Consider the following 42,991-nt stretch of genomic DNA (forward strand, 5'->3'; position numbering starts at 1 on the left):
ATTGTAAAAAAAGCTGAAAAACCACCAGAAAAAAACATTTTTTCAACAGATAATTTTATCAATCAAACAAAATTAAGCATATAAACAAAGGGATACAGAAGTTTTTTTTCTATTTTTGAAAAACTTTCGGATAGTAGTGTAGTGGAAAGCAAATAAAAATAATTACAAAAAATAATTTTTTCATATTTACACATTAAAACGGAAATGCATTACATCGCCATCTTTTACAATGTATTCTTTTCCTTCTACTCTTAATTTTCCTGCTTCTTTTACTTTTGCTTCTGAACCGTAGTTGGAGAAATCTTCAAATGCGATTACTTCTGCACGGATGAATCCTTTTTCGAAATCGGTGTGGATTACTCCAGCAGCTTTTGGAGCTGTATCTCCGATGTTGATTGTCCAAGCACGAACTTCTTTAACTCCAGCCGTGAAATACGTTTGTAATTTCAATAATTTGTAAGCTGCACGAATTAACACTGCCGAACCTGGCTCAGTTAATCCCATATCTTGTAAGAACATTTGACGCTCTTCGTAGCTTTCTAATTCGGTAATATCGGCTTCTGCTCCTACTGAAAGAATGATAACTTCTGCTTGTTCGTCTTTTACTAATTCACGAACTTGGTCTACATATTTGTTTCCGTTTACTGCTGATGCTTCGTCTACATTACAAACATATAAAACTGGTTTTGTAGTGATTAATTGGAATTCTTCCATCATATCCACCTCATCTTGGTTTTGAGGAATTACTGTACGAGCTGATTTTCCAGCTAATAAAGTTTCGCGAATTCTATCTAACAATGCTTTTTCAGCTTGTGCTTCTTTATTTCCCGTTTTAGCAGCACGATTGGTTTTTTCCAAACGTTTTTCTACCGTTTCTAAGTCTTTTAATTGCAATTCGATATCGATTGTTTCTTTATCGCGAATTGGATTTACATTTCCATCCACGTGAACAATGTTATCGTTATCAAAACAACGTAAAACGTGAATAATAGCATTACATTCTCTAATGTTTCCTAAGAATTGATTTCCTAAACCTTCACCTTTACTTGCTCCTTTTACCAAACCTGCAATATCAACAATATCAACCGTTGCCATTTGAACACGCTCTGGTTTTACCAATTCCTCTAAACGAGCAATACGTGGATCTGGAACGTTTACTACGCCAATATTAGGTTCTATAGTACAAAACGGAAAGTTCGCACTTTGCGCTTTTGCGTTTGATAAACAATTAAATAAAGTTGATTTTCCAACATTTGGTAATCCTACAATTCCTGCTTTCATAAGCCCCTAAATCCCCAAAGGGGACTTTAAATTACTAGTTAATATTATTTTAAAAGTGCGCAAATATACTCTAATCCTGATTAGTATCAAAGTATTAAATAAAAGGAGTTGACGAAGTTGTTATTCTTTCGGATTTTCGACTTCGTTTTGGATTTCTTCGTTGCCTTTTCCTAATCGTTCAATAATTGCTTTTTCTTCTGCAGTAGACACAAAACCGGATTCTACATCCCAATAATCAGTAAAAAATGAAGTCTTTTTATTGATAAGCGATTTGCCTTTGAAAATATTTTTTTCACCATATTCAAAAGTTTTTTTGTTGAAATCGGTGATTACCATGTGATTCTTGACTTCTATTCTTCGTTCTTTATTTTTATATTTTTTTTCAAAACCAATAACTTCTTTAGAATTGGCTAAATAGTAGTAATTTCCTTCTTGTCGGAACGTGTTTTTAAATTCTAATTTATATACTTTTCTGGAGGCAAACATACTTTCTCTGTACGTTTGAAGTCGGTCTGGTGTTACATACGAACTAACTTCTATTATCAACTTTTTGTTGCTATCATAAACCACCACAAAATCAGATAAAATTCCTTTGGATTCGGGTAATGGAACAATTTTAATTACCAAATAATCTTCGTTTGAAGGATAAGTTTTTACCGAAAAATCATAAATTTTCTTAGCCTTTGAATCCAATACTTCATATAAATATTTGAATTGGTAATAATTTTCGATAATATTATTTAAATCATAACCTAAAATATCAGGATCAATATCGCCATCCAAAACACCTATTGCTCTGTTTTGTTCAACTAAAATATCAGTTTTAATACTTTTCGAATTACCTAAAATTTGAAAATTTATTAACCCATCATTAAAAAAAATAATTTGATTGTCTCGTTTATAAAACTCATGCAAATACACTTTCAAATTAACCGGAATTGTCATTTTGTTACGCGAATTTTCAATAATCCGTTTTAAAATTTCTTGAGGATGATCTTTGGTAATGATATACTCTTCTAATTGTTGTGTATTAGGCTCCATATACACCACATTTTCTTTTTTATTTAAGGTCGAAAATTTTACAACTAAAGTTTTATAAGACGAATGCACTAATTCTAAATCAGAAGATCGAGTTAGACTGATAATCGCTTTTCCTTCTTTGTTGGTTAAAAAGCCTTGACGAGTTTTAATAGCAGTTATCGTAACTTCCTCAACAGGCATATCGGTATCGAAATCTTTCACAATTATGGTAAACTCCAAATTTTGTGAAAAGACGAAATTTGTGAAAAAACATAATAAAAAAGCGAGTTTTTTTATCATAAAATCCCGATTATCAATCAAATATAGCGAAAATTTAATTATAAAACACGTATCTCGTGAAGTTTCTCAACCTACTAAAAAAGAAAGAGAACTTTCTAAGTGAAAATTCTCTTCCTTAATATTGTAAATAAGTATTTATTCGTTATGTAAAAACGATTGTCTGTTTAACAACGTTTCTTCACTTTCCACGTGATTGTCATCAGGTACACAACAATCTACCGGACATACAGCCGCACATTGTGGTTCTTCGTGAAAACCTTTACATTCAGTACATTTTCCAGGAACAATGTAATAAATATCATCTGAAATTGGTCTTTGAACTGCATCAGCATCAACTTCTGTTCCGTCTGGTAAAATTACTTTACCACTTAATTTTGTACCATCTTTCCATCTCCAATCATCAGCACCTTCATAAATTGCTGTATTTGGACATTCTGGCTCACAAGCCCCACAGTTGATACATTCGTCTGTTATTATAATTGCCATTTCTTTACGTTTAATTGTTTAAAAGTTTAATTGTTTAAAAGTTGAGACTCATATTAATTTAAACTTTTGGCTAATGCCTTTTCACTTCATATCTTTGTGCAAAAATACAACGTATACCAAACATAAACAAGTTACAAATGTTACAAATTGAAATAAAATCGAGTTTTGTTGAATTAGGGAATTTCTTACGTCAATTTTCTGAAGAAGGAAACGTTAAATCGGCATCGGTTTTACATAACGATTTGTTCTTTGATGACTTTACCTCTTTAATTGAACTTTCGCAATCGCACAATGGTTGGTTTACTCCAGAACAAGTTTTACATAGCATTCAATCTTGGGCCAAAGCCTTAACGGAAGAAAACCTAAATCAGTGGCTTTCAAACTACGATTTTTCAAAAATTGAACCTAAAAAAGTAGGCTTAATTTTAGCTGGAAACATTCCGTTAGTGGGTTTTCATGATTTTCTTTCGGTATTGATTTCTGGTCATGATGTATTGGTAAAAACCTCATCAAACGACCAACATTTATTAAAATTTTTAGCAAATTATTTGATTGCCGTTGAACCCAACCTTAACTCAAAAATAACGTTTGTTGAAGGCAAATTAGAAGGTTTTGATGCCGTAATTGCCACAGGAAGCAATAACACAGCTCGCTATTTTGAATATTATTTCAAAGACAAACCGAGTATCATTCGTAAAAACAGAAATTCAGTTGCGGTTTTAAATGGAACGGAATCACATGAAGATTTAGTAGGTTTAGGCGAAGATATTTTTAGATATTTTGGTTTAGGATGTCGCAATGTTTCCAAACTTTTTGTACCAAAAGACTACAACTTTGATAATTTCTTTAAAGCGATGTACGAATATCGCGATGTTATTCAATATGAAAAATATGCGAACAATTACGATTACAACAAAGCGGTTTTCTTGATGAGTAATTTCCAATTATTGGATAACGAATTTTTAACGATTAAAGAAGATTCGAGTTATTCCTCTCCTATTTCTTCTGTGTTTTATGAATTTTATGAAAATTTAGATGATGTCAAAAAACGATTAGAAAATGATGCAGAGCAGATTCAATGTATTGTTTCTAATGATTTGATTCCAAACTCAGTAGCTTTTGGTCAAACCCAACAACCAAAACTTTGGGATTACGCGGATAATGTGGATACTTTGGCATTTTTAAATAGTTTGTAACATGAAAATTTCAAAAATTATCAAAATTCAAAAAGAGAAAGAAATACACAAACACGAACCCAATTTTAATTTGGAAGCAAAAGTAAATTCCAATCGAAAAGCTTTAAAAAAGAAGAAATAAATATCGAAATCGTTTTTGTTAATAACATCTCATAATTATTGTAGCATTTAAGTCTATTTTTTATTTAAGAATTCCGAAATTTGACCTTTAAATAAATAACTACAACTACAATGAAAAAACATAACTACAGTGCAGGTCCATGTATCCTTCCTCAAGAAGTATTCGAAAAATCGGCACAAGCTATTTTAGATTTTAACAACTCAGGATTATCTATTTTAGAAATTTCACACCGCAGTAAAGATTTCGTAGCCGTAATGGATGAAGCTAGAGCCTTAGTTTTAGAGCTTTTAAACTTAGAAGGTAAAGGATACGAAGTATTGTTTTTGGGCGGAGGTGCTAGCATGCAATTTTTAATGGTACCTTACAACTTAATGAAAGTTGATGGAAAAGCCGCTTATTTAGATACGGGAACTTGGGCAAGTGGCGCTATTAAAGAAGCAAAACTTTTTGGAGAAACGGTTGTAGTAGCTTCTTCAAAATCTGAAAATTACAATCACATTCCAAAAGATTATAGTGTTCCTGCAGATGCCGATTATTTCCACTGTACTAGTAATAATACGATTTTTGGAACACAAATAAAATCATTCCCAGAAGTAAATATTCCTTTAGTTTGTGATATGAGTTCGGATATTTTTTCACGCGTATTAGATTTTTCAAAATTTGATTTAATCTATGCCGGAGCACAAAAAAATATGGGTCCAGCTGGTGCAACTTTAGTAGTGGTAAAAACTGAAATCTTAGGAAAAACAGGAAGAACAATTCCAAGCATGTTAGATTACCAACAACATGTTTCAAAAGAAAGTATGTACAATACGCCACCCGTATTTCCAGTTTATGCATCACTTTTAACTTTACAATGGTTGAAAAAATTAGGTGGAATTGCAGCAATTGAAAAAATCAATGATGCAAAAGCAAACTTACTTTACACTGAAATCGACAGAAATCCATTATTTAAAGGAACGGCAGCTAAAGAAGATAGAAGTAATATGAATGTTACGTTCTTATTAAGTGATGAAACACACCAAGAAAAATTTGATGCTATGTGGAAAGCAGCTGGAATTTCTGGTTTAGCTGGACATCGTTCGGTTGGCGGATACAGAGCTTCAATGTACAATGCTTTACCATTAGAGAGTGTTCAAGTTCTAGTGGATGTAATGCAAGAATTAGAAAAAGTGGTTTAAATATGAATTTTAATTTCAAAGAAGATTATATTTTAGAAAATGATGTAGTGCGTTTACAACCATTACAAGTAACTGATTATGAAAAATTAGTTGAGTTTTCTATAAATGAACCTAACCTTTGGAGTTTTAATGCAAATGGACCTGATAATCCTGAAAATTTAAAAAAATACATTGATAAATCATTATCACAAAAAAATAAACAATTAGAATATCCTTTTGTAGTTTTTGATAAGACAAAAAATAAAATAGCAGGAAGTACTCGATTTTACAATATAAATTTAGATGCAAAGCATTTAGAAATTGGTTTTACTTGGTATGGAAAAGAATTTCAGGGAACTTCTTTAAACAAAAACTGTAAATTTTTACTTTTAGAATTTGCTTTCGAAAAAATGCAATTAGAAAGAGTAGGATTTAGAGCCAATAATTTAAATATACGAAGCATCAATGCAATGAAAAGCATTGGTTGTATCCAAGAAGGTATTATGAGAAATTTTAGTACCGATGCAAAAGGAGAACGAATTGATGCTATTGTTTTAAGCATTATTAAAAATGAATGGTTTTTAACAATAAAAGAAAATTTAAAAAACAAATTATAAATTGGGTTAACTATTAAACTCATAAACATTAAACTTATAAACTAAACATGAAAGTTTTAGCAAACGACGGAATTTCAAAAAGTGGTATCAAAGCTTTAGAAAAAGGAGGTTTTGAAGTAATCACAACAAAAGTGGCTCAAGAACAAGTGGCCAACTTTATCAACACACACGATGTAAAAGTGATATTAGTTCGTAGTGCTACAAAAGTGCGTCAAGACATAATCGATGCTTGTCCTGGATTAAAAATCATTGGTCGTGGTGGTGTTGGAATGGATAACATTGATGTAGCTTATGCTCGTGAAAAAGGTTTACATGTAATCAATACGCCAGCTTCATCTTCTGAAAGTGTTGCCGAATTGGTTTTTGCACATTTATTTTCAGGTGTTCGTTTTTTACACGATGCCAACAGAAATATGCCATTAGAAGGTGATACCAATTTTGACGGATTGAAAAAGGCCTACGCAAACGGAATTGAACTTCGTGGTAAAACATTAGGAATTATTGGTTTTGGACGTATTGGTCAAGCGGTTGCAAAAATGGCTTTAGGATTAGGAATGAAAGTTATTGCTGCGGATAAATATGTTAATGAGGCGGTTATCAGAGTAGATTTTTACAACGGACAATTCATTAATGTTGAAATCGTTACCGAATCATTAGAAGATATCTTCAAACATTCTGATTTCATTACTCTACATGTACCAGCGCAAGATGGATACGTAATTGATAAAGAAGAATTTCAATTAATGAAAGAAAATGTAGGAATCGTAAATTGTGCTCGTGGTGGTGTAATTAATGAAGTAGCATTGATTGAAGCTTTAGATGAAGGAAAAGTATTATTTGCAGGCTTAGATGTTTTTGAAAAAGAACCTACACCAGAAATTCAAATTTTAATGCACCCAAAAATTTCATTAACTCCTCATATTGGAGCTGCTACAGAAGAAGCTCAAGATAGGATTGGCACAGAACTTGCTGAGCAGATCATCAGTTTATTGAAAAATAACTAAAATTTTTATTATCTTTAATCGAACAAAAACTATAAAATTATGTTTGATCAACTCTCAGAATTAGTAAAACAATTTGGCGGCGATGCAGTGATAAATAATCCAGCGGTTCCTAATGAACAAAATGATGCCGTAATGCAAGAAGCTGGAGGTTCTATCCTTTCGGGTTTAAAAGATATGGTTGCTAATGGTAACATTAACGATTTAACTGAAATGTTATCTGGAAAAACTCCAATTGATGGAAACAACCCAGTTGTACAACAGTTGACCGAAAAAGTAACTGGAAACTTAGGAGAAAAATTCGGTTTATCATCTGATGCTGCAGGAAGTGTTGCTTCTGGATTAATTCCACAAATTTTGGGAGGATTAGTTAATAAAGCTAAAGATCCGAACCAACCTGAATTTAACATGAGTGATTTAGTAAGTGCTATTTCTGGTGGAAATGGTGGCGGATTAATGGATGCCGTTTCTAAATACGGTGGACAATTTGGCTTAGATCAAAATAATGATGGAAAAGTAGATATGGGAGATGCTATGGCAGCCGTTACAAAAAAAGGTGGTTTAGGAGGTTTACTTGGAAAACTTTTTGGCAAATAAAATTTCATTATAAATATTTTAAAGCATCGACTTATGTCGGTGCTTTTTTTTATCTTTATACTTTCTAAATAACATAAGTTATGAAATCAATCGTTGTACTATTTTTTACGATTTTTTCAGTGCTCATGGCTTGTAATTCATCAAAAGCTCAAAAAACTTTTGAAGACAAACCAAAGCTAGAAAGTGATACAATTCGTATATCCAACGAAGAAATTGAATATGATGTTATTATAATTGATGGTGGATTCACTTCTTGGTTCAATAGTTATGCTAGACCTAGAAATTATTATACACAATCTTATTTAGAAGCTAGAAATAGAATTTGGGTGTTAGAATGGAATAGAAGAGCAACGCTACCTTCTCAATACAATCCAAATTTATATGAAATGACAATTAATTACCAAACAGGAATTGATTATGGATTTGAAGTAAATTACATGATTTATAATTACTTGGTCTATTTTCAACTTACCAACAAACAACAATTAGGCGGTTTTGTACCAAGAATATAGTTTATGAAGAAACTTAAAGAACGCTGGAATGTAACTTCAAACTGGCAATTATCGATTATTTTTATAGTATTTGCTATTACTGGATTTAGTTCATTACAATTAGCAAAACCTTTTTTATCCTTAATTGGTATTCCAGAAACTTTTCAACCACATTGGTTGTACCGAATTCTAAGATTGGTTTTAATATTTCCTATTTATCAAGTGCTTTTAGTTCTTTTTGGTTTTATTTTTGGACAATTTACTTTCTTTTGGGAGTTTGAAAAGAAAATGCTAGACCGAATGAAATTAGGTTTTATCGGAAGATATTTTGACACAAAACTAAAAAAGAAGCCTTGAAGCTTCTTTTTTTATTCTTGTCCTTTTCCTCCTCTTATTACATAAGTGTAAAACCAAGTTATAGTGAAAGTCGGAATCACATCTACAAACGGAAGTAATTCTTCAATAAAACCAAAAACTCCTGCTAACTTTCCTGCAGTACCTTTGAACATTACCACTAATAAAATTCCTGAAATGGGTGCCCAAAACAAATCGGTAACCTCAGCAAAAACAGGAACAAAATAAGATACCATTCCTATAAAATCAAAAAGTAAACTCAGAACTAACATCGTTCCTTTGTTATTTTTAGCTGGGACAGGTGTTTTTATAATAGGTTCTTGTGTCATTTTAATGTTTTAAATTTCCTAACGAATATACAAAACTAATGCCACTTTTGAAACCTATTCTTTGTGAATCATTTTATAAAAATCGTCACGGAATTCTTTCTGATTGAAAACACCACCATATTGTAAAGTTGAAGTGTAGCTGCTTTCATCTTTTATACCACGACTCGAAACACACAAATGCGTTGCTTCCATCACAACAATTACATTATCTGTTTCTAATACCGATTTCAATTCGTTGAAAATTTGCATAATCATACGCTCTTGCACTTGTGGTCGTTTTGCGTAATAATCTACAATACGATTTAGCTTTGACAAACCGATAACTTTTCCAGAAGAAACGTAACCAATGTGCGCTTTTCCAACAATCGGTAAAAAGTGATGCTCGCAAGTAGAATTGAAACTGATGTTTGCCTCTACCAACATTTTATCATACTGATACGAATTATCAAAAACTGAAATCTTTGGTTTGTTCGCTGGATTTAATCCTGAAAAAATCTCTTGCACAAACATTTTGGCTACACGATGCGGCGTTCCTTGCAAACTATCATCGGTTAAATCCAAACCTAATTCTTTCATGATGATTTCAAAATGGTGTTCAATAACTTCCATTTTTTCAGCATCTGATTTAAAAAAAGCATCAGGTCGTAACGGTGTTTCAACCGATGTCATTTGGTGATTATCACCGATAATGTCGAATATTTCTTTTTCAATAGTAGTTTTCATAGCAATTTTTCCCTTCTATTTTAATTTCGATTTATAATATTTGCGCAATTTTTCTAATTTCGGTGCAATCACCATTTGGCAATAGCCTTGACTTGAATTCTGATTGTAATAATTTTGATGATAATCTTCTGCAGGATAAAATACCGTAGCCGAAGAAACTTTAGTCACAATCTTTTTATCGTACAACTTTTCTTTTTCTAATAATTGAATGTAGTTTTCCGCTTTTGTTTTTTGAGCTTCCGAATGATAGAAAATCTCACTTCTGTATTGTGTTCCCACATCGGCTCCTTGGCGATTTAATGTTGTTGGATCGTGAGTTCCAAAGAAAACTTCTAATAAATCTTCATACGCCACTTCATTTGGATTAAACGTAATTTGAATGGCTTCAGCGTGACCTGTTTCTCCTGTACAAATATCTTTGTAAGTAGGATTTTTAGTCTTTCCTCCAATATATCCCGAAACTACTTTTTCAACTCCTTTTATTTCTAGAAAAACCGCTTCGGTACACCAAAAACAGCCTCCGGCAAATGTCGCAACTTCCATACCTTCTTTTACTTTTGTTTTAACAGGTTCTTTAAATTCCTCTTTTACTACTGGTTTTTCTTTAGCTGTGCACGAACTAAAAATCAAACTTAAAACCAATGATAACCCTTTAATTATATTTCTCATAAACTCTTTGGTTATTTTGTTTAACAAATCTACAAAAAAATTAAACACAAAATCTAATTTAACTAAACTTTATTATTTGAGATACGCGAATAGATGTGCAATAGTTTTTTTATTAGTCAAAAATCTTTGTTTCTTTGTAGAAATGTTCGGTTATGATTACAGCTAAAAATCTACATAAATATTACGATTCGCTTCACGTTTTAAAAGGAGTGGATTTGCACATTAAAAAAGGAGAAATCGTTTCAATTGTTGGTGCTTCGGGGGCTGGGAAAACGACTTTACTTCAAATTTTAGGTACTTTAGACGAACCTGCCAAACAAAATGATACCGTTTTAGAAATCAATGGAGCTTCTGTTTTGAATTTAAAAGACAAAGAACTTTCTAAATTTAGAAACCAACATTTAGGCTTCATTTTTCAGTTTCACCAATTATTACCAGAATTTACTGCTTTAGAAAATGTTTGTATTCCAGGCTTTATAGCCAATCGCGATAAAAAAGAAGTAGAAACCGAAGCCAAACGTTTATTATCCTATTTAGGTTTAGCCGAAAGAACGCATCACAAACCCAGCGAACTTTCTGGTGGAGAACAACAACGTGTTGCCGTTGCCAGAGCTTTAATCAACAAACCAGCCGTTATTTTTGCTGACGAACCATCGGGGAATTTAGATACGCATACCGCCGAAAACTTACACGAATTATTCTTCAAACTACGTGATGAATTCGGACAAACCTTCGTAATTGTAACGCATAACGAAGAATTAGCCAACATGGCCGATAGAAAACTAACGATGGTAGATGGGAATATTGTAACTATTTAAATTGATAAACATATAAGTCACCTAAGCTTAAATGAACTTATTAAACACTTTTACCAAAATAAGCTTTACCAATATAAAAACTTATATGACTAATATGTTAAAAACAAAAAATGACAAAATCCGAGTTAAAAGAATTTCTAGACGAAAAAGTCGAGTTGTACAACAATCCAAATTTTATTGAAAGCGACCCGATTCAAATTCCGCATTTGTATTCTTTGAAAGAGGACATTGAAATTGCTGGATTTTTAGCTGCCACTATCGCTTGGGGAAATCGTAAAATGATTATCAACAACGCGAAGAAGATGATGGATTTGATGGGGAATTCACCATACGATTTTGTCATGAATCATTCAGAATTGCAATTAGAATCGTTAGAAAATTTCGTGCATCGTACTTTTAATGGAAAAGATTTTGTGGGATTTGTAAAAGGTTTACAACACATTTACCAAAATCATAACGGACTAGAAGCGGTTTTTTCTAAAGAAAATCTAACGATGCAACATACGATTTCCGAATTCAAGCAATTGTTTTTTGAGATTCCACATTTAGCTCGAACGGAGAAACATATTTCCGATCCATTGAATGGTTCCGCTGCAAAGAGAATAAATATGTACTTGAGGTGGATGATTAGAAAAGACAATAAAGGTGTTGATTTAGGGATTTGGAACAGCATCGCTCCTGCTCTATTATCTTGTCCGTTGGATGTACATTCTGGAAATGTAGCTCGGAAATTAAAATTGCTTACACGAAAACAAAACGATGCTAAAGCTTTAGAGGAATTGGACGAAAATTTAAGAAAACTCGACCCGAACGATCCTGTAAAATACGATTTTGCCTTATTTGGATTAGGCGTTTTTGAAGGATTTTAAAAAATATATTTATGCACGCAGATTACATTATTGACCAAAATTTTTCTGACATTACCTTTTCAGAAAATGATTTCAAATACAAAGAATACGAGAATTGCACGTTTACAAATTGTGATTTTACTTCTTGTTTTTTTGTTGCCGTTACTTTTATTGATTGCAATTTCTTGGATTGCAATTTTAAAGGAACAAAAATCAATCATATTTCGTTGCGTGATGTTTGGTTTACGAAATGTGATTTTACTGCTGTAAACTTTGCGATGACGGACCAAATTCTATATGAATTTCACTTCAAAGATAGTTTACTAGATTATGCGCAATTCTATAGTTTGAAATTAAAGAAAATGCAATTCATCAATTGTAGTATGATTGCCGTTGATTTTATGGAAAGTGATTTATCAGAAGCAATGTTCGACAACTGCAATTTACGTCACGCTGTTTTCATTGGAACAACCGCCAACAAAACCGATTTTTCAACCAGTTATGATTTCATCATCGACCCAGAAAAAAACAAACTAAAACGTGCTATTTTTTCTACTGAAAATTTAGCTGGATTGTTGAAGAAATATGATTTGGTCATTAAATAAGCGTTGCACTTATTAGGAACGCGGATAACACGGATTTTCAAGCGCAGATTTTACGGAATTAAACACATAGCTACATAGATTTATTTTTCGATATTTTAAGTTTAAGCGTTACACTTTTCATAGCTCACATTGATAGTGATTTTGCCTAAAGTATATTGTATCAATAAAAATTTATCAAAAAAAATTAAATATTTATTGTTTTTCAATAAATTTTTATTGACATTTGCATCGTTAACTTTTAATATTTACTTCTATGGAAATTAAAATTAGTGCACAACAGATGCTAAATGTATTGTATGTATTGGCTTGGATTATCTTTATTGGACTTGGTATTGATGCCGGTGGATTTCTCGTAAACACCTTTTTTACCTTGTTCATTAATCCGATAGGTTCATCGTATTTTTGGAACCATATCGATTTGTCTTCCTTGTATCAATTTAACCAAAGTCATTTTGTGACGTTAACCTCGTTAATGAGTATTGTGGCGGTTTTAAAAGCCATACTGTTTTATTTGATTATCAAAATCATTCACGATAAAAAATTAAATTTAGCCCAACCCTTTAACAAAGATGTCAATCGTTTTATTTTTAGCGTGGCTTATTTGACTTTAGGTATCGCCATTTTTGCTATTTGGGGAACCAACTTTTCAGAAAACATGGTAAAACAAGGCGTTACTATTCCGTCTATTCAGCATTTAAAAATTGCGGGTGGCGATGTTTGGTTGTTCATGGGAATTACGCTTTTGGTGATTGCTCAAATTTTCAAACGCGGTATCGAACTTCAGGAAGAAAACGAATTAACAGTGTAAATTATGGCAATAGTAGTAAACTTAGATGTGATGATGGCGAAACGCAAAATGTCGCTCAACGAACTTTCGGAAAAGGTGGATATTACGTTGGCTAATTTATCTATTTTAAAAACCGGAAAGGCAAAAGCCATACGTTTCAGTACGCTGGAAGCCATTTGCAAAGTGTTGGATTGTCAGCCGGGCGATATTTTAGAATATACGCAAGATTAATTTATAGCTTTTTTAACTTTTAGGAAGTTGGAAAATGGAGCGAATATTCGTAACTTTAGGTATTATTAATTATAATCCTTATAACTATGTTAGTTCAAATTCACACCGACAAAAACATTGAAGGCGGAAGCCGTTTTTCAGAATTCTTTAGTAACGAAATTAAAAATGAATTAGCAAGATTTGACGAAATCGTAACCCGAATAGAAGTACACGTCTCTGACGAAAATGGAAATAAATCCACTCCAAACGATAAAAAATGTGTAATTGAAGCCCGAGTAGAAAAAAAACAACCCATAGCTGTTACCGCAACAGCCGATAGCCCAGAAAAAGCGTTTTATGAAGCTTTAGAAAAAATGCAACGTGTTTTAGATACGACTTTAGATAAAATTAAAGAACATTAAAAATGAAATCCCGAGTTTAGGCGAGGGCACTGAAAAACATCGACTATTTTGATTAGTGCCCTCTTAATTTGAGGCTTTTTTGTTTTCAGATGGTAATTTATCAAGTGAAGCATCAATATTGTGCAGCATTGTATTCCTTAGAAAAAATAAAAAATCCCAATCTTTTGATTGGGATTTTCTTTTTTTTATTAATTACTTCGTTAAGTACATTTTTCTTCTTGAATACAAATCGTAGAATTGATCATCTTTTAAATCATCAATAAACAAGATGCTTTCTCCAGTTGATTTCATTTCTGGTCCTAATGCTTTATTTACATTTGGAAACTTACTGAAAGAGAATACCGGTTGCTTAATCGCATACCCTTTTAATTGTGGGTTGAAAGTAAAATCGGTTACTTTGTTGTGACCTAACATTACTTTTGTCGCATAATTCACATAAGGTTCGCCATACGCTTTTGCAATAAATGGAACTGTACGAGAAGCTCTTGGATTCGCCTCAATGATATAAACCGTATCGTCCTTTATCGCAAACTGGATGTTGATTAAACCAACCGTTTTTAATGCTACCGCAATTTTCTTAGTATGATCTTTGATTTGTTGCATTACAAACTCACCTAAGTTAAACGGTGGTAAAGTTGCATTACTATCCCCTGAGTGCACTCCACAAGGCTCGATATGTTCCATAATTCCTATGATGTAAACATTTCCATCCGCATCGCAAATTGCATCTGCTTCTGCTTCGATAGCACCATCTAAATAATGGTCTAACAGTAATTTGTTATTTGGAATATGTTTTAAAATTTCGATAACGTGTTCCTCTAACTCTTGTTTGTTGATGACAATTTTCATGCCTTGACCTCCTAATACATAAGATGGTCTTACCAAAAGTGGAAAATCTAACGTATCAGCTAATTTTACAGCTTCTTCTGCATTTTCAGCTACTCCAAATCTTGGGAAAGGAATATTTAATTCGGTTAACAATTCTGAGAATCTTCCTCTATCTTCTGCTAAATCTAAAGCATCAAAAGAAGTTCCGATGATTTTGATTCCGTATTTGGCTAATTTTTCTGCTAATTTTAAAGCCGTTTGTCCACCTAACTGAACAATTACACCTTCTGGTTTTTCGTGTTGGATGATATCATATATGTGTTCCCAAAAAACAGGCTCGAAATATAATTTATCTGCCGTATCAAAATCGGTAGAAACCGTTTCTGGATTACAGTTAATCATGATGGTTTCGTAACCACATTCTTTCGCAGCTAAAACTCCGTGAACACAAGAATAATCGAACTCAATTCCTTGTCCAATTCTATTTGGTCCAGAACCTAGAACCACTACTTTTTTCTTATCGGTAACGGTACTTTCGTTGTGAACGTATTTTGTTCCGTCAGCCTTTTCAATTTCGGCCTCAAAAGTTGAGTAGAAATAAGGTGTTACCGCTTTAAATTCGGCAGCACAAGTATCTACTAATTTGTAAACACGTTTGATGTTTTGCTCTTCACGCAATTTGTGTACTTGACTTTCCAAACAACCCATCATGTGGGCAATTTGACGGTCTCCGTATCCTTTCTGTTTTGCTTCTAAAAGCAACTCTCTTGGTAATGTATCTACTTTATAATTCGAAATTTCTTTCTCTAAATGGAATAATTCTTCATATTGTTTCAAGAACCACATGTCGATTTTCGTAATCTCATGAATTCTACTTAACGGAATTCCCATCGCAATAGCATCATAGATTACGAAAACTCTGTCCCAACTCGCGAAAGTTAATTTCTCGATAATTTGTTCGTAGTTTTTGTAACCTTTTCCGTCTGCTCCTAACCCATTGCGTTTGATTTCAAGCGACTGAGTAGCCTTGTGAAGCGCTTCTTGGAACGAACGTCCAATTCCCATAACTTCTCCTACCGATTTCATTTGAAGCCCTAATGTTCTATCAGAACCTTCAAACTTATCGAAGTTCCATCTTGGTATTTTTACGATTACATAATCTAACGTAGGTTCAAATAAAGCCGAAGTTGATTTTGTAATTTGGTTTTGTAATTCGTCTAAGTTATATCCTAAAGCTAATTTCGTTGCGATTTTTGCAATTGGATATCCCGTTGCTTTTGAAGCTAATGCCGAAGAACGCGATACACGAGGATTGATTTCAATTGCTACAATATCTTCTTTATCGTCAGGCGAAACCGCAAATTGTACGTTACAACCTCCAGCAAAATTTCCGATAGAGCGCATCATTAAAATCGCCATATCACGCATTTTTTGGAACGTTGTATCTGATAATGTCATCGCTGGTGCTACTGTAATCGAATCTCCAGTATGAATTCCCATTGGGTCCATATTTTCAATCGTACAGATAATCACAACGTTGTCGTTACTGTCGCGTAAAAGTTCTAATTCGTATTCTTTCCAACCCATTAAAGCCTTATCAATCAAGACTTCGTGAATTGGTGATGCTTCTAAACCGTAAGTTAAAGCACCATCAAAATCTTCTTTTTTGTAAACAATTGCTGCTCCTGTTCCTCCTAATGTAAACGAAGGACGGATTACCAATGGAAACCCAAATTCCTGAGCAATTTCTTTTCCTTGTAAGAAAGAATTAGCAGTTTTAGCAGGCGCTTGCGGAATTCCAATTTTATTTAATAAGTTTTTGAATTGTTCTCTATCTTCGGTGATGTTGATGGCATTGATATCTACACCTATTAATCGCACTCCGAAATCTTTCCAAATTCCTTTTTCATCTGCTTCAATTGCTAAATTAAGTGCCGTTTGTCCGCCCATTGTTGGTAAAACAGCATCAATTTGTGGATGCGCTTTTAAGATTTCGATGATGGATTTTGTGGTAAGCGGTTTTAAGTAAACATGATCGGCCATGGTTGGGTCGGTCATAATGGTTGCTGGATTAGAGTTAATTAAGATAACTTCAATTCCTTCTTCTCTTAATGAACGCGCTGATTGAGAACCTGCGTAGTCAAATTCGCAAGCTTGACCAATAACAATAGGTCCAGATCCAATAATTAAAACCGATTTGATTGTGGTGTCTTTAGGCATTGTGTTGTTGTTTTGTTGTTGTGGGTTGTAGTTATATTGCGATTATAAAATTACTAATTTTCAAAGGGTTGCACTAAAAAGCACTTTAAAACTTATTCAAATTTTATAAACAGTTTAAAAAAAAGCCGCTACTAATAAAAGTAACGGCTGATATATTGTTTTAAGCTAAAACATTATTTTTTGTGTCTTGGTTCGCAAGAAACAGTTAACTTATGTCTTCCTTTAGCTCTTCTACGAGCAAGCACTTTTCTTCCATTAGCAGAAGCCATTCTATCCATGAAACCGTGCTTATTTCTTCTTTTTCTTTTTGATGGTTGAAACGTTCTCTTACTCATTGTAGTATTTTTTAAAATCTATAAATAAAAATCTTTTTTTAAACTCATAGGTTTCCTATCCTGAAAACCGAGTGCAAATATACAAAGACTTTTTTCATTCGCAAATACTTTTTTAAAAATATTTTTAATTGATTTTATTACCTTTGCACTCAACAAAAAATTACAACATGTTTCACAAAAATATCAAATTAGTTTTAGCAGCTTTAGTTATTGCTTTCGGAATTTATCAATTCACAGAAAATAACATTGGTAATGGAATCTTTTTAATCTTATTTTCTTCCATTTTTATTTTCTTATACTTTAAAAACGAATTCATTTTACTAGCCTTTTTAAAATTAAGAAAGCAAGATTTTCCTGGAGCTCAAAAATGGTTGTCTTATATTAAGAACCCTGAAGCCGCTTTAGTAAAAAAACAACAAGGTTATTTCAATTACTTACACGGCTTAATGGTTTCGCAAACGAACTTAATCGAAGCTGAAAAATATTTCAAAAAAGCAATCGCTCTTGGTTTATCGATGGATCAAGATTTAGCTTTAGCTAAGTTACAGTTAGCAGGAATTGCCATGACCAGAAGAAGAAAAATAGAAGCTACTAATTTGCTAAATGAAGCAAAGAAGTTAGACAAACATAACATGCTAAAAGATCAAATTAAAATGATGAAAGAGCAAATGAAAAAAATGTAATTTATTCATTTTCAATACACAAAAGCACCTTTTTTAGGTGCTTTTTGTTTTTTATCGAGTTAATATTTCCTTTAACGAGTTTTTTAGATTTGAATATTTCTTTTTCATAGTTTAGCTAAGTAAAAAGTAAAAATTCCCCTAAAATTAAATATCCACTATAATTTTTATGAAAAGATTTATTCTAAAAAGATGGAAAAGGGGAAATTCCAACTTTTAAAAAATCTATTAAATAAACATGAAAAGATTAAAAGTTATAGTGGTTTTTCAAAAGAAAAAAATACTTACAGAATAAACTCTGATTACGTATTTAATTAATTTAGCACTAATTCAACCATACAGAAAAACACCGTTTTGAGTCATTTAAATTCTACTCTATCCTCTTAAAAAAATATCGATTTCTGTATGGTTTTTTATTTTCCGAGTAACATCTTTCCTGCGATTAATAACAGAATAAATCCAAATACTTTTTTTAGCATTTTTTGATCTAACCCAACGGCAATTTTGCTTCCAAAATAACCTCCAACAACAAAGAATATCGCGATTATCCCAACATAACGCCAATCTATAAAACCTTCTTTATGATAAGTGTAAACAGCGACTGCTGTAACAGGAACTACTAAAACTGCTAAACTAGTTCCTTGCGCTTGATGTTGATTAAATCCAAGAAGCAAAACCAACAAAGGCACCATAACAACACCTCCACCCACTCCAACTAAGCCACTCAAGATTCCGGCTAAGACACCGATTAAAACTAAAGATAAAACAATTTGAACATCCATTGGGCGCTTATTGTTTGTGATATCCTGAAGTTGGGATTTCGATTTCATATTTTTTTCTTGAATTGTTGGTTAGTTTTTTATCGCGTAACCAAGGATTGTGAATTTTTAAAATTTTATAATTCACGCCTTGCGTTTTAGCAAACTTTGCTAAATCCGTAATCGAAGAATCAACTACTATTTTTTTGGTTGGAATAGTATAATACAAAGCTTCTTTTGGTATTGAAAAACCATACTTGTCTGAATTTTTCATGATTTCTTTCAAAGCTAAAATTCGGAAAACATAACGAGAAGTTTCTTCGGTAAGTAACAAATCGTAATAATTGTCTACATGTTGCTCTTCCATTTTTTTTGCAATTCCGTTCATTCCTCCGTTATAAGAAGCTGCCGCCAATGTCCAAGAACCAAATTTTTCTTTCGCGCTTAATAAATATTTACAAGCTGCTTCGGTAGATTTTTCTAAATGATAGCGTTCGTCTACCTCATCACTTACTTCCATTCCTTTTTCTTTAGCGGTTGCTGGCATAAATTGCCAAACGCCTCTTGCTCCTGCTGGAGAAACCGCATTCACCAAACTACTTTCAATTACCGCTAAATATTTAAAATCATCTGGAACTCCGTATTTAGCTAAAATAGGTTCAATTATCGGAAACACTTTATTCGCACGTTTAATAACCAAAGTAGTATTCGTATGATAATTCATATTGGTAATCATTTCTTTATCCAAACGCTCCTGAACATCAGCCATGAATGTTGGCACTTCTTCACCTGAAAAGTCCATTTTTAAACTATAACCTACTGGCGAATATTTCATATCATCTGAAACTACTCCATAAATTAGAAAACTTGCTAAAAGAGCAACCGTTCCTAAAATCACTATCTTCTTCATATGCTTTTTCATTTTTTTAATCGTTTAAAATTAATTTAGGTAAATTTTCATTCAACCACTTGAACTTATTAATAATCATGATGTGAGTCCCGCCTTTTACAACAATACATTTTTCGATGTTTTTGATTGGAAAAACCTCATCCGCATCACCATGAATATGAACAACCGCTTCGTTTACTTCTTTTTGTTTCCAACACAAAATAGTTTCAATAGCCCAATCCAAATAGTGCTTATCTCGAACCGATAAATATTTTTCGTATAACTTTAATCGTTTCGCTACAATATTATCTCCAAATGCATATTTAACCAATTTTTCAATATCAGCTAAAAGTTGGGTTGGAATTAACTTATATGCTTTTGTCGCTTTAGCTACTTTAAAACGCGGTGGAAATTCAGCATTGGATTTTACACTTGAAATGATAATTACTTTACGAACTTTCATTTGCTTTGCCATTTCCTGAACCAAAACACCTCCAAAAGAAACGCCAACTAAAACCGGATTTTCATCCTGAATTTTCTCTGTCATTCGAAGTGCATAACTTTCGATACTTTCTTTTTCATGAGGCAAAAACCATTCCAAAAAATGCATTTCAAATTGGTCTTCTGGTAATTTTATATTCTCGAAAATAGTTGGACTTGCAGCCAAGCCAGGCATAAAATAAATTGGAATCTTACTCATTACCATTATTTTAAAAAAGTTTCGTAAATTTGCACCTTAATTGAAAGGCATCATGGAAATCAAAGATAATGAACTTTTAAGACAATTTGAAATTATTACGGAAACTGGATTGGTTTCAATCGAATATTCTATTCAAGAACGCAAGTTGTTTTTGACTAAATTTTGCAGCAATAATAACGAAAATGAAGAGTTACACAACGAATTTATCAAAACCGTTTTAGAATTGGCACAAGAACGAAAATTAAAAGTAGTTCCAACACACGCAAAATTTATCAGTTTCTTTAGAAAGAATCGAAAATTTCAAGAAATGTTGCCTCCTGGAATTAAGATTTAATTCTAAGAAAAATCCCAAGTCTATTAAACTTGGGATTTTTTTTATGCTTCTACGTTTAAAAATTCCATTCTTACGCTTCCGTCTTCGTCAATCTTGGTTAGATTAATTTCGTGCAACGTATTGACTAATTCTGGATTCCAAGGTGTTTTTACTTTTACGTAATTTTCGGTAAATCCGTGAATGTAGCCTTCTTTATTTTCGCTTTCGAATAAAACCGTTCTGTTGCTTCCAATTTGACTTTCATAAAACGCTCTTCTTTTCTTAACTGAAAGTCCGCGTAACATTTTACTTCTTTTCGAACGTACGTTCATTGGCACTACTCCATCCATTTCAACCGCTTCAGTGTTATCTCTTTCTGAATAAGTAAATACGTGTAAATAGGAAATATCTAAATCATTTAAGAAATGATACGTTTCTAAAAAATGCTCATCCGTTTCTCCTGGAAATCCAACAATCACATCAACCCCAATACAAGCATGAGGCATTATTTCACGAATTTTAGCTACACGTTCTGTATAGACTTCGCGCAAATAACGACGCTTCATTTTTTTCAAAATATCGTTTGAACCCGATTGTAATGGAATATGAAAATGTGGTACAAATGTTCGGCTTTTCGATACGAATTCAATCGTTTCGTTTTTCAATAAATTAGGTTCGATGGAAGAAATTCGCAAACGTTCGATTCCTTCTACTTCATCTAATGCTTTTACTAAATCTAAGAAAGTATGTTCGTGTTTTTTATTTCCGAATTCTCCTTTTCCGTAATCACCAATATTTACACCAGTTAACACGATTTCTTTGATGCCTTGTTCCGAAATTTCTTTGGCATTTTTCAATACATTTTCTAATGCATCACTTCGAGAAATTCCTCGAGCTAACGGAATCGTACAATAAGTACATTTATAATCACAACCGTCCTGTACTTTTAAGAAAGCACGAGTTCTGTCTCCAATCGAATAACTTCCTACATAAAAATCGGCTTCTTCGATTTCGCATGAATGAACTTCACCCATGTCGTTTTTCGACAAGTCATTAATATAATCGGTGATTTTGAATTTTTCTGTCGCACCTAAAACCAAATCCACACCATCAACTGCAGCTAATTCTTCTGGTTTTAATTGGGCATAACAACCTACTGCGGCAACAAATGCTTTATCATTCAGCTTCATTGCTTTTTTAACAATCTGCTTGAATTGTTTGTCCGCATTATCAGTAACCGAACACGTATTGATTACATAAATATCCGCAATTTCTTCGAAATCAACACGTTCAAAACCTTCATTTTGAAAATCACGTGCAATAGTAGACGTTTCTGAGAAGTTCAATTTGCATCCTAAAGTGTAAAATGCGACTTTTTTCTTGTTTTCCATAAGTAAAACTCAATTAATGAAATCGTTGTCAAAAAATTGAGAGTGCAAATTTAACCACAAATTTTGTGATATTAAAATATAAGTAAAATAAACCACAGATTCGCCGATTTAAAATTATCTGTATTTTTAAAAAATCTGCGAATCTGCGGTAAACTCATTATTCTTTTCTATATTTTTTCGTTTCCTCAAAAACATGTTCTAAAATTTTCGCGTCTTGTTCTGTGAATTCTACGTGACGTCGACTCATTACAATTTTAGCGGTTTCGAAAGCTTTTTTAGTGATGTAAGTGGTGAATCCTGATGCGCCTCCCCATGAAAAACTTGGTACAAAATTTCTAGGAAATCCAGATCCAAAAATATTCGTTGAAACTCCAACAACCGTTCCTGTATTAAACATCGTGTTGATACCACATTTACTGTGATCGCCCATCATTAATCCGCAGAATTGCAAACCTGTACGAGCAAAACCTTCGGTTTCATAACTCCACAAACGCACTTCTTCGTAGTTGTTTTTTAAGTTGGAATTATTAGAATCGGCACCAATGTTACACCATTCTCCTAAAACGGAATTTCCTAAAAATCCATCATGACCTTTATTAGAATACCCGAATAAAACCGAGTTATTTACTTCTCCACCAATACGACAATGCGGCCCAACAGTTGTTGCTCCGTAGACTTTTGTCGCTAATTTTACTTGCGCTTCTTCACACAAAGCGAAAGGACCACGAATAACCGAACCTTCCATGATTTCGGCATTTTTACCAATGTAAATTGGACCTGTTGAAGCGTTTAAAGTTACAAATTCTAGCTTCGCTCCTTCTTCAATGAAAATATTTTCTGGAGCAATTACGTTGACGCTTTTTGGAATCGGCTGCGAAAATCTATCTTCGGTTAACAGTTCGAAATCTTCACGAATAGCAGCATCGTTCTTTGCAAAAATATCCCAAGTATTTTCAATTCGTAAAACATCACCTTCGTATTCAATCAACTCATATTCATCAAAATCGATATCTTCTTGCGTATCGTGTGTATGAAAAGCGATAATTTCTTCTCCAAAAAGAATCGCTTCTTTTGGATTCAGATTTTGAACCATATCAATTAAAATCGGATTGGGTAAAAACGAAGCGTTTATCATGATGTTTTCTTCCATTTCTACCATTGGATATTTTTCCATTAGATATTCTTCGGTAAGCGTGGTGGTAGTATAGCCTAAATATTTTTCCCACTTTTCGCGAATAGTTAAAATTCCGATACGAATATCAGCTACTGGACGCGTAAAAGTAAATGGAAGTAAGGCATTGCGAACGGTTCCGTCAAAAAGTATATAGTTCATTATGTTGAATTGTTAAGGTGATGAATTGTTTAAAACAATACTCAAAAGTAGGAAGATTTAGGCAATAAAAAAAGCCTCACCTAAGTGAAGCTTTTCTCTATTTTGAAAAAGCGAAAAATTATTTAGCTTTTTTAGCGTATTTGCTGTTGAATTTATCGATACGACCTGCAGTATCAATAAGTTTAGATTTACCTGTGTAAAAAGGGTGAGACGTTCTAGAAATCTCCATTTTGAAAACTGGATACTCAACACCTTCGTGAGTAATAGTTTCTTTAGTTTCTACTGTAGATTTAGTGATAAAAACATCTTCATTTGACATGTCTTTGAATGCAACTAATCTGTAATTTTCTGGGTGAATACCTTTTTTCATTTTGTAAATCTTTTTATTAAGCGATTATAATTTGTTTCGCGGCTTTAATTTTATAAAGGTGTAAACAACTTATAACCTTTTGGTTTATAAACTTTTTATTTGAGAGTGCAAAATTACATTTAATTTTTAATTTACCAATGTTTCTGTAACTTTTTTTTATTTTTAAACTCTAATCTTACAACGATTAGAATTCTTATATTTGTAAATTAATTAAACCAAAACAAACTATGAACGAAATTATCAAAAAAAACGGAATTAACTTTGGGATTATTTTAGGTGTATTAGGTATTACTTCTCAAATGATAGTATACGCTATGGGTGGTATATCTAAAGAAAATGCTGTATTAAATTCAGTACTTCAATTTATTTTTTGGTTAGCTTTTTTGATTACAAGAATAGTACAATGTAATAAAACAAAAAAAGAATTTAATGGATTTATATCCTTAAAAGATTTGTTTACCACTTTAACAATAACTGTAACAATTGGTATTTTAATTTCTCAATTTTTTACTTTTGCACTTAATAATTTCATTGATGTTGAATATGGTAGAGCAATGAATGAATTTATGAATGAGCAACAAATTATTGCACAGAATGCCATGAAAAGTTTCATGAAAGTATCTAGCGAAGATTTGAAAAAAATTGCTGAGACAGATAATTTTTCAATCTTAAATATCCTACAAGGAACGTTGATTGCTTTTTTATTATCCTCTCTAATGAATTTAATTTTAGCCGCAATCTTCAAAAAAAATCAACCTGTATTCTAAATCAATGAACTTATCCATAGTTATCCCATTATTAAACGAGCAAGAATCGTTACCTGAATTACACAATTGGATTGTGAAAGTAATGCAAGCGCATAACTATTCCTATGAAATCCTTTTTGTTGATGATGGTAGTACCGATGCTTCTTGGAATGTTATTCAAAATTTATCTCTCGAAAATCCGAATGTAAAAGGAATCCGTTTTCTAAGAAATTATGGAAAATCGCAAGCTTTACATGCCGGTTTTGCCAAAGCAAAAGGTGATGTTATAATTACAATGGATGCTGATTTACAAGATAGTCCAGATGAAATTCCAGAATTATTCCGTTTAATTACCGAAGATAATTATGATTTGATTTCAGGATGGAAGAAAAAACGTTATGATTCGGTTGTTGCCAAAAACATTCCTTCTAAATTATTCAATTGGGCCGCTCGAAAAACTTCGGGAGTCAAATTGAATGATTTCAACTGTGGATTAAAAGCCTATAAAAATATCGTTATCAAAAACATTGAAGTTTCAGGTGAAATGCACCGTTACATTCCTGTTTTAGCAAAAAATGCCGGATTTGGAAAAATCGGTGAAAAAGTCGTGATTCATCAAGCTAGAAAATACGGAAGTTCTAAATTTGGAATGAGCCGTTTTATCAATGGATTTTTGGATTTAATTACCATTTGGTTTCTTTCAACCTTTGGTAAGCGACCAATGCATCTTTTCGGATTATTAGGCTCCATTATGTTTGTGATTGGATTTTTATTCGCATTCTACTTAGGAATCGATAAATTATTCATCAACACAACAGGAAGATTAATTACTGAAAGACCGCAATTCTATTTATCGCTAACTGCGATGTTAATTGGAACACAATTATTTTTAGCTGGATTTTTAGGTGAAATCATCCTAAGAACCAAAAACAACGAAGAACGTTATAAGATTTCAGAAGTACTATAATATTATGAGATAACATTAGTTTTCTCAAAACATACAGAATATGCATATCGAACAAAATATTTTAAACAAAGTAAACGAGTGGTTAACTCCAACATTTGACGAAGCAACTCGAAACGTTATCGAAGAAATGATGACTTCAGCTCCAAAAGAGTTAGAAGAAAGTTTTTATAAAAATTTAGAGTTTGGAACGGGTGGAATGCGCGGTGTTATGGGTGTTGGAACCAATCGTATCAACAAATATACACTTGGAAAAAACACGCAAGGTTTATCGGATTATTTACACAAATCGTTTCCAAACGAACAACTAAAAGTAGCAATTGCTAACGATTGTCGCCATAACAGTAACACTTTAGCTAAAGTTGTGGCTGATGTTTTTTCCGCTAACGGAATTAAAGTGTATTTGTTTTCAGACATGCGCCCTACTCCTGAATTATCATTTGCAGTTCGTTATTTGAATTGTCATGCAGGAATTGTTTTAACGGCTTCTCACAATCCGCCAGAGTACAATGGATACAAAGTATATTGGCAAGATGGCGGTCAATTAGTACCGCCTCAAGACGCTGAAATTATCAAAATAATTGAAGATTTAAAATACAGCGATATTAAATTCGAAGCGAACAACGATTTAATTGAATATATCGATACTGAAGTTGACGAAGCTTTTGCAAAATCAACCGTTGAAAATGCAAGTTTTAATACGTCATCCGAAGCTAAAGCGAATTTAAAAATCGTTTATACTTCTTTACACGGAACTTCTATTAAAGCGATTCCAAATGTGTTGGCAAAAGCAGGTTATACCGATGTAAATATCGTACAAGAACAAGCAGAACCAAATGGTGATTTCCCAACCGTTAAATCTCCAAATCCTGAAGAACCAGAAGCATTGTCAATGGCAATTGCTTTGGCAGAAAAAATTGGTGCCGATATGGTCGTGGGAACCGATCCAGATTCTGATCGTTTAGGTGTTGCGGTTCGTGATTTAGATGGAAACATCAAATTATTAAACGGAAACCAAACGATGGTTATCATGACCGCTTTCTTATTAGAACAATGGAAACGCGCTGATAAATTAAAAGGAAATGAATTCATTGGTTCGACTATTGTTTCTACTCCAATGATGTTAGAATTAGCATCTGCATATGATGTAGAATGTAAAGTAGGATTAACAGGTTTCAAATGGATTGCTAAATTCATTAAAGATTTCCCAAATCAGAAATTTGTTGGAGGTGGTGAAGAAAGTTTTGGTTTTATGGTAGGCGATGCAGTTCGTGATAAAGATGCGGTTGCCGCTATTTTATTGGTAAGTGAAATTGCAGCACAAGCTAAAGCTTCTGGAAGTTCGTTATATCAGGAATTATTGAATTTATATATTGATTTTGGTTTCTATAAAGAACATTTGATTTCGATTACCAAAAAAGGAATTGAAGGTGCTAACGAAATCAAACAAATGATGATTGACTTACGCGAAAATCCTATGAAGGAAATCAACGGTCAACGTGTAATTTGCATCGAAGATTATCAAGCTTCAAAAGGAAAAGACTTTATGAATAACGAAGAATTTGAAATTCATATTCCAAAATCAAACGTATTAATTTACTATTTGGAAGACGGAAGCAAAATCTGCGCAAGACCAAGTGGAACCGAACCTAAAATTAAATTCTATTTCAGCGTAAATGGAGTTTTAGATACGATTGAAAACGCAGATTCAGTAGAAAAAGAATTAGATAACAAAATTGCTGGAATTATTTCGGCAATGAAATTAAACTAAATGGACGAAAATTTTAAAAAACTTATTCCTTTTGCAAGAAAGTACAAATACAATGTTATTGGTAACGTATCATTCAACATTTTGTATGCATTATTTGGAACATTAGGAATGGTCTTTATTATGCCTGTTCTTTCTGTTTTATTTGATGAAAGAAAAACAGACGAAGTTAAACTACCAATTTACGATGGAGTCATTAATGCTTTGAGCAATTGGCAAGAATATATCGCCTATTATGTAAATCAATATTCCAATGATTATGGTATTCAATATGGACTAATGCTAACTGTGGCTTTAGTTATAGTTACATTTTTACTTAAAAATCTATCTAATTATCTAGCGTTACAACATTTAACAAAAGTAAAAACAGGAGTGCTACGTGATTTACGTGAAAAGATGTTCAACAAAATTGTTTCGTTACCTGTTTCCTATTATTCTGAAAAAAGAAAAGGGGATGTAATGGCTAGAATGCTTGGTGATGTAAATGAAGTTCAAAATTCGTTTTTTATGGTTTTAGAACTTATTATTAAAGAACCTCTAACTATTTTGTTTTCTTTAATTGCAATGATTTCAATTAGTTGGAAATTAACTGTTTTCGTATTTGTTTTTATTCCTGTTTCTGGATTTGTAATTTCAAAAATTGGGAAAAGTTTGAAATCAAAATCAAGTAGAGCCCAACAAGAAAATGGTTATTTGATTTCAATTGTTGAAGAAAGTTTAGGTGGCTTGAAAGTGGTAAAAAGTTACAATGCTGAAAAATATTTTGCCAAAACTTTCAACGATTCCATTAATCGTTTGTACCAATTAACAATCTCGATTGGAAAGAAAAATAATTTAGCCTCACCTATGAGTGAATTTATGGGGATTCTAGTTATTGGCGTGTTATTGGTTTACGGTGGTAACCTAGTTTTAGTTGAAGGTTCTTTAAAAGGCTCAAATTTTATTACCTATATTGGATTAGCATATAACATTCTGACTCCAGCCAAAGCGATTTCAAAAGCTTCTTATGCTGTTAAAAATGGTTTAGCAGCTGCAGAACGTGTGTTTGAAGTTTTAGAAGTTGAAAATACGATTACTAACAAACCAAATGCAATCGTAAAAGAGACTTTCACAGAGAAAATCAGCATTGAAAACATTAACTTTGGATACGCTGAAGAAAATGTATTGAAAAACTTCTCTTTGGAAATACCTAAAGGAAAAACGGTAGCTTTGGTTGGGCAATCGGGTTCTGGGAAAAGTACGATTGCGAATTTATTAACCCGTTTTTATGATGTGCAAGAAGGAATCGTAAAAATTGACGGAATCGATATCAAAGATATGACGTTAGAATCGCTTCGTGATCTAATGGGATTGGTTACGCAAGATTCGATTTTATTTAATGACACCATTAAAAATAATATTCGTTTAGGGAAAGAAGATGCAACCGATGAGGAAATCATAGCAGCTTTAAAAGTGGCAAATGCTTATGAGTTTGTAAAAGACTTACCTAACGGAATTGAAACCAATATTGGTGATGCCGGAGGAAAACTTTCAGGTGGACAAAAACAACGTTTATCGATTGCGAGAGCTGTTTTGAAAAACCCACCAATTATGATTTTGGATGAAGCCACTTCTGCTTTAGATACAGAAAGTGAAAAATTCGTTCAAGTGGCATTAGAAAACATGATGCAAAATCGAACATCAATTGTAATTGCGCACCGATTATCAACTATTCAAAAAGCGGATAAAATTGTTGTAATGCAAAAAGGTGAAATCGTAGAGCAAGGAACACATGACGAATTATTGGCTTTAAACGGAACGTATTCGAAGTTAGTGATGATGCAGAGTTTCGAGTAAATTAGCACGCGGATGAAACGGATTCGCTAAAGCGAAACGCTGATTTAAACAGATTTTTAAATTTTAAACATATAAGTCATTTAAGTTTTTGAAGTTGTGCATCTTTATGAATTAAGGTCATTTAAGATTTACACACAAACTTGTCATTCCGACAGGAATCTCTTTCATTCTTGAATTTTGAACTTGAACTTGAATTTTGAACTTGAAAAATGTATATAAACCATCCAAATATCACTTTACCCGATGACAATGATACCATTGTTTGGAAATATTTGGACTTGTCTAAGTTTTTAGACATGTTGTTGTCGCAACAGTTATTTATGTCGCGTTCGGATAAGTTTGAAGATCAATACGAAGGTACATTTTCGGAACCTACTTTTGAAGAAATCAAGAAAATTGCTGCTAACAATCCAAAGTTTTTGGATTATTATAAATCGCATCGTGAAAAAGTAGTGATTAGTAGTTGGCATATCAACGAATACGAATCGTTTGCGATGTGGCAAATTTTCACTCAAAATACAGAAGGTTTAGCGATTCAAACAACAATTGGCAGACTAAAAGAAGCCTTACAACCTGAAAGACAAACCGAACAATATATCGGTGCAGTAAATTATATCGATTACAAAAAAGAGTTTATTCCGTTTGAAGATACTTTTTTCCCGTTTTTGTTCAAACGTAAAAGTTTTCAATACGAAAGAGAAATTCGTATTATTTCAGACGTTTCAGCTAATGGAATGAAAATCGATAATGGTTTAAAAGTCGATGTTAATTTGAATCAATTAATCGAAAAAATCTACATTCATCCTAAAAGTGAAAACTGGTATAAGAATTTGGTAATTCAACTGGTTTCTAAATTAGGATTTGATTTTGAAATTGAAAAATCGGATTTAGAAAGTGATATTTTGATTTAAAATAGAACGCGGATGAAACGGATGCTTTGCAACGCAAATAAAAACTGATTTTATTATTTATGTTTTGATGTCGTCCCTACGGGACTTCTGTTCATACTTAGGATTGCTTTTACCAAAATTTCGTTCCTACGGAACTTTATATAAACACAAGTCAGCTTTAGAATTTAAAAATGCCGTTAGGCATGAAATGTTGGTAAAAATTATCAATCGTAACTAAAATCCCTTAGGGATGACATATTTTACCATTATCTTTATAAAACATTAAAAAGTAAAAAAGTAAACTCGTCTTTAAAAATTACTAAAAGTAAAAGCGAGATTAGTGTAGAAATCAAAAAAGACTTAGTAAATCCATTTTTTGAATTTCCTTTATAAAAAAGAAACTTTACAAGAATACCTAGCACAAAAATGTAAACTAAAAGATTGGTGATAACCATTAAGAAATTTCCAAAACTCAAAATATTTTCCAATCCATCTTGACCTTCTGCAAAAGATAAATTACAAAACAAGATAAAACAGGAAAGAAAAATCAGTTTGATTCTCATCAATTATTGAAAAACTAATTCGGAGTATAAACTTCCACTTTCCACTCGTCAGCTAACAAGTTTACGAAATGGTAATGTACTTTATCGTTTTTATCAAAAGCACCGTTTTTGTTGATATCTTCAATACATCTAAAGTACAAACGATTTTGTGCTTCGATAATATTCCAATCGATTAATTCTAAAAGATTTTCTGATAATTTAGTGAAGTTTTCGCCACTTGCTGAACTCAAATACAACGAACGAATGTCATTCTGATTAATTTTTCCGTCTTTGTTAGTATCAGAATCAACTAGAGTATAAACGATGATTTGCTTTTTAGTTTTTGCTGCAATTCCATCTAAAAATGTTGCGGTTTGAATTTGGATTTTCTTATCGGTTAATGGTTTTACTGAAGTAGAATCAATATGTTGAAAATTTAAATTATCGAAATAACCTGTAATTTCAAATCGGTTGTAATTGGAAATAGCGTAGCTTACTTGATTGGTTTTACTACTTCCATACACTTTGCTATTCGAGTCATACACACGAACATCTCCAACAGGATGAATTAAATATTTGGTTCCTTCCATCAAAATTGGCAAATCAGCCACTTTGATAGATGACGTATCTCTAGTTTCTGCTTCTACCTTAGTTTTTCCTTCTTCGTAGATAACTTTTGGAGTTTCCGTTTCTTCTTTACAACTCATTAAAGTTGCAACCAAGCTAAAAGTGAAAAGAATACGCTTCATCTGTTTGAATTTTATAGTCAAATATACTAAAATAATTGTTGGGTTACAATCGGGCAACCAATTTGATATTGAAAACACGAGTGGTCATATAATTAGGAATTCCGTATTGCGATTTCGTGTACACATCGCGAACCCAAGTATTCGTAATTGAATTTTGGTTGTTGAACAAATTGAAAATCTCTAAACCTAATGAAAACTCATTAAACGGTTTCAACCACATTTTACTTGATTGAATTCCTGCATCTTTGAATACGTAAGAAAACCCGACATCGGCTCTGCGATAATCATTCAATCGCAATTGGTAAGCATATGGGTCAGCGTATGAAGGCGAACCGCCTGGCAAACCCGTATTATAAACTAAATTCAGATATAATTTTAAGTTCGGAATATTAGGCATATAATCTTGAAATAACATTCCAAATTTCAATCGTTGATCGGTTGGACGCGCTATAAAACCTTTGCCATCTTGATTTTCTTCTGTTTTTAAATATCCGAAACTAAACCAAGATTCCGTTCCTGGAACAAACTCACCGTTTAAACGCGCATCGAATCCGTACGCGTACGCTTCTGCATTGTTGTTAGCTCGGTATCGAATACGAACATTATCAATGGAATAAGTATTTACATCCGTAATATTTTTATAATATGCTTCGGAGACCAACTTAAATGGTCGCGACCACATTTTAAAACTGTAATCATTACTTAAAACTACATGAAATGATTGTTGGGCTTTTACATTGGTTTGCACTACTCCATCAAAATCCCGAAGCTCTCGATAAAATGGTGGTTGGTGATACAAACCTCCAGATAATCGGAACATCATGTCTTTACTCCAATCAGGTTTAAAGGCGAATTGTGCTCGTGGTGAAAACGTTATTTGGCTATCACCATTTGGTCTTCTTTCAGCCGTAACTTGCCATTGATGTGCTCTTAATCCGGCATTTAACCAATATTCATGTGTTCCAATTTTTCCTCTATAATTCCATTGTGCATAACCTGAAAAACGATTAATTCTTGTAAAATTAGTCGCTCTAATGTTTTGAAAAGGTGCTAATGGTCCAACATATGGATTATAAGGTTGATCATTTTGATAATCTAAAAGAGGATTTGGTAAAGAAAAACCAGCAGAATCCACAACTTCCCATTCTACAATTCTATCTCGAATATCTTCTAAGGTAAATTTGGCTCCCCATTCTATTTGCGATTTTTCATTAATTTCATGAAAACCTTTTACTTCTGCATTTACGATCAAAGCATCTAAATCGTTACGAGCGTGATTTAATTGCGAACCTATTCCGCGGGTAAAAACAACATCTCCAAAGGTTTCCGAACCGATATTTGCATCCACTTCGCCTAAACGATATTGCGCCAAAATATCATAATATTCCTGTTCTTGTGTATGATATCCGGAAAGGATAAACTTCAATTTATTTTTTTCGTTGTATTGATAAACGGCTTTTCCGGCACCAAAAAACGTTAGGTATTTATCTTTTTCTTGTCCTTCATAAAATACTAACAAAGCAATAGGTTGATCAATCGTTCCAAAGTTCGTTTGACGTGTTAAAGGCTGATAATTGTATCTGTTTTGCGAAATATTTCCAAGGAAACTAAAGTTCCATTTGGTTGAAGAATTAAAATTCAATAAAGTCTGAACATCAAAAAATGTTGGTTTAAAATTGGTTTCTGTTTCTTGACTATTTACTAACAAACTGTTGTCTCTATAACGAACACCTGTAATGTTACTCCATTTTTGATTTTTAGAAACACCTTCAACTGTTAAACTTCCGCCTAACAAACTAGCTTCTAAACTAGCGCCAAAACGTTTTGGATTTCGGTAGGTAATATCTAAAACCGATGATAATTTATCTCCGAATTTCGATTGAAAACCACCAGCTGAAAAGTCTACATTTTGAACCATATCGGTATTGGTAAAACTCAATCCTTCTTGTTGTCCTGAACGAATTAAAAACGGACGATAAACTTCAATTTCATTTACATAGACTAAATTTTCGTCGTAATTTCCACCACGAACGGCATACGAAGTACTCAATTCGTTATTAGAATAAACACCCGGAAGTGTTTTAATTATATTTTCTATTCCGGCATTAGCTCCTGGAATTTTTCTTACCACAACCGGATCAATTGTGGTAACGCCTTCGATTCGTTTTTTACTACTTCCTGTAACTAAAACTTCTCCAAATTCTTCAATTTTTGAATTCATTACCGGGTTTAACTCAAAATCTTCATTGGGTTTCAGATTCAAATCAATAGTAATTTTCTTCAATGAAACGTGTGAAAAAGTAATCGTGACTTTTTTGTTAGCCTCGATTTCTAAAATATAGAAACCATTTTCGTTTGAGACCGTTCCTTTATCTCCCACTTTTACCGTTACGTTTTCAACCGGATTATTAAATTCGTCTAAAATAACACCCTTAACACGGGCCTTTTGAGCCGAAATAGTCATTGAAAAAAGACCAATAATGAATACAAAAAATATATTTTTCAAAAGAATTCGTTTTAATTATCTAAAAAAGTAAGATTCAAAGGTAGTGGAATTTTGTAAATTATCCGTCACAACAATCTTTAAATCGTTTCTTCCAGGAACGCAAATGTTATCATCTAAATTGTGCACCAACTTTTTTGTTTTGTAATCGTATTCCATTAAAATCCATTTTCCGTTCAAATAACCATTGTAGGTATTAATATCGGAATGCAAATCTGTAATAGAAACACTAATTGTTTTTTGTTCTTTTATAGTTTTTCCTTCCACAAAATTCACGTTATAAATTCGAGGTGGCGTAGTGTCTTGTGCTAATTTAAACTTTCCTAATGTTCTTGTTTTAATTGAGAAAGTATTCCCTTTTCGGTATGTTTTATTGTACTCTAATTTATAACCATCTAATGTAGCAATAAATGTTTTAGCTAATTGTTCCTCGGTTAAACCTTGAACATCGTTAAATGTAATAGTTATATTTTTATGGACTGGAACACTATCGTCATGTAAAGTTAAAATATCACCATTAACATCGAAATTTAAATAGAAATTATTATAAAAAGCATTTTCTGGTATTTGCACTGAAACATTATTCTTTTCAAAAATCGACTCATTTTTAGCTTTTACATAGTAAGGTGTTTTTTGAATGGTATTTTTAATCGTAGCCTGTGTGTTGTAGAATTCAATTGGGATAATTAAATCTACACGATTTCCATGAAAATCGTACACTTCTACTCGATAGGTATAATTGGTTCCAGGTTGCACTTTTATAGTACCATCTTTTTTGTTTCCTGCCACAACAGATAGCGGATAATCCGATAATTGAAACAATTTTTGAACACGTTGTCCCATCAAATGAAAGCGTTCGTAATCGATAAAATTATTAATATAGCGTGTTTCATCAAAAGCAAAACCATCAAAACCGTATTGGTAATACAAAACACCATTTAAATACGCTTTTACCTTGTATAATCCATTTTTATTGTAAGCATTAGTACAAAAATCGTATGCATTAATTCCAAATGCAACTTTACCATTAGTTCTAACTTTTGTGCTCAAATAACTTCCATCGGTTTGTTTGGAAAATGAAATATTAATTGGTTTTTGTGAAGTATTCACCACAGTAGAATCTAAAGGATAAGCCACAACACCTTGAATCACGGGCTTTCTATCATCGTTAATAATTTTCTTGAAACCAAAATGCATCGGATTTAAAATTTCTTCCGATTTGGTATTTCGAAATTCAAAATGCAAATGAGGACCGCCACTTCCGCCAGTATTTCCTGTAAAAGCAATTACGTCTCCTTTTTTTACTGGTAATTCTGTTGGGTACAAATACATTTCTACTTCATACGATTGCTCTTTGTATTGTTTCGATTTGATGTATGCTTCAATAGATCCATTTGCTTTTTGAAGGTGACCATAAACCGAAGTATATCCATTTGGATGTGTAATATAAATTGCTTTTCCATAACCAAAAGTTGAAATTTTAATTCTAGAAATATAGCCATCGCCTACAGCATAAACAGGCAAACCCTCCACTCCTTTTGTTTTAAAATCTAAACCCGAATGAAAATGATTGCTTCGTAATTCTCCAAACGAACCCGATAAATCGAGCGGAATATCTAAAGGAGATTGAAAATAATCTTGAGGAAAATCCTGACTAAAAATAAAAAGAGGGGCGAATAAAATGGCTAATACGAACTTCATAGTGCTTGTGTTTAATGCTAAAATACTAAAATAATTTTATATAAAGTAAACAAAAACCATACCTTTAATAAATTATTAATTATCAGATAGTTATAAATAATTAAAAATTATTCACAAAATTTAATAAAAAGTATTGCTATTTTTGAATACTAATGCTAACTTTGTGAAATATTGAAATGAATTCTATCATTAATGAATGGATTATCTGAATTAATTGATTCTCTCGAAGTTAAATTTTTTAAGCTGAACCAAAAAGTGTCACAGCTAGAAAAGAAAAACCAAGAGTTGCAGGATGAATTGTTGCTTTCTAGAAAAAATCAACAACAGCAATCTGGTGAAATTGAAGACCTGAAGAAGCAATTAGATACTCTAAAAATGGTAAACTCATTACTAGGCAGTGAAGAAAATAAACGAGAAACAAAACTCAAAATAAATTCATTAATCAGAGAAATTGATTATTGTATAGCCCAACTTTCAGATTAGAAAGCTCATGAGTGAAAAGCTGAAAATTAAAATATCAATAGCAGACCGTGTATATCCATTAACTGTGGAACCATCACAAGAAGAAGGGCTAAGAAGTGCTTCAAAAAAAATAGATGCTATGATTAAACAGTTTGAACAAAGCTATGCTGTAAGAGACAAACAAGATGTTTTAGCCATGTGTGCCTTGCAATTTGCAGCACAAGTGGAACAAAAACAAATTAGTAAAACTCAAGATGATGAAACTTCTTTAACCAGATTGCAAAATTTGGATAAAAAATTGAGTGAGTTACTCTCAAAATAAATACGTTCTTACATAAACAAACAAAGATACTGCCTACATTAGTATATATTTGATAAACTCAACACTAACAATTTAAACGAGTGAATCTTTGCAACTATAACAGGCCCTTAAGTGGGAAGTTTGAACTGCAGGTTAGCTCAAATCTTGTATAACAGAGTTTATACAAACATCTAATGTAGGCTTTTTTTATATAATTTTTTAACACACATATGGATATACTAGGTATAATAATTGGAATTGTTGTTGGTCTTGCTGGAGGTTTTGGAATCGCTAAATTTTTAGAGAAAAGCAATGTTTCTAACCTAATTAAAAATGCAAAAAAAGAAGCAGCTTCGATTTTAAAAGACGCTAAAACAGAAGCTGAAGCAGCGAAAAAAGATAAAATTCTACAAGCTAAAGAGAAGTTTTTAGAATTAAAAGCAGAACATGAACAAGTAATTTTAGCTCGCGACAAAAAAATGGCCGAAGCTGAAAAAAGAACGCGTGATAAAGAATCTCAAGTTTCAAATGAATTAGCAAAAGCTAAAAAAATTAATGATGAAGTTGAAGCTAAAATTGCAGATTACAACAATAAAATCGAATATTTAGACAAGAAACAACAAGAAATTGATAAACTTCACAGAAGTCAAGTAGAGCAACTAGAAGCTATTTCTGGTTTATCTGCTGAAGATGCTAAAAATCAATTGGTAGAAAGTTTAAAAGCAGAAGCCAAAACAAACGCTATGTCATTCATCCAAGATACTGTGGAAGAAGCAAAAATGACAGCGCAACAAGAAGCGAAAAAAATCATCATCAACACTATTCAACGTGTAGGTACTGAAGAAGCGGTTGAAAACTGTGTTTCTGTATTCAACATTGAATCTGACGATGTAAAAGGAAGAATCATCGGTCGTGAAGGTCGTAACATTAGAGCTTTAGAAGCAGCAACTGGAGTTGAAATCATTGTTGACGATACCCCAGAAGCTATCATCTTATCTTGTTTTGATCCAGTAAGAAGAGAAATCGCTCGTTTAGCGTTGCACAAATTAGTAACTGACGGACGTATTCACCCAGCACGTATTGAAGAAGTGGTTGCTAAAACTGCTAAACAAATCGACGAGGAAATCATCGAAACTGGAAAACGTACCGTTATTGATTTAGGAATCCACGGATTACACCCTGAATTAATTAAAGTGGTGGGTAGAATGAAATACCGTTCATCTTACGGACAAAACTTGTTACAACACTCTAGAGAAGTAGCTAAGTTATGTGGTATTATGGCGGCTGAATTAGGATTAAACGTTAAATTAGCTAAAAGAGCTGGTTTATTACACGATATTGGAAAAGTACCAGATACTGAGAGCGAATTACCTCACGCAATATTAGGTATGCAATGGGCTGAAAAATATGGTGAAAAAGAAGAAGTTTGCAACGCTATTGGAGCGCACCACGACGAAATTGAAATGAAATCATTGATTTCTCCAATTATCCAAGTTTGTGATGCTATTTCTGGCGCACGTCCTGGAGCAAGAAGACAAGTACTAGATTCTTACATCCAACGTTTGAAAGACTTAGAAGATATCGCTTTCGGATTCAACGGGGTTAAAAATGCTTATGCAATTCAAGCAGGTAGAGAGTTACGTGTTATTGTAGAAAGTGAAAAAGTATCTGACGATGCAGCGGTAAATTTATCATTTGATATTTCTCAAAAAATCCAAACTGAAATGACATATCCTGGTCAAGTAAAAATTACGGTTATTCGTGAAACTAGAGCAGTGAATATTGCGAAGTAATTTTTAGTCACAGTTGACAGTCGCAGTTGACAGATAAAAAAAAGATGTTTCAAAATTGAAACATCTTTTTTTTTGCATGTTATAGTACTGTGACTGAAAACTGAGACTGTCAACTATTTACGTGGATGATAATTATTCAACACTTCCGACAAGAACTTTCTATCCAAATGCATATACACTTCGGTTGTAGTAATAGATTCATGTCCGAGCATTAATTGGATAGAACGTAAATCGGCACCATTTTCTAAAAGATGTGTTGCGAATGAATGTCGGAATGTGTGAGGACTTATTGTTTTATTTAAATTGATTTTTACCGCTAAATCTTTAATAATAGTAAAAACCATGGCACGTGTTAATTGCCTTCCTCTCCTATTTAAAAAAAGCGTATCCTCATGCCCTTTTTGAACGGGATAATGCACTCGTATTAAGTTTACATAAGAAGTAATATATTTAATTGTAGAGCCTCCTACAGGCACAAAACGTTGTTTATTTCCTTTTCCTGTGATTTTGATAAAACCTTCTTCAAAAAATAAGTCGGAAATCTTTAAACTTACCAACTCTGACACTCTCAAACCACAGCTGTATAGCGCTTCTAACATAGCTTTATTGCGTTCGCCTTCTGGAGTGGATAAATCGATGGCGTTAATTAGCGCATCAATTTCCTCCGTAGCTAAAGTATCGGGTAATTTTCGACCGGTTTTAGGAACTTCTATTAATTCTAGCGGTGTATCTTTTCGATAATCTTCAAAAACTAAATAATTAAAAAAGCTTTTTAGTCCTGAAATAATTCGTGACTGACTACGAGCGTTTACTTTTGATGATAATTCGTAAATAAATTGCTGAATAGTTTCTTCAGAAATTTGAATGGGAGAAACGGTAATCTCGTGCTGATGTAAGAACAACACTAATTTTTCAATGTCAAACGTGTAGTTTTCAATGGTGTTTTTAGAAAGCCCACGTTCTAAACGAAGATAATTTTGATATTCTTTAATATACGATTGCCAAGTACTCATATTTCAAATGTAGGCAAATTACAGCAATAAAAAAATCCCGAGCATTGCTCGGGATTGAATTATAGATAAACATGAAATTAAAATCTATAACCTATACCTATAGTATTACTTTTATATTTAATTTCTTCAAACTCACCAATATCATTTAGACCATTGGAAAATCTTAAATCAATAAATATTTTTTTACCAATATCATACGATATACCATAATCTAAACCTAAACTTATATCAGCAAATTCATCAAAATCATCACCCATAATATGGGTAATACTTGGTCCTAAAAGAATACTGAAATTTTTAGTAAAAGAATATTTTCCTAAAACAGGAATGTAAATATGATCAAATTCATCATTTATTGAATATAAAAATTCTGTTCTAAGTCCAAATTTACCATTTGGATTTGATTCATAAATAAAACCAAAAGATATACCATCATTAGCATATTCGCCGTAATTAGCAACATCTAAATTATTTGTAGCTTTAGCAATTTTAAAACCAAAGTTTGATTTTAATTCTTTTGATTCAGTTTTATTTGGAACCACAGATTTCATACCAGAATCTAAACTTACTGTACTAGATTTTACTTTAACATTTTCAGTCTTAACTTTAATCTTATTTATTACAGGAAAGGGAATTCCCATGTAAATATTATTATATTTATGAATATCTAAAGTATCAACTAGTTTTAATTCCTTAATTGCTTCTACTTTTGTTCTTGGATTTACATAATAACCAGCAAAGCCTTTCAGCTTCGCAGTACTTCTACCTCCAAAAAACAAAATTTTATCTGAAGTTTTCACCTCAAAAATTGGATCAACGACAACATCTATATTGTTTTCTGTAATAGCTTTATAATAAGCTTCATTTTTTGCTAATTCTACCGTTTTTCTTTTACTAGATGTTGATTCTACCTTTTTATTTACATCTAATTTTACATCTACAACAACCTCGCTTGTTATTACAGGCTTGTCTTGAATAAAATTATCTCTGTATGTATAATTTGTAGAACTACATGAACTTAATAAAACTATAGAACTTATAAGTATTATAAAATTCCTCATTTCTAAAGAATCTATTTATTAAAAAACATACTTAAAAAACCAGCTTTTTTTACCGTTGATGGTTTAGCGATTTCTGTTCCATCTGTGTTTACATTGTAATAGATAGCATTAAACTTTTTAACATCTGTAGTGTCTATTGATTTTAATTCTTTTATAGCCTCTACTTTACTTCTTGAATTATCATACTTAGCACCAAAACCAGTTAATTTCGCAGTGCTTTTACCGCCCCAAAACAAAATCTTATCCGTTGTGGTAATCTCAAAAATTGGATCAACAACTAAGTCAATATTGTTATCATTAATTGCTTTGTAATAGGCCTCATCCATTGCCTCACCTACTGTATTTCTCTTTGATGATACAACTTCAATTTTAGTTTTTAAATCTAATTTTGTGTCGACTACTACTTGACCAGCAATAACATTTTTATCCGCAATTCCATTAGCACGATAAGTATGGCTCGTTGTACTACAAGACAATAATAATGACATAACTCCTAACGATAAAATAATTTTTTTCATAAATTTAAATTTTAAGTTTGTAGTACGAATTTATAGCATTTTTTTATACGAAATAACATATTTTTGTTAAATTATTAACAATTTTATTAACAAGTAAAAACAATTATGTTCATAATCAATTAGTTAAAAGTTATAAAAATTAAAATTTTAAACTTTTTTTAATAAAAAATAAACCTTCAAAAAATAGTAAAAAAAACATAAACACCTCATAATCAATAAAATCCAAAAAACGATAAAAAGTGCATTTTATCGACAATCATACTAAAAAGCGCTAACAAGCGTTACAACTTTAAACATTTTAATATGAAAAGAATAATTGCAACTATGATTTTACTGGTTCTAGGAACTGGTTTTTCACAGGCTCAAATGCTAAAATTTGGCGTAAAAGGGGGATTAAATTTTGCTAACTACACGGGAGGAGATGTTGCTAATTATGACTTTAAAACTATTACCAACTACCATGCTGGACTTGTAGTAGAGTTAAATGTCTTTCAAAACTTTGCACTACAATCTGAATTATTATATTCTACTAAAGGTGCCGAATTAAAAGGATTAGGTGAGCAATTTAAAAATGAGTTGGGCTATATTTCTATTCCTGTATTAGCTAAGTTTTATTTAACTTCAAATAAATTGAGTTTAGAACTTGGACCACAAGCTTCTGTATTAGTAAGTGAACGAAATGAAGTAGATGCCAACGACACCAATTCGTTCGATTTTGGTTTAGCAGGCGGCTTGAGTTATAAAATAACCGATGGTTTATTTGTTTCAGGACGTTATGTAGCTGGATTAACAGAAGCCAAACAAGATGCCGATGTGAAAAACTCGGTAATTCAGTTTTCAGTGGGTTACATGTTTTAATACTAAAATTCACAATATTTTACTAAAACCATTCTCAAAAAGAATGGTTTTTTTATTTTTACAAAAACAATTCACATGAAAATTATCATTATAAACGGACCAAATCTTAATCTTTTAGGAAAGCGTGAACCTGAAGTTTATGGCAGCGAAACTTTTGATTCGTATTTTGAAAAATTACAAATTCAGTTTCCTAACATAACGTTAGAGTATTTTCAGAGTAATATTGAAGGGGAAATCATTTCTAAAATTCAAGAAGCAGGTTTTACTTATGATGGTATTGTCTTAAATGCGGGAGCTTACACGCACACTTCTATTGGAATTGGAGATGCTGTTAAAGCTATTACGACTCCTGTTATAGAAGTTCATATTTCCAATACCTTTTCTAGAGAGTCTTTCCGCCATCAATCTTATATTTCAGCAAACGCTAAAGGGGTTATTATTGGCTTTGGATTGCAGAGTTATGAATTGGCGTTGAGAGCTTTTGAGTAGCGTTTCACTTTTTTGTTACACAGAGATACACCGAGGTTTAAGAGATTCGCCGAGGTTTTTATAAACTTTGTATCGAATGAGAGAAATTGAGAGCGTTGCACTTGGCTTTTTACACCGAGATGCACAGAGGTAAATGAGATTCACGGAGGGTTTTTATTTACTTTGTGTTGAATGTGAGAAATTGAGAGCGTTACATTAATTTAAATAAAGAATATTTATAAAGTAAAAATATGGAAGTTGATAAGTTAACAGAACAAGTAATTGGTTTAGCTATTGAAGTTCATCGACATTTGGGTCCTGGATTACTAGAATCTGCTTATCAAGAATGTTTATACTATGAATTGAAAAATGCTAATTTAAAAGTTGAAAGAGAGAAAAAACTTCCAATAGAATACAAAGAAATCAAATTAGATCACGGCTATAAAATTGATTTATTGATAGAAGATCAATTGGTTCTTGAATTAAAAACAGTTGAGACTTTTACCGATGTTCACAAAGCTCAAATATTAACTTATATGAGATTAGGGAATTATAAAACAGGATTATTAATTAATTTTAACACTAAACTATTATCTAAAGGAATTAAACGATTTGCAATGTGAAAATAAAAAGTCTCAGCTAAACTCTATAAAGACAAGGAAAATAAAAAAAAACTCTGTGTAAAAACAAGTGAAAAACGCCTCGGTGTAGCTCTATAAAGACAAAGAAAATCAAAAAAAGCTCTGTGCAACTCTGTGTAAAAACAAGTGAAAAACGCCTCGGTGTAGCTCTATAAAGATAAAGAAATCAAAAAAAAGCTCAGTGCAGCTCTGTATAAAAATCAAGTGAAACGCCTCGGTGTAGCTCTATAAAGACAAAGAAAATCAAAAAAAAGCTCTGTGAAGCTCTGTGCTAAAAACAAGTGAAACGCCTCGGTGTAGCTCTATAAAGACAAAGAAAATCAAA

46 protein-coding genes are annotated in these 42,991 nt (G+C 32.3%); 26 read left to right on the forward strand and 20 right to left on the reverse strand.

Translation table 11 applies throughout. The features are described from left to right. Nucleotides 1–186: 186 nt before the first annotated feature. The 3 genes from ychF to ACE3PD_RS09110 form a co-directional block, all read right to left on the reverse strand. Entirely contained in the window at nucleotides 187–1,281 is a 1,095-nt protein-coding gene (ychF, locus tag ACE3PD_RS09100) for a redox-regulated ATPase YchF (RefSeq protein ID WP_374401679.1), read from the reverse strand. 120 nt (nucleotides 1,282–1,401) lie between these two features. Then, nucleotides 1,402–2,541 carry a hypothetical protein gene (locus ACE3PD_RS09105; protein ID WP_374401681.1) on the reverse strand — a complete coding sequence of 380 codons (1,140 nt, stop codon included), beginning with the start codon at nucleotides 2,539–2,541 and terminating at the stop codon, nucleotides 1,402–1,404. Between the two features lie 195 nt (nucleotides 2,542–2,736). Further along, a complete protein-coding gene (locus tag ACE3PD_RS09110; protein ID WP_374401682.1) occupies nucleotides 2,737–3,087 on the reverse strand; it encodes a 4Fe-4S dicluster domain-containing protein in 351 nt (116 codons plus the stop codon). A 137-nt stretch (nucleotides 3,088–3,224) separates the two neighbouring features. Between ACE3PD_RS09110 and ACE3PD_RS09115 the strand changes: the two genes are divergently transcribed. The 7 genes from ACE3PD_RS09115 (at nucleotide 3,225) to ACE3PD_RS09145 (ending at nucleotide 8,627) form a co-directional block, all read left to right on the forward strand. After that, nucleotides 3,225–4,283 (forward strand): acyl-CoA reductase, encoded by a 1,059-nt coding sequence (locus ACE3PD_RS09115; protein ID WP_374401684.1) that lies wholly within the window; start codon nucleotides 3,225–3,227, stop codon nucleotides 4,281–4,283. A 231-nt stretch (nucleotides 4,284–4,514) separates the two neighbouring features. Further along, complete coding sequence (serC, locus tag ACE3PD_RS09120) at nucleotides 4,515–5,585, forward strand: 3-phosphoserine/phosphohydroxythreonine transaminase (protein ID WP_374401686.1); 1,071 nt, start codon at nucleotides 4,515–4,517, stop codon at nucleotides 5,583–5,585. 2 nt (nucleotides 5,586–5,587) lie between these two features. Beyond that, nucleotides 5,588–6,181: a GNAT family N-acetyltransferase gene (locus ACE3PD_RS09125; RefSeq protein WP_374401688.1), complete on the forward strand. Its 594-nt coding sequence runs from the start codon at nucleotides 5,588–5,590 to the stop codon at nucleotides 6,179–6,181. A 47-nt stretch (nucleotides 6,182–6,228) separates the two neighbouring features. Beyond that, nucleotides 6,229–7,185: a D-2-hydroxyacid dehydrogenase gene (locus ACE3PD_RS09130; RefSeq protein WP_374401690.1), complete on the forward strand. Its 957-nt coding sequence runs from the start codon at nucleotides 6,229–6,231 to the stop codon at nucleotides 7,183–7,185. Between the two features lie 39 nt (nucleotides 7,186–7,224). Next, nucleotides 7,225–7,779: a DUF937 domain-containing protein gene (locus tag ACE3PD_RS09135; RefSeq protein WP_374401692.1), complete on the forward strand. Its 555-nt coding sequence runs from the start codon at nucleotides 7,225–7,227 to the stop codon at nucleotides 7,777–7,779. A gap of 80 nt (nucleotides 7,780–7,859) precedes the next feature. Next, nucleotides 7,860–8,291, forward strand: coding sequence for a DUF6146 family protein (locus ACE3PD_RS09140; RefSeq protein WP_374401694.1), 432 nt, complete (start codon nucleotides 7,860–7,862; stop codon nucleotides 8,289–8,291). A 3-nt stretch (nucleotides 8,292–8,294) separates the two neighbouring features. Next, nucleotides 8,295–8,627 (forward strand): DUF6787 family protein, encoded by a 333-nt coding sequence (locus ACE3PD_RS09145; RefSeq protein ID WP_374401696.1) that lies wholly within the window; start codon nucleotides 8,295–8,297, stop codon nucleotides 8,625–8,627. Between the two features lie 11 nt (nucleotides 8,628–8,638). Here the strand turns inward: ACE3PD_RS09145 and ACE3PD_RS09150 are convergent, their stop codons facing one another. Genes ACE3PD_RS09150 through msrA form a run of 3 tightly spaced genes read right to left on the reverse strand, consistent with a single transcriptional unit; the run spans nucleotide 8,639 to nucleotide 10,219 of the window. Beyond that, the gene (locus tag ACE3PD_RS09150) at nucleotides 8,639–8,953 is read right to left on the reverse strand and encodes a hypothetical protein (protein ID WP_374401698.1); all 315 of its coding nucleotides are present in this window, start codon (nucleotides 8,951–8,953) and stop codon (nucleotides 8,639–8,641) included. 54 nt (nucleotides 8,954–9,007) lie between these two features. Further along, entirely contained in the window at nucleotides 9,008–9,676 is a 669-nt protein-coding gene (gene folE / locus ACE3PD_RS09155) for a GTP cyclohydrolase I FolE (protein ID WP_374401700.1), read from the reverse strand. Nucleotides 9,677–9,691: 15 nt separating this feature from the next. After that, on the reverse strand, nucleotides 9,692–10,219 hold the full coding sequence (msrA, locus tag ACE3PD_RS09160) for a peptide-methionine (S)-S-oxide reductase MsrA (RefSeq protein WP_374401759.1): 528 nt from the start codon (nucleotides 10,217–10,219) through the stop codon (nucleotides 9,692–9,694). A gap of 278 nt (nucleotides 10,220–10,497) precedes the next feature. Between msrA and ACE3PD_RS09165 the strand changes: the two genes are divergently transcribed. The 6 genes from ACE3PD_RS09165 (at nucleotide 10,498) to ACE3PD_RS09190 (ending at nucleotide 14,035) form a co-directional block, all read left to right on the forward strand. Next, nucleotides 10,498–11,163, forward strand: a complete 666-nt coding sequence (locus ACE3PD_RS09165) for an ABC transporter ATP-binding protein (protein WP_374401702.1) — start codon at nucleotides 10,498–10,500, stop codon at nucleotides 11,161–11,163. A 110-nt stretch (nucleotides 11,164–11,273) separates the two neighbouring features. After that, nucleotides 11,274–12,032 carry a TIGR02757 family protein gene (locus ACE3PD_RS09170; protein WP_374401704.1) on the forward strand — a complete coding sequence of 253 codons (759 nt, stop codon included), beginning with the start codon at nucleotides 11,274–11,276 and terminating at the stop codon, nucleotides 12,030–12,032. An 11-nt stretch (nucleotides 12,033–12,043) separates the two neighbouring features. Continuing rightward, nucleotides 12,044–12,616 (forward strand): pentapeptide repeat-containing protein, encoded by a 573-nt coding sequence (locus ACE3PD_RS09175; protein ID WP_374401706.1) that lies wholly within the window; start codon nucleotides 12,044–12,046, stop codon nucleotides 12,614–12,616. A gap of 253 nt (nucleotides 12,617–12,869) precedes the next feature. Next, the gene (locus ACE3PD_RS09180; protein ID WP_194096027.1) at nucleotides 12,870–13,424 is read left to right on the forward strand and encodes a DUF2975 domain-containing protein; all 555 of its coding nucleotides are present in this window, start codon (nucleotides 12,870–12,872) and stop codon (nucleotides 13,422–13,424) included. A gap of 3 nt (nucleotides 13,425–13,427) precedes the next feature. Continuing rightward, the gene (locus ACE3PD_RS09185) at nucleotides 13,428–13,634 is read left to right on the forward strand and encodes a helix-turn-helix transcriptional regulator (RefSeq protein WP_111565455.1); all 207 of its coding nucleotides are present in this window, start codon (nucleotides 13,428–13,430) and stop codon (nucleotides 13,632–13,634) included. Nucleotides 13,635–13,720: 86 nt separating this feature from the next. Then, a complete protein-coding gene (locus ACE3PD_RS09190) occupies nucleotides 13,721–14,035 on the forward strand; it encodes an HPF/RaiA family ribosome-associated protein (RefSeq protein WP_194096025.1) in 315 nt (104 codons plus the stop codon). Between the two features lie 192 nt (nucleotides 14,036–14,227). On the opposite strand, the gene carB is transcribed toward ACE3PD_RS09190, so the two are convergent. Together carB and rpmH are read right to left on the reverse strand one after the other, a co-directional pair. After that, complete coding sequence (carB, locus tag ACE3PD_RS09195; protein ID WP_374401709.1) at nucleotides 14,228–17,083, reverse strand: carbamoyl-phosphate synthase large subunit; 2,856 nt, start codon at nucleotides 17,081–17,083, stop codon at nucleotides 14,228–14,230. Nucleotides 17,084–17,256: 173 nt separating this feature from the next. Further along, complete coding sequence (gene rpmH, locus ACE3PD_RS09200; RefSeq protein ID WP_007136275.1) at nucleotides 17,257–17,418, reverse strand: 50S ribosomal protein L34; 162 nt, start codon at nucleotides 17,416–17,418, stop codon at nucleotides 17,257–17,259. A 167-nt stretch (nucleotides 17,419–17,585) separates the two neighbouring features. On the opposite strand from rpmH, the gene ACE3PD_RS09205 reads away from it, so the two are divergent. Continuing rightward, nucleotides 17,586–18,101, forward strand: coding sequence for a DUF2892 domain-containing protein (locus tag ACE3PD_RS09205; protein WP_374401713.1), 516 nt, complete (start codon nucleotides 17,586–17,588; stop codon nucleotides 18,099–18,101). A 410-nt stretch (nucleotides 18,102–18,511) separates the two neighbouring features. Here the strand turns inward: ACE3PD_RS09205 and ACE3PD_RS09210 are convergent, their stop codons facing one another. The 3 genes from ACE3PD_RS09210 to ACE3PD_RS09220 are packed head-to-tail and all read right to left on the reverse strand — an operon-like array spanning nucleotide 18,512 to nucleotide 20,445. Further along, complete coding sequence (locus ACE3PD_RS09210; RefSeq protein WP_374401761.1) at nucleotides 18,512–18,880, reverse strand: TSUP family transporter; 369 nt, start codon at nucleotides 18,878–18,880, stop codon at nucleotides 18,512–18,514. 7 nt (nucleotides 18,881–18,887) lie between these two features. Continuing rightward, on the reverse strand, nucleotides 18,888–19,778 hold the full coding sequence (locus ACE3PD_RS09215; protein ID WP_374401715.1) for a lytic transglycosylase domain-containing protein: 891 nt from the start codon (nucleotides 19,776–19,778) through the stop codon (nucleotides 18,888–18,890). 4 nt (nucleotides 19,779–19,782) lie between these two features. Continuing rightward, nucleotides 19,783–20,445: an alpha/beta hydrolase gene (locus ACE3PD_RS09220; RefSeq protein WP_374401717.1), complete on the reverse strand. Its 663-nt coding sequence runs from the start codon at nucleotides 20,443–20,445 to the stop codon at nucleotides 19,783–19,785. 52 nt (nucleotides 20,446–20,497) lie between these two features. Between ACE3PD_RS09220 and ACE3PD_RS09225 the strand changes: the two genes are divergently transcribed. Next, a complete protein-coding gene (locus ACE3PD_RS09225) occupies nucleotides 20,498–20,779 on the forward strand; it encodes an N-acetyltransferase (protein ID WP_374401719.1) in 282 nt (93 codons plus the stop codon). 41 nt (nucleotides 20,780–20,820) lie between these two features. On the opposite strand, the gene mtaB is transcribed toward ACE3PD_RS09225, so the two are convergent. From mtaB to ACE3PD_RS09240, 3 genes are all read right to left on the reverse strand, one after another. Further along, nucleotides 20,821–22,149: a tRNA (N(6)-L-threonylcarbamoyladenosine(37)-C(2))-methylthiotransferase MtaB gene (gene mtaB, locus ACE3PD_RS09230; protein WP_374401723.1), complete on the reverse strand. Its 1,329-nt coding sequence runs from the start codon at nucleotides 22,147–22,149 to the stop codon at nucleotides 20,821–20,823. A 157-nt stretch (nucleotides 22,150–22,306) separates the two neighbouring features. Next, nucleotides 22,307–23,482, reverse strand: coding sequence for a GlmU family protein (locus tag ACE3PD_RS09235; RefSeq protein WP_374401725.1), 1,176 nt, complete (start codon nucleotides 23,480–23,482; stop codon nucleotides 22,307–22,309). A gap of 118 nt (nucleotides 23,483–23,600) precedes the next feature. Next, nucleotides 23,601–23,852, reverse strand: a complete 252-nt coding sequence (locus ACE3PD_RS09240; protein ID WP_026724762.1) for a type B 50S ribosomal protein L31 — start codon at nucleotides 23,850–23,852, stop codon at nucleotides 23,601–23,603. Between the two features lie 227 nt (nucleotides 23,853–24,079). Between ACE3PD_RS09240 and ACE3PD_RS09245 the strand changes: the two genes are divergently transcribed. The 5 genes from ACE3PD_RS09245 (at nucleotide 24,080) to ACE3PD_RS09265 (ending at nucleotide 30,077) form a co-directional block, all read left to right on the forward strand. Continuing rightward, entirely contained in the window at nucleotides 24,080–24,619 is a 540-nt protein-coding gene (locus ACE3PD_RS09245; protein ID WP_374401727.1) for a DUF4199 domain-containing protein, read from the forward strand. 4 nt (nucleotides 24,620–24,623) lie between these two features. Further along, a complete protein-coding gene (locus tag ACE3PD_RS09250) occupies nucleotides 24,624–25,565 on the forward strand; it encodes a glycosyltransferase family 2 protein (RefSeq protein ID WP_374401729.1) in 942 nt (313 codons plus the stop codon). Nucleotides 25,566–25,605: 40 nt separating this feature from the next. Then, a complete protein-coding gene (locus ACE3PD_RS09255) occupies nucleotides 25,606–27,333 on the forward strand; it encodes a phospho-sugar mutase (protein ID WP_374401731.1) in 1,728 nt (575 codons plus the stop codon). Further along, nucleotides 27,334–29,166 carry an ABC transporter ATP-binding protein gene (locus ACE3PD_RS09260; protein ID WP_374401733.1) on the forward strand — a complete coding sequence of 611 codons (1,833 nt, stop codon included), beginning with the start codon at nucleotides 27,334–27,336 and terminating at the stop codon, nucleotides 29,164–29,166. A 209-nt stretch (nucleotides 29,167–29,375) separates the two neighbouring features. Beyond that, entirely contained in the window at nucleotides 29,376–30,077 is a 702-nt protein-coding gene (locus tag ACE3PD_RS09265; RefSeq protein WP_374401735.1) for a hypothetical protein, read from the forward strand. Between the two features lie 556 nt (nucleotides 30,078–30,633). Here ACE3PD_RS09265 and ACE3PD_RS09270 read toward each other — a convergent pair. The 3 genes from ACE3PD_RS09270 to ACE3PD_RS09280 are packed head-to-tail and all read right to left on the reverse strand — an operon-like array spanning nucleotide 30,634 to nucleotide 35,551. After that, nucleotides 30,634–31,347 carry a hypothetical protein gene (locus ACE3PD_RS09270; protein WP_374401737.1) on the reverse strand — a complete coding sequence of 238 codons (714 nt, stop codon included), beginning with the start codon at nucleotides 31,345–31,347 and terminating at the stop codon, nucleotides 30,634–30,636. A 43-nt stretch (nucleotides 31,348–31,390) separates the two neighbouring features. Then, the gene (locus ACE3PD_RS09275; protein ID WP_374401763.1) at nucleotides 31,391–33,811 is read right to left on the reverse strand and encodes a carboxypeptidase-like regulatory domain-containing protein; all 2,421 of its coding nucleotides are present in this window, start codon (nucleotides 33,809–33,811) and stop codon (nucleotides 31,391–31,393) included. Between the two features lie 57 nt (nucleotides 33,812–33,868). Further along, nucleotides 33,869–35,551 (reverse strand): M23 family metallopeptidase, encoded by a 1,683-nt coding sequence (locus tag ACE3PD_RS09280; RefSeq protein WP_374401740.1) that lies wholly within the window; start codon nucleotides 35,549–35,551, stop codon nucleotides 33,869–33,871. A gap of 192 nt (nucleotides 35,552–35,743) precedes the next feature. Between ACE3PD_RS09280 and ACE3PD_RS09285 the strand changes: the two genes are divergently transcribed. The 3 genes from ACE3PD_RS09285 (at nucleotide 35,744) to rny (ending at nucleotide 38,107) form a co-directional block, all read left to right on the forward strand. Beyond that, entirely contained in the window at nucleotides 35,744–36,034 is a 291-nt protein-coding gene (locus tag ACE3PD_RS09285) for a hypothetical protein (RefSeq protein WP_374401742.1), read from the forward strand. A gap of 7 nt (nucleotides 36,035–36,041) precedes the next feature. Then, nucleotides 36,042–36,335, forward strand: a complete 294-nt coding sequence (locus ACE3PD_RS09290; protein ID WP_374401744.1) for a cell division protein ZapA — start codon at nucleotides 36,042–36,044, stop codon at nucleotides 36,333–36,335. Nucleotides 36,336–36,544: 209 nt separating this feature from the next. Continuing rightward, nucleotides 36,545–38,107, forward strand: coding sequence for a ribonuclease Y (gene rny, locus ACE3PD_RS09295; RefSeq protein WP_374401746.1), 1,563 nt, complete (start codon nucleotides 36,545–36,547; stop codon nucleotides 38,105–38,107). Between the two features lie 113 nt (nucleotides 38,108–38,220). Here the strand turns inward: rny and xerD are convergent, their stop codons facing one another. The 3 genes from xerD to ACE3PD_RS09310 all read right to left on the reverse strand — a co-directional run bounded on the left by xerD (nucleotide 38,221) and on the right by ACE3PD_RS09310 (nucleotide 40,699). Beyond that, the gene (gene xerD / locus ACE3PD_RS09300) at nucleotides 38,221–39,120 is read right to left on the reverse strand and encodes a site-specific tyrosine recombinase XerD (protein WP_374401748.1); all 900 of its coding nucleotides are present in this window, start codon (nucleotides 39,118–39,120) and stop codon (nucleotides 38,221–38,223) included. A gap of 77 nt (nucleotides 39,121–39,197) precedes the next feature. Beyond that, nucleotides 39,198–40,181, reverse strand: coding sequence for a hypothetical protein (locus ACE3PD_RS09305; RefSeq protein WP_374401750.1), 984 nt, complete (start codon nucleotides 40,179–40,181; stop codon nucleotides 39,198–39,200). An 11-nt stretch (nucleotides 40,182–40,192) separates the two neighbouring features. Further along, complete coding sequence (locus tag ACE3PD_RS09310; protein ID WP_374401752.1) at nucleotides 40,193–40,699, reverse strand: hypothetical protein; 507 nt, start codon at nucleotides 40,697–40,699, stop codon at nucleotides 40,193–40,195. Between the two features lie 303 nt (nucleotides 40,700–41,002). Between ACE3PD_RS09310 and ACE3PD_RS09315 the strand changes: the two genes are divergently transcribed. From ACE3PD_RS09315 to ACE3PD_RS09325, 3 genes are all read left to right on the forward strand, one after another. Then, nucleotides 41,003–41,557, forward strand: coding sequence for a porin family protein (locus ACE3PD_RS09315; protein WP_374401754.1), 555 nt, complete (start codon nucleotides 41,003–41,005; stop codon nucleotides 41,555–41,557). 75 nt (nucleotides 41,558–41,632) lie between these two features. Beyond that, nucleotides 41,633–42,046 carry a type II 3-dehydroquinate dehydratase gene (gene aroQ / locus ACE3PD_RS09320; protein ID WP_374401756.1) on the forward strand — a complete coding sequence of 138 codons (414 nt, stop codon included), beginning with the start codon at nucleotides 41,633–41,635 and terminating at the stop codon, nucleotides 42,044–42,046. A gap of 230 nt (nucleotides 42,047–42,276) precedes the next feature. After that, a complete protein-coding gene (locus ACE3PD_RS09325) occupies nucleotides 42,277–42,648 on the forward strand; it encodes a GxxExxY protein (protein ID WP_026724781.1) in 372 nt (123 codons plus the stop codon). Nucleotides 42,649–42,991 lie beyond the last annotated feature (343 nt).

This window comes from Flavobacterium sp., from assembly GCF_041911335.1.
In the GTDB taxonomy this organism is placed as follows: Bacteria; Bacteroidota; Bacteroidia; order Flavobacteriales; family Flavobacteriaceae; genus Flavobacterium.

Excerpts from the sequence above, each read along its gene's own strand:
- ychF (WP_374401679.1), bottom strand. The coding sequence starts at position 1,281 with ATGAAAGCAGGAATTGTAGGATTACCAAATGTTGGAAAATCAACTTTA.
- ACE3PD_RS09110 (WP_374401682.1), bottom strand. The coding sequence starts at position 3,087 with ATGGCAATTATAATAACAGACGAATGTATCAACTGTGGGGCTTGTGAG.
- ACE3PD_RS09115 (WP_374401684.1), top strand. The coding sequence starts at position 3,225 with ATGTTACAAATTGAAATAAAATCGAGTTTTGTTGAATTAGGGAATTTC.
- serC (WP_374401686.1), top strand. The coding sequence starts at position 4,515 with ATGAAAAAACATAACTACAGTGCAGGTCCATGTATCCTTCCTCAAGAA.
- ACE3PD_RS09125 (WP_374401688.1), top strand. The coding sequence starts at position 5,588 with ATGAATTTTAATTTCAAAGAAGATTATATTTTAGAAAATGATGTAGTG.
- ACE3PD_RS09130 (WP_374401690.1), top strand. The coding sequence starts at position 6,229 with ATGAAAGTTTTAGCAAACGACGGAATTTCAAAAAGTGGTATCAAAGCT.
- ACE3PD_RS09135 (WP_374401692.1), top strand. The coding sequence starts at position 7,225 with ATGTTTGATCAACTCTCAGAATTAGTAAAACAATTTGGCGGCGATGCA.
- ACE3PD_RS09140 (WP_374401694.1), top strand. The coding sequence starts at position 7,860 with ATGAAATCAATCGTTGTACTATTTTTTACGATTTTTTCAGTGCTCATG.
- ACE3PD_RS09145 (WP_374401696.1), top strand. The coding sequence starts at position 8,295 with ATGAAGAAACTTAAAGAACGCTGGAATGTAACTTCAAACTGGCAATTA.
- ACE3PD_RS09150 (WP_374401698.1), bottom strand. The coding sequence starts at position 8,953 with ATGACACAAGAACCTATTATAAAAACACCTGTCCCAGCTAAAAATAAC.
- folE (WP_374401700.1), bottom strand. The coding sequence starts at position 9,676 with ATGAAAACTACTATTGAAAAAGAAATATTCGACATTATCGGTGATAAT.
- msrA (WP_374401759.1), bottom strand. The coding sequence starts at position 10,219 with ATGGAAGTTGCGACATTTGCCGGAGGCTGTTTTTGGTGTACCGAAGCG.
- ACE3PD_RS09165 (WP_374401702.1), top strand. The coding sequence starts at position 10,498 with ATGATTACAGCTAAAAATCTACATAAATATTACGATTCGCTTCACGTT.
- ACE3PD_RS09170 (WP_374401704.1), top strand. The coding sequence starts at position 11,274 with ATGACAAAATCCGAGTTAAAAGAATTTCTAGACGAAAAAGTCGAGTTG.
- ACE3PD_RS09175 (WP_374401706.1), top strand. The coding sequence starts at position 12,044 with ATGCACGCAGATTACATTATTGACCAAAATTTTTCTGACATTACCTTT.
- ACE3PD_RS09180 (WP_194096027.1), top strand. The coding sequence starts at position 12,870 with ATGGAAATTAAAATTAGTGCACAACAGATGCTAAATGTATTGTATGTA.
- ACE3PD_RS09185 (WP_111565455.1), top strand. The coding sequence starts at position 13,428 with ATGGCAATAGTAGTAAACTTAGATGTGATGATGGCGAAACGCAAAATG.
- ACE3PD_RS09190 (WP_194096025.1), top strand. The coding sequence starts at position 13,721 with ATGTTAGTTCAAATTCACACCGACAAAAACATTGAAGGCGGAAGCCGT.
- carB (WP_374401709.1), bottom strand. The coding sequence starts at position 17,083 with ATGCCTAAAGACACCACAATCAAATCGGTTTTAATTATTGGATCTGGA.
- rpmH (WP_007136275.1), bottom strand. The coding sequence starts at position 17,418 with ATGAGTAAGAGAACGTTTCAACCATCAAAAAGAAAAAGAAGAAATAAG.
- ACE3PD_RS09205 (WP_374401713.1), top strand. The coding sequence starts at position 17,586 with ATGTTTCACAAAAATATCAAATTAGTTTTAGCAGCTTTAGTTATTGCT.
- ACE3PD_RS09210 (WP_374401761.1), bottom strand. The coding sequence starts at position 18,880 with ATGGATGTTCAAATTGTTTTATCTTTAGTTTTAATCGGTGTCTTAGCC.
- ACE3PD_RS09215 (WP_374401715.1), bottom strand. The coding sequence starts at position 19,778 with ATGAAAAAGCATATGAAGAAGATAGTGATTTTAGGAACGGTTGCTCTT.
- ACE3PD_RS09220 (WP_374401717.1), bottom strand. The coding sequence starts at position 20,445 with ATGAGTAAGATTCCAATTTATTTTATGCCTGGCTTGGCTGCAAGTCCA.
- ACE3PD_RS09225 (WP_374401719.1), top strand. The coding sequence starts at position 20,498 with ATGGAAATCAAAGATAATGAACTTTTAAGACAATTTGAAATTATTACG.
- mtaB (WP_374401723.1), bottom strand. The coding sequence starts at position 22,149 with ATGGAAAACAAGAAAAAAGTCGCATTTTACACTTTAGGATGCAAATTG.
- ACE3PD_RS09235 (WP_374401725.1), bottom strand. The coding sequence starts at position 23,482 with ATGAACTATATACTTTTTGACGGAACCGTTCGCAATGCCTTACTTCCA.
- ACE3PD_RS09240 (WP_026724762.1), bottom strand. The coding sequence starts at position 23,852 with ATGAAAAAAGGTATTCACCCAGAAAATTACAGATTAGTTGCATTCAAA.
- ACE3PD_RS09245 (WP_374401727.1), top strand. The coding sequence starts at position 24,080 with ATGAACGAAATTATCAAAAAAAACGGAATTAACTTTGGGATTATTTTA.
- ACE3PD_RS09250 (WP_374401729.1), top strand. The coding sequence starts at position 24,624 with ATGAACTTATCCATAGTTATCCCATTATTAAACGAGCAAGAATCGTTA.
- ACE3PD_RS09255 (WP_374401731.1), top strand. The coding sequence starts at position 25,606 with ATGCATATCGAACAAAATATTTTAAACAAAGTAAACGAGTGGTTAACT.
- ACE3PD_RS09260 (WP_374401733.1), top strand. The coding sequence starts at position 27,334 with ATGGACGAAAATTTTAAAAAACTTATTCCTTTTGCAAGAAAGTACAAA.
- ACE3PD_RS09265 (WP_374401735.1), top strand. The coding sequence starts at position 29,376 with ATGTATATAAACCATCCAAATATCACTTTACCCGATGACAATGATACC.
- ACE3PD_RS09270 (WP_374401737.1), bottom strand. The coding sequence starts at position 31,347 with ATGAAGCGTATTCTTTTCACTTTTAGCTTGGTTGCAACTTTAATGAGT.
- ACE3PD_RS09275 (WP_374401763.1), bottom strand. The coding sequence starts at position 33,811 with ATGACTATTTCGGCTCAAAAGGCCCGTGTTAAGGGTGTTATTTTAGAC.
- ACE3PD_RS09280 (WP_374401740.1), bottom strand. The coding sequence starts at position 35,551 with ATGAAGTTCGTATTAGCCATTTTATTCGCCCCTCTTTTTATTTTTAGT.
- ACE3PD_RS09285 (WP_374401742.1), top strand. The coding sequence starts at position 35,744 with ATGAATGGATTATCTGAATTAATTGATTCTCTCGAAGTTAAATTTTTT.
- ACE3PD_RS09290 (WP_374401744.1), top strand. The coding sequence starts at position 36,042 with ATGAGTGAAAAGCTGAAAATTAAAATATCAATAGCAGACCGTGTATAT.
- rny (WP_374401746.1), top strand. The coding sequence starts at position 36,545 with ATGGATATACTAGGTATAATAATTGGAATTGTTGTTGGTCTTGCTGGA.
- xerD (WP_374401748.1), bottom strand. The coding sequence starts at position 39,120 with ATGAGTACTTGGCAATCGTATATTAAAGAATATCAAAATTATCTTCGT.
- ACE3PD_RS09305 (WP_374401750.1), bottom strand. The coding sequence starts at position 40,181 with ATGAGGAATTTTATAATACTTATAAGTTCTATAGTTTTATTAAGTTCA.
- ACE3PD_RS09310 (WP_374401752.1), bottom strand. The coding sequence starts at position 40,699 with ATGAAAAAAATTATTTTATCGTTAGGAGTTATGTCATTATTATTGTCT.
- ACE3PD_RS09315 (WP_374401754.1), top strand. The coding sequence starts at position 41,003 with ATGAAAAGAATAATTGCAACTATGATTTTACTGGTTCTAGGAACTGGT.
- aroQ (WP_374401756.1), top strand. The coding sequence starts at position 41,633 with ATGAAAATTATCATTATAAACGGACCAAATCTTAATCTTTTAGGAAAG.
- ACE3PD_RS09325 (WP_026724781.1), top strand. The coding sequence starts at position 42,277 with ATGGAAGTTGATAAGTTAACAGAACAAGTAATTGGTTTAGCTATTGAA.